This is a genomic window from Brevibacterium pityocampae (genome assembly GCF_039541555.1).
GTDB classification, from domain to species: Bacteria; Actinomycetota; Actinomycetes; order Actinomycetales; family Brevibacteriaceae; genus Brevibacterium; species Brevibacterium pityocampae.
In genome coordinates, this window is record NZ_BAABGL010000017.1 from 57,437 (window position 1) to 112,614 (window position 55,178).

Here is a 55,178-nt window from a genome sequence, read left to right on the forward strand (position 1 = left end):
CGATTCCGTCGACGCCGTCGTCACCGCCTCGACCGCGGCGGTCGCCGACACCGGCACGATCGTGCTCAGCGGTCCGCAGTGCGGCAGGCGCGCGATCACCCTCGTGCCCGACCACCACGTCTGCCTCGTGCGCACCGCCGACATCGTCAACCGGGTGCCCGCGGCCGTGGGGATCATCGAGGAGCGCGGACTCGTCGAGCACCCCCAGACCTGGGTGTCGGGTCCCTCGGCGACCTCCGACATCGAGCTCGAGCGCGTCGCCGGGGTGCACGGCCCGCGCACCCTCGACGTCATCCTCGTCACCGGCTGATCCCGGTGCCCCGGTGCGGTCCGGGCACCGGCACCGAGTCCTGCCCGGAGAGCCCGAGCGCGTAGACTGTGGCGGTGACTTCTGCAGGCACGCCGAACCCGGCCACCATCCGCCGCGAAGCTGCGCGTCGCCGCACCTTCGCCGTCATCTCGCACCCCGACGCGGGCAAATCCACGCTCACCGAGGCGCTCGCACTCCACGCCCGGGTGATCGGGCAGGCCGGCGCCACCCACGGCAAGGGCGGCCGCCGGGCCACCGTGTCGGACTGGATGAAGATGGAGCAGGATCGCGGCATCTCGATCTCCTCGGCCGCCCTCCAGTTCGAGTACCGCGACACCGTCATCAACCTCCTCGACACCCCCGGCCACGCCGACTTCTCCGAGGACACCTACCGGGTGCTGTCGGCCGTCGACTGCGCGGTCATGCTCGTCGACGCCGCGAAGGGCCTCGAGGTGCAGACGATGAAGCTGTTCGAAGTCTGCCGGCACCGGAACATCCCGATCATCACCGTCATCAACAAATGGGACCGGCCCGGACTCGACGCGCTCGCCCTCATGGACGAGGTGTTCGAGCGCACCGGGCTCACCCCCACCCCGCTGACCTGGCCGGTCGGGCAGTCCGGCGACTTCCGCGGCGTGCTCGACCGGGCCGGCGGCACCTTCACCCGCTTCACCCGCACCGACGGCGGCGCGACGATCGCCGGCGAGGAGACCCTCGATGCGGCCGCCGCCGAGGCCGCCGAGGGAGAGGCCTTCACGAACGCCGTCGAGGAGTCCGAGCTGCTCGACCTCGAGGACCAGAACCACGACCAGGAGGCCTTCCTCGCCGGCCGCACCACCCCGGTGATGTTCGCCTCCGCGGTCCTCAACTTCGGGGTCCACAAGCTCCTCGACACCCTCGTCGACATCGCGCCCGCCGCTGAGGCCCGACCGGACCGCGACGGCGAGCCGCGCCCCGTCGACGCCCCCTTCTCCGGATTCGTGTTCAAAGTGCAGGCGGGGATGGACACGAACCACCGCGACCGGCTCGCCTACATCCGCGTGTGCTCCGGCGTGTTCGAGCGCGGCATGGTCGTCACCCACGCCTCCACCGGCAAGCCCTTCGCCACGAAGTACGCCCAGCAGGTGTTCGGCCGCGACCGCGAGGTCGTCGACGAGGCGTTCCCCGGTGACGTCGTCGGCCTCGTCAACGCCTCCGCGCTGCGCGTCGGCGACTCCCTCTACCTCGACAAGAAGGTCGTGTTCCCCGAGATCCCGACCTTCTCGCCCGAGCACTTCATGGTCATCCGCGCCAAGGACTCCTCGAAGTACAAGCAGTTCCGCCGCGGCATCCAGCAGCTCGACCACGAAGGCGTCGTGCAGGTCCTGCGCTCGGACCTGCGCGGCGACCAGGCGCCCGTCGTCGGGGCCGTCGGCCCGATGCAGTTCGAGGTCGCCGAGGACCGGATGGTCAACGAATTCAACGCCCCGTGCACGCTCGAGCGCCTCAACTACTCGCTCGCCCGCCGCACCACGCCCGAATGCGTGAGCACGCTCGCCCGCGAGCGCTCCGTCGAGGTCCTGTCCCGCTCCGACGGCGAGCTCCTCGCGCTGTTCTCCGACCGCTGGCGCCTGGCCGGGGTCGAGCGCGAGCATCCCGACCTCGTGCTCGAACCGCTCGTCGTGTCCTGAATCGCCGACGGGAGGTCGATGGGCGCCGCGGGCCGGCGCTCAGCACCGTCCGGGGGCACCACCCGGGGACCTGGGGCGCACCGGCGAGCGCGCCTCGGCGCGGCTTTTGGTCGGGTGCCGGGGGAGGACTAGGATGGAGTGTTGTGCCTGAGACTTCCGCGCGCGCGTGCGGCGCTCGGCGGAAGAGCCCCGCTTCGGGTTCCTCACACATTCGCTGCAGAATCCCAGTGCAGGTCCGAGAAGGAGAGTTCGACCAAGTGGCAAACCAACCGATCCGAGTCGCGATCGCCGGTCTCGGCAATTGCGCGACCTCGCTCATCCAGGGTGTCGAGTACTACAAGGACGCCGCACCCGATGAGCAGATCCCCGGCCTCATGCACGTGAACTTCGGGGACTACCACGTGGGCGATCTCGACTTCGTCGCCGCCTTCGACGTGGACGCCGCGAAGGTCGGCCTCGACATCGCCGACGCCCTCCAGGCCTCGCAGAACAACACGATCACCATCACCGAGGTGCCCGCCACCGGCGTCCAGGTGCAGCGCGGGCCCACCCTCGACGGGCTCGGCCGCTACTACCGCGAGACCATCGAGGAATCGACCGCGGAGCCCGTCGACGTCGCCGCGGTGCTCCGCGAGCGCGAGGTCGACGTCCTCGTCTGCTACCTGCCCGTCGGCTCGCAGCAGGCCACCGAGTTCTACGCTCAGGCCGCGATCGACGCCGGCGTCGCCTTCGTCAACGCCCTGCCGGTCTTCATCGCCGGGACGAAGGAGTGGGACGAGAAGTTCCGCGCCGCCGGCGTGCCGATCGTCGGCGACGACATCAAGAGCCAGATCGGGGCGACGATCACCCACCGCGTCATGGCGAAGCTGTTCGAGGACCGCGGCGTCATCCTCGACCGGACCTACCAGCTCAACGTCGGCGGCAACATGGACTTCAAGAACATGCTCGAGCGCGAGCGCCTCGAGTCGAAGAAGATCTCGAAGACGCAGGCCGTCACCTCGAACACCTCCGCCCGGCTGTCCGAGCGCGACGTGCACATCGGCCCGAGCGACTACGTCGCCTGGCTCGACGACCGCAAGTGGGCCTTCGTCCGGCTCGAGGGCCGCAACTTCGGCGACGCTCCGGTGTCGCTCGAGTACAAGCTCGAGGTGTGGGACTCGCCGAACTCCGCCGGCGTCATCATCGACGCCGTGCGCGCGGCGAAGATCGGGCTCGACCGCGGCGTCGGCGGGCCCCTGATCTCCGCGTCCTCGTACTTCATGAAGTCCCCGCCGGAGCAGCAGCACGACGACGCCGCGAAGGCCGCCGTCGAAGCCTTCATCCGGGGTGACATCGAGCGCTGACGCGCCTCTGCGCACTCCGCCGTTCCGGGCCCGCCGCATCGCGGCGGGCCTGCGGCGTTCCCGGGCGCTCGGAGACGGGTGAGCGGCGACCGGTCCGCGAGGTCCTGGGCGGGCTTCTGGAGGCCGCCCACCTGCTGTTACTCTGAACCAGTCCCAACCCCTGGCGGCGACATCCGCGTCCCCGCCCCCGAGGCCGAAAGGCGACCGATGTCGACAGCAGCGGCAGGCACGCAGGGCTCCCCGCCCGGCAAGACCGACGACAACCTCAACTTCCTCATGCGCTCCCTGGTCTTCATCGAGAAGGCCGGCAACAAGCTGCCGCACCCGTTCTGGCTGTTCCTCAGCCTCGCGGTGATCGTCATGATCCTGTCGTGGATCCTCGCGAATGCGGGCACCTCGGCGGTCAACCCGGCGACGGGGGAGACCGTCACCGCGGTCAACCTCCTGTCGCAGGACAACCTCCGTGAGATCGTCGCGAACGTCGTGACGAACTACGTGACCTTCCCCGCCCTCGGTCTCGTGCTCGTCGTGCTGTTCGGCGTCGCCGTCGCCGAGCGCTCCGGCCTCATCCCGACGATCATGCGCTCGGCGATGGCGAAGACCTCGCCGCGCTGGATCACCCTCATCGTCGCGCTCACCGGAGCCGCGGCCTCGATCGCCTCCGACGCCTCGTACATGATCGTCATCCCGCTCGGCGGGCTCGCGTTCAAGGCCGTCGGCCGCAACCCGGTCATCGGCTGCGCCGTGGCCTACGCCGCGACCTCCGGCGGCTACTCCGCCGCCCCGTTCGTCAACAGCCTCGACGCGATCCTCGGCGGCATCTCCACCTCGGCCGCCCACATCATCGACGAGAGCTACACCGTCACCCCGGTGGCGAACCTCTACTTCAACTTCGTGTCGATGTTCGCCGTCGCGATCGCGATCACCATCGTCACCGAGCTCCTCCTCAACAAGCGCGGCGAGCAGCTCGAGCTCACCGAGGAGGAGGTCCCCGAGGGGGAGGACCGCGACCTCACCACGAAGGTCACCCCGGCGGAGAAGCGCGGCATGATCGCCGCCCTCATCACCCTCATCGTGTGCGTCGGCATCGTCGTGGCGCTCGCCTGGCCGGCGGACTCCTTCCTCCGCGACACCGAGGGCGCCTTCGGACCCGAGTCCGGCCTCATGGCCGGGATCGCCGCGATCATCGGCTTCGGCTTCTTCGTCATCGGCATCGTCTACGGTGTGGTCACCGGCTCGATCCGCCACCCCAACGACGTCCCGGAGATGATCGTCAAGGGCGTCGCGCCCTTCGTCCAGGTGCTCGTCCTGTTCTTCGCCGCCTCCCAGTTCCTCGCCCTGTTCAAGATGTCCGCGCTCGGCGAGATCCTCGCGATCCGCGGCGCCGAGTTCTTCCAGGAGATCGGTGCGAGCACCTTCCTCATCCTGTTCGGCGCCTACCTGCTCGTCGCCGTCGGAGCGCTCTTCATCACCTCGGGCTCGGGCCTGTGGACGCTCATGGCCCCGGTCCTCGTGCCGATGCTCATGCTGCTCAACATCTCCCCGGAGACCACGCAGGCGGTGTACCGCATCGGCGACTCGACGACGAACATCGTGTCGCCCATGAGCCCGTACTTCGTCATGATCCTCGGCTTCATCCAGCGCTACAAGAAGGACGCCGGGATCGGCACCCTGCTGTCCCTGACGATCCCGCTGTCGATCGGCATGTTCATCGTCTGGGGCCTGCTGTTCTTCGTCTGGTGGGCGCTCGGCATCCCGTGGGGACCCGGTGCGGCGATCAGCTACGAGCTGCCGGGCTGAACGCCCGCGGGCCTGCGCATAACAGGTCTGTAACGCCCGCTCGGGGACCCCTGGACTCAAGGGTTCTGTCAGATTCGGACTGTACTGTTGTGGACGGACGACATCCGCCCTCGAAAGGAATTCTATGAGCAATCCGCTTGTACGCCGCGGCCTCGAACAGGGGATCCAGGCCGGGCGCTCCCAGACGCCGGCCCCGTCGGCCGAGCAGCTCGACCAGATGTACCGCATGCCCTCGGCAGAGCGCCCGACGGCACCGGCCGAGCGGCCGATGACCTACGACGACGTGCTGATGAAGACCGCGTTCTGCTTCGCGGTGCTCCTCGCCGGTGCGGTCGTCGGCTGGTTCATGCCGATTCTCGCGCTGCCCGCGGCGATCGTCGGGCTCGTGCTCGGCCTCGTCAACGCCTTCAAGCGCGAGCCGAACAAGGCCCTGATCCTGCTCTACGCGGGCATCCAGGGCGTGTTCCTCGGCGGCATCTCCGGGATCTTCGAGGCGAGCTACTCCGGCATCGTCATGCAGGCCGTGCTCGCCACGCTCTGCGTGTTCGGTCTGATGTTCGCGCTGTTCCGGTTCCGCGTCATCCGGATGAGCAAGGGATTCACCAAGTTCCTCATGCTCGCCGTCGGCGGCTACGCGCTGTTCTCGATCGTCAACTTCGTGTTCGTGCTCGCCACCGGCTCCGGCGGCGCGCGCAGCGTGGAGATCTCGATCATGGGCGTCACCATGCCGCTCGGCGTGCTCATCGGCATCGTCGCGGTCGTGCTCGCCTCGCTCACCCTCGTCGCCGACTTCCAGATGATCGAGGACGGCGTCAAGCACCGGATCCCGGAGCGCTACTCCTGGACCTGCGCGTTCTCGCTCATGGTCACCCTGGTGTGGCTCTACATCGAGATCCTGCGCCTGCTCTCGTACTTCCGGAGCAACTGAGGCGCAGGACGGCTGAGGCACAGGCCCACATGAAACCGGACACGGCGGCGGATCTCCACACGGAGATCCGCCGCCTCCGCATTCGCATCGCCGGGCTCAGCGGCGATGAGCTCGACGCCGGGCGGCGCACGGAGATCCGCAGCGCGCTCAGCGCGCTCTCCGCCCTGTCCGCGGACGGCCGCCCGGTCCCCGCACTCGCCGACCGGGTGCTCGGCGATCAGCTCGTCGTGCTCCTCCAGGACTGCCTGCCGGAGTACGGCGCCGCGCCCGCCGTCACCGCCCGGGCGCTGCAGATCGCCGTGGAGTTGCGGCGGCACCTGGCATGAGTCCGGTCCCGGCCGCGCCCGGGCGGATCGCACCTCGGACGCGGGTGAGCCCGGCGGGCCGTCCGGGTGCCGGGCGGCATTCCGGCCCGGTCGGGTGACCCCGGTCACCTTCCGGATCGGGCGCAGGATAGGGTGAGCCGGACGAGTCCACCCGGAACCGGAGCGCCGCTGCCGGCCGGGGGCTCGTCGCGGAACTGCTCGCACCCCACTGGAAGGCCAGCGCTCATGTTCGGATTGCCGGCGGTCACCACCGCGGTCCTCATCGGGATCCCCCTCTTCTGGGTCCTCTACACCATCGGGTTCCTCGTCGTGTCGCGGAACTGGGCGCGGGAGGACGCAGACACGGATGCCCCGGGCGGCCCGAGCGCACCTGCCGGCCCCGGGACACCGGCCGGACCCGCCGGTGCGACGGGGGGTGACGTGCGATGAACCTCGAGACGATCTTCCTCATCATCTACTTCATCGCGATGATCGCGATCGGCGTGTGGGCGATGCGCCGCGGCACCCAGGACTCCGAGGGATTCCTGCTCGGCGGCCGCAGCCTCGGCCCGGCGGTCACCGCGCTGCGCCTGCAGAGCTCGTCGATGTCGGGCTACATGTTCCTCGGTGCCGGCTCGCTCGGCTACACCCAGGGCTACTTCGGCATGTGGTACGCGATGGGCGACATCGGCGGCGGCGTGCTCAACCTGTCGATCCTCGGCCGCCGGATGCGCAAGCTCTCCCAGATCCTCGGCTCGCTCACCTCGATCGAGTATCTCGAGCACCGGTATCCCTCGAGGTGGACGCGGCTGATCGCTGCGCCGATCGCCCTGTTCTGCATCTTCTTCTACGTCATGAGCCAGTTCATCGCCGGCGGCCGCGGGCTCGAGATGGTCACCGGGGTCCCCTACGTGTGGGCGCTTGCGATCGCGATCGGCGTCATCGTCGCCTACACCTTCCTCGGCGGGTACCTCGCCGTGGCCTACACCGACTTCGTGCAGGCGATCATCATGGTCATCGGCATGCTGTGGATCCTCATCGCCACCCTCATGGCCGTCGGCGGACTCACGGCCGGCAACACCGCGGTCGCGGAGATCAACCCGAACCTGCTGTCGATGTGGGGTCCGGACGGGATCGCCGGGGTGCAGTGGGGCGTGATCATCGGCGCGCTGCTCGTGTTCTCCATCGGCTACATGGGCTGGCCCCACGTCAACGTCAGCCACATGGCGATGAAGAACCCCTCGGTGGCCCGCCGGGCGGGTCTCTACGCGACCGTCTACAACCTCCTCTTCATCCCGGCGCCCTACCTCATCGGCGTGCTCGCCCTCATCATCGTGCCCAACCTCGCCGACCCGGAGCTCGCGATCTTCGAGGTCGCGGACATCGTGCTGCCGGCCTTCGCCGTCGGAATCGTCATGGCCGCGATCATGGCCGCGATCATGTCCACCGCCGACGCCCTGCTGCTCCAATCGGGCACGATCGCGAGCTACGACCTCTTCCGCCGGTTCATCAACCCGCGCATGACCGACCGGCAGTCGGTGTGGGTCTCCCGCATCACGGTGCTCCTGCTCGCGATCATCGGCTACGTCGTCGCGATCGTCGGCGCCCCGGCCGTCGCCCAGGTCGTCATCTTCTCCACCACCGTGCTCGGCGCGGCCTTCGTGCCGGCCTACGTGTGCGCGGCCTGGTGGAAGAAGGCGAACACCGTCGGCGCGATCTCCTCGATGATCGTCGGCACCGTCGTCGTCGTCGTGTGGCAGTTCTCCGGACTCGTCGACGTCACCGGGATCGACCCGATGGGCGTGGGCATCCTCGCCTCGACGCTCGCGATGATCATCGGCTCGCTCGTCACCCAGCGCACCAGCCCGGTGCCCGCCCATGTCCACGAGGCACTCGTGGAGACCGACCGGGTCGGTCCGATCCCGGCGCGCCTGCTCACCGGGCAGAACCCCGCGCTCGGCGGCCAGGTGCCCGGCACCCACGGATCCGCCGACCGGGCGTGAGCGCACTCCCGGGCGCGCTGCGCCTGCCGGTCGTGTGCGGCGCCGCCGAGGCGCGGGCCGTGCTCGTCCGGCGCCTGCCCGGTGCCGCGGCGAGCGCGACCGCCGTCGTCCACCCGTACTGGTGGGTGCGCGCCGGGGTGCGGCGCACCGGCCTCCGCAGAGCCGGCAGAGGAGCAGGTGCCGGTGCGGGAGCAGGCGGGGGAGACCCGCTCGGCGAGATCGTCGACGTGCTCGTCGACGTCTACTCCGGCAAGGGATTCATCGCGGCCTTCGAGCCGCACGGGGAGCCGGTCGAGGAGGCGGAGTTCGTCGCCGCGCTCGAACGCACACCGATCCCGGAGGACGACGCGGTCGAGGTCGCACGGAACCTCCTGCGCACCCGGGTGCAGCGCCGCTGGAAGCTCGGCATGGGCTACCGGGTGGAGATCGCGGAACCGGTCCGCGGGGTGCTCAAACCGAACTGGCTCGTCAGCGGCCGCGACCGCACGCACGCCGTGCAGATGCTCGTCGACGGGCTCGACGGCACCCACTTCGTCATCAGCGCCCAGGCGCTCTAGACACGGGAGGACCCACCATGCACGTCATCGTCGTCGGGGCTGGGATCGTCGGGCTCGCGAGCGCCTTCCACCTCGCCCGGGCGGGTGCGGGGGTCACCGTGCTCGAGCGCGAGCGGGTGGCCGCCGGGGCGAGCTGGGGCAACGCCGGCTGGGTGTGCCCGGGGCTCGTCGCCCCGCTCGCCGAGCCCGGTGGGTGGCGCCATGGGATCCAGGCGCTCACCGACCCGGACGCCCCGCTGTCCGTGCCGCGGCCCACCCCGCAGATCCTCAGGTTCCTCACCCGGTTCGCCGCCCAGATGACGACCAAGCGGTTCTCCGCGGCCATCGAGGCCAACGCCCCGCTCACCCGCGAGGCGCTCGCCGCGTTCGACCGGCTCGCCGAGTCCGGGGTGACCGCTCCGGTCCACCGCGCGGACTACCACGTGGGGGCGGAGTCCGCCTCGACGATCGCCGCATTCGAGCACGAGGTCGAGCTGCTCGCAGCCTCCGGCGTCGAGGTCGCCGTTCGCCGCACCGATCCGGCCGGACTCCCGTACTTCACCGACCGCGTCGCGCACGCGCTCACCGTCACCGGGCAGGCCTACATCGATCCCGGAGCCTACTGCCGGGACCTCGCGAGGGCCGCGCGCGCCGCCGGCGTCGAGATCCGCGAAGGGGTCGAGGTCGTCGCCGGGCACGCGGGGAGCTCCGCGGTCAGCCTCATCGACTCCGCGGGAGCCGCGCACACCGCCGACACCGTGCTCGTCGCGGCCGGCGCCTGGTCCGACGAGGTCCTCGGCCCGGTGTTCGGCACCCGCGCACGGACCCGGCAGACGAGCGGCCGCGGCTACTCCTTCACCGCCGCCGTGGCCCCCGGCCGGATGCCCGAGGGTCCCGTCTACCTCCCCACCCAGCGCATCGTGCTCACCCCGTACCGCGCAGGCGTCCGCATCGCCGGGACGATGGAGTTCCTGCCCCCGGATGCCCCGCCGCGCCCGGGCCGGATCGACTCGATCGCCGCGACGCTCGAGCCGTTCGTCACCGGGATCGACCTCGCCGACACGAGCGACCACTGGGTGGGCCCGCGCCCGGTGAGCGACGACGGCCGGCCGGTGCTGCGCCGGGTGGCTCGACGCGGGTACGTCGCCACCGGACACGGGATGTGGGGGATCGTCCTCGGACCCGTCACCGGGGAGCGGATGGCCGAGCACATCCTCGCCGGCGGCTGAACCGACGGTTGAACCGGCGGCTGAACCGGCGGCTGAGCCGGCGCCGCGAGCGGCCGGTGCGACCCGCCCTCCGTAGTCGTGTCCGTGGGGTGCGGGGCCGACCCGGGGTGAGGCACATCACGGCACCGTGATGTAATGGCGTCTGAAGCGCGCAGAGTGAACGATCGAACGGGGAGCGGTGCGGTGAAGACGGAGCCGGAGCGGAGGCTGTGGTCGAAGGACTTCATCCTCGCCCTCGTCATCTGCATCTTCCTGTCCTTCGTCTTCTACCTCCTCGTCACCTCGATGGCGGAGTACGCGGTGACCCGCTTCGCCGCCTCGGACACCGTCGCCGGCTTCACCGCGAGCGCATTCGTCGTCGGCGCGCTCATCGCCCGGATCTTCACCGGCGCGTTCCTCGACGTCGTCGGCCGCTACCGGGTGCTCATCGTGTCGCTCGGCGCCTCGGTCGCGGCCTCCCTGCTCTACCTGCTCGCCGACTCCCTGTGGCTGCTCATCGTCGTCCGCCTGCTCCACGGGATGACGTTCGGCGTCGGGCACACCGCGATCATGGCCGCCGTGCAGAGCATCATCCCGCCGGCCCGGCGGGCGGAGGGCACCGGCTACTTCTCGACCTCGACGACGCTCGCGGCCGCGCTCGGGCCGTTCATCGCGCTCACCGTCATCGCCGACCTCGGCTACGACTGGCTGTTCGTCGTGTCGACCGCCTTCACCCTCGTCGGATTCCTCGGGCTCTTCTTCCTCCGCGTCCCGGAGCTCGACAGCCGGTACGTGCCGCGGGTCGGCCTCACGACCTTCCACCCGCGGAACCTCCTCGACCGCGACGGGCTGCGGATCGGGGGAGTGATGTTCCTCTGCGGCATCGCCTACTCCTCCGTCATGGCGTTCCTCTTCGGGTACACCTCGCAGATGGGGATGGCGCACGCCGCGCCCTACTACTTCCTGTCCTTCGCGTGCTTCTCGCTCATCGCCCGGCTCACGCTCGGCCGGGTGCAGGACCGGTACGGCGACAACATCGTCGTCTACCCGCTGTTCGTGTGCTTCCTCGCCGCGATGGTGCTCGTCGCCGCGACCCAGGCGACCTGGATGATCGTGCTCGCCGGGATGCTCGCGGGCGTGGGCTTCGGCTCCCTCATGGCGAGCGCGCAGGCGATCACCATCACCGCCGCAGGCCCCGCCCGCGTCGGGGTGGCGACCTCGACGTACTTCCTCATGATGGACCTCGGATTCGGGATGGGCCCGATCCTGCTCGGCACGCTCGTCGGCGCATTCTCCTACGAGGCGATGTACCTCGTGGCCGCCGGTGTCGTGTTCGCCGCCGGGGTCCTCTACTTCCTCGTCCACGGCCGCTTCGCCCGCCGCCGCGCCCGAGGTGGCGGCCACCGGGCCGGCTGACCCCGGGTCGAGCATCGAGTGGTCACCTCTCTTCGGTTACGCGCGGGTATTCGAAGAGAAGTGACCATTCGACGGCAGTCGGGCCCGAGCCCGGGGCTCAGGCCAGGGCGCGGCGCAGGGTGTCGAGGCCGACCGAGCCGAGGTCGAGCGCGCGGGAGTGGAACGCCTTGAGGTCGAAGGCACGGCCGTCCGCCTCGGCCGCGGCGCGCGCCTCCTCCCGGGCCTGCTCCCACAGCCGGCGGCCGATCGCGTAGCTCGGCGCCTGGCCGGGCCAGCCGAGGTACCGGTCGAGCTCGAAGGCGAGGAAGCTGCGGTCCATCGCGACGTTGGCGGTGAGGAACTCCCACGCCTTGTCCGCGTCCCAGATCCCGCCGCCCACGGACTCCGGTGCCTCGAGGCCGCAGTGCACACCGATGTCGACGCACACCCGGGCGGCCCGCACACGCTGCGAGTCGAGCATGCCGAGGCGGTCGGCCGGATCGTCGAGGAAGCCGAGCTCGGCCATGAGCTTCTCCGCGTAGAACGCCCAGCCCTCGCCGTGGCCGGACACCCAGCAGATCTGCCGGCGCCAGGTGTTGAGCGTGTCCTTGACGACGACCGCCTGCCCGATCTGCAGGTGATGGCCCGGCACGCCCTCGTGGTACACGGTGGTGAGCTCCTGCCAGGTCGAGAAGGTCTCCACCCCGGCCGGCACGGACCACCACATGCGGCCCGGCCGGGAGAAGTCGTCGGTCGGCGGGGTGTAGTAGATGCCGCCGGTGCCGTCGGCGAGCACCATGCACTCGATCGTGCGGACGGGTTCGGGGATGTCGAAGGCGGAGCCGCCGAGCGCGGTGATCGCGGCATCGGCCTTCTCCTGCATCCACGAGCGCAGCGCGTCGAGGCCGTGGAGCTGCTGGGCGGGATCGGCGTCGAGATCGTGCATGACGGCGAGCACGTCCGTGCCGGGAGCGATCCGCTCCGCGATCCGGCGCTGCTCGGCATCGATCCGTTCGAGCTCCGCGAGGCCCCAGGCGTAGGTCTCGTCGAGGTCGACCTCGGTACCGAGGAACGCGCGGCTCAGCAGCCGGTAGTCCTCGCGCCCGCAGGCGTCCTCCTCACGGGCGTGGGGAGCGATCTCCTCGGCGAGGAACTCCGCGAGCTCGACATAGGCGGTGCGGGCGGTCTTCGCGGACTCGGCGAGCTCGGCGGCGAGCGCCTCGGGCACCGCGGTCGCCTTCGCGACGAAGCGGTCGAAGTGCCCGCCGGCCTTCGCCGCCTCGCGCGCCTGCTCGATGCCGCGCTCCACCTGGCGGCGGGCCGGGGCGCGCCCGGCATCGCGTGCGGCGAGCAGGCTCTCGCGGTACCCGGCGAGCGCGGTGTCGACCGCTCGGAGCTTCGCTGCGCTGTGCTCCCAGTCGGCCGTCGTCTCCGTCGGCACGAGGTCGAACAGCTCGCGCACCTCCTGCAGGGGCGAGGCGATGACGTTGAGCTGCCCGATGTCGAGGCCCGCGGCGTGGAGGTCGCGCTCGACGCCGAGGCGCTCGCGCATCGCATCGAGCGTCACCGCATCGACGGCGTCGGGCGCGGTGCCGTCGGCGGCCATCGCCGCCTCGGCCTCGTCGAGCGCGGCGAGGGTGCGTGCGTTGAGGGCGTCGCGGGCGGCGGCGCCGGCCGGTGAGTAGTCGTCGAGCACGGTCTCGTCGCCGGGCCGGCCGAGCTCGACCCGCAGGGCCGGGGACATCTCGATGAGCCGCTCCGTGTGCTGCTCGGCGACGGCGTCGATGGCGGACGGGGTGCGGTGCTGGGTCTCGGTGGTCATGGCCACCACCCTACCGATCCGGGCGCCCGGTAGAGTTGATCCGTTCGGGACGGAGCCGGGCGGGAGGACGGACGGCCAGTGGAGCAGCAGCGGTTGTGGACCCGGGACTTCGTCCTGGCGTTCCTCGTCAACCTCACGATGTCGCTGACCTTCTACCTCCTCATGACCTCGATGGCCGGCTACGCGATCGAGCGCTTCGGGGCCGCGGACTCCGTCGCCGGGCTCGCCTCGAGCGGATTCATCATCGGCGCGCTCATCGCCCGGGTGTTCGCCGGCAAGTACCTCGACTTCATCGGCCGCAGACGGATGATCCTCGGCGCTCTCGTCGTGTTCGTCGCGTGCGCGGCGCTCTACGTCCCGCTCACCGGGGTGTGGGCGGTGATCGCCGTGCGGGTGGTCCACGGCATCGCGCTCGGGGCGGGGAACACCGCGGTCATGGCGGCGGTGCAGACGATCATCCCGCCGGCCCGCCGCGCGGAGGGCACGGGGTACTTCGGCACCTCGACGACGCTCGCCACCGCGGTCGGCCCGTTCCTCGCGACCCACACCGCCCAGCTCGGCGCGCCGGACGCCGCGAGCGCCTTCTTCATCCTGTTCGCGATCGTCATGCTCGCCGCCCGGCTGCTCGTCGGCCGGATCCAGGACCGGCACGGCGACGACGTGGTGATGTACCCGATCTTCGCCCTCTTCACGCTCGGGCTCGTGCTCATCGCGCTGGCCGACTCCGGGTGGATGATCGTCGTGGCCGCGGTGCCCATGGGTCTGGGCTTCGGATCCCTGTTCCCGTCCGCGCAGGCGATCGCCGTCACCGTCACCGCGCCCCACCGGGTGGGTCTGGCGATCTCGACGTTCTTCATCATGCTCGACCTCGGCACCGGGCTCGGGCCGGTGGTGCTCGGCACTCTCGTCCCGCGCCTCGGGCTGTCCGGGGTGTACCTCATCTGCGCCGGGCTCGTCGTGCTCGCCGCCGGGGTGTACTACCTGTTCCACGGGCGCAGCCGCGGCGGCAGGCCGGGCACGCGCGGCTGAGGGCATCGGCGAGCGCGCACCCGCAGCACGGCTGGCGGCCGGGTCGGCCGACGCAGCCGGGGCGCGCGGCTGAGAGCGGGCGGCCCGGCGTGCGCGGGATCCGCGCGGTCGGGCTCGGAAGCGGTCGGGCTCGGAAGCGGTCGGCCTCAGAAGCGGTGGCGCCAGGACCCGGCCGGGGTGCGCCGGTGGGCGCGCGCCGGAGCGGCGAAGCGCGAGGCGCGCGGCTCCGGGGTGTCGGCATGCATCGCCTCGACGTGACGGAGTGCGACGAGCGCGGCCACGACGGCCGCCCGGGCGAGCTCGCGCTCCCGCTCCGGGCTCAGCGGTTCGGACCCCGGCAGCGGCTCGACGGCGACCGGCAGGTCCGGTGCGTGCGCCCCGGCCGGCGCGGACTGCGCCCCAGCGGGTGCCGCGTGTACCTCGGCGCGCTCCTGTCCGTCGGTGTGCTCCCCGGTCACAGCGGGATGTTCCCGTGCTTGCGGCTGCTCGCCTCCACGTGCTTGTTCGCCAGCGCCCGCAGTCCGCGCACGATCCGCTCGCGGGTCTCCCGCGGGGCGATGACGGCGTCGATGTAGCCCTCCTCGGCGGCGAGGTACGGGTTGAGGAGCGCATCCTCGTACTCCTGGATGAGCTCCTCGCGCTTCGCGTCGACGTCCTCACCGGCGTCGGCGACGGCCTTGAGCGTCTTGCGGTGGACGATGTTCGCCGCGCCCTGGGCGCCCATGACGGCGATCTGCGCACTCGGCCAGGCGAGGTTGAGGTCCGCGCCGAGCTGCTTGGAGCCCATCACGCAGTAGGCGCCGCCGTAGGCCTTGCGGGTGATGAGCGTGATGAGCGGGACGGTCGCCTCGCCGTAGGCGTAGATGAGCTTGGCGCCGCGGCGGATGATCCCGCCGAGCTCCTGGTCGGTGCCCGGCAGGAACCCGGGGACGTCGACGAAGGTGAGGATCGGGAGGTTGAAGGCGTCGCAGAACCGGACGAACCGGGCGGCCTTCTCCGAAGCGTCGATGTCGAGCGTGCCGGCGAGCTGCATGGGCTGGTTGGCGATGATGCCCACGCTGCGGCCCTCGACGCGGCCGAACCCGGTGACGACGTTCGGCGCGAACAGCTCGGACACCTCGAGGAACTCCCCGGCGTCGAGCACCGTGGTGACGACGTCGAGGATGTCGTAGGGCTGCGCGGGGGAGTCGGGCATGAGCGCGTCGAGCGCCTCGTCGTCGGAGTCGACGGTGAGGTCGGCCGGGGCGTGGACGAGCGGGGCCTCGTCGAGGTTGTTCGACGGCAGGAAGGAGATGAGGTCGCACACGAAGTTGAGCGCGTCGGACTCGTCGGCGGCGAGGTAGTGGGCGTTGCCGCTCACCGAGTTGTGGGTGCGCCCGCCGCCGAGCTCCTCGTGGCCGACGTCCTCGCCGGTGACGGTGCGGATGACGTCGGGGCCGGTGATGTACATGTGCGAGGTGCCGTCGACCATGATCGTGAAGTCGGTGAGCGCCGGGGAGTACACGGCACCGCCGGCCGAGGGTCCCATGATGAGGCTGATCTGCGGGATCACGCCGGAGGAGGCGACGTTGAGCCGGAAGATCTCCGCGAACAGCGCGATCGAGCCGACGCCCTCCTGGATCCGCGCGCCGCCGGAGTCGTTGATGCCGATGATCGGGCAGCCGAGCTTGAGCGCGAGCTCCTGCACCTTGACGATCTTGCGGCCGTTGGCCTCCGCGAGCGAACCGCCGAGCACGGTGAAGTCGTGGGCGAACACCGCGACGGTGCGCCCGTCGATGGTGCCGAGGCCGCACACCACGCCGTCGCCGTCGGGCCGGTTGGCCTGCATCCCGAACTGCGTGCTGTGATGGCGGACGAACTCGTCGATCTCCTGGAAGGAGTCGTCGTCGAGCAGCTGGTCGATCCGCTCCCGGGCGGTCTGCTTGCCCCGTTTGTGCTGGTTCTCCACGGCCCGTTCGCTGCCGGCGTGGGCCGCCCGGCGGCGGTCCTCGAAAGCGGCGATGCGGTCGGCGGTCGTGCGCGGCACAGAAGTCTCACTCATGGTGTCAGCCTAACGGCGGGGGTGCGCCGTTGTATCCGGGTGCCAAACCCCATAGGGTGATCTGGTGCACACCGAACCTTCCCGCCGTCCCTTCGACCTGCCCCGATTCCAGGAGCTGAGCGAGCGATCCCGGACCCCGGTGGCGCACCTCGAATGGCCCGCCGAGCTCGGCTCGACGAACGACGCGCTCGCCGAACGCCTCACTGCCGACCCGGACTCCTGGCCCGACTTCTCCGTCCTCGGCACCGACTTCCAGTCCGCAGGTCGCGGGCGCCTGGGACGCGTGTGGACCGTGCCGCCCGGCGCCTGCCTGACCTTCTCCCTGCCCGTCCGCGTTCCGGCGGCCTTCCCGATCGAGATGATCGGCTGGCTGCCCGTCGTCACCGGCTGGTGCGTCGCCGAGGCGCTCGGCGCGGCCGGTGCCGGTGCCGGCGTCAAGTGGCCCAACGACGTGCTCGTCGACGGACGCAAGATCTGCGGCATCCTCACCCGCGCCCATCCCGCCGTCGGCGGCACGATCGTCATCATCGGCATCGGGATCAACGTCTCGCTGACCGCCGCGGAGCTGCCCGTGCCGACCGCGACCTCGCTCCTGCTCGCCGGGGGCTCCACCGACCGCGAGGCGCTGCTCGCCGGTGTGCTGGAGCGCCTGCGCCCGGCCGTCGCCGAGGTGCTCGCGGCGGGGGAGGGGGCCGGCGCCTCGGCGTCCGCCGCCGGGGTCCGTGAGGCGATGGTCACCCTGGGTGCGGACGTGCGCGTCGAGCTGCCCGGGGACGAGCACTTCACCGGCCGGGCCGTCGCGCTCGACGACACCGGCGCGCTCGTCGTCGACGTCGGCGGCGCGCGCCGCCGGGTGAGCGCCGGTGACGTCGTCCACGCGAGGGCGCTGTGAGCGCTCCGTTCGACGACGGCACCCAGCCGGATCCCGATGGCGCCGGCCCGGTCCCGGATCCGCCCACGGCCGGGCTCGACGGCAGGCCCGGGCTCGACGGGGGAGCCGAGGAGCCGCACGGCCCCGATGACTGGTCGGCCCCGGACGTCGATCCCGACGAGGAGATCGATCCCGGGGTGATCGGGGAGCGGGAGCGCAGGGAGATCGAGGACACGATCTTCGAGATGCGCTCGGCCGCGGCCCGGCTCGAGGAGACTCTGCTCGGCGGCAAGCGGGTGCTGACCCGCCGCGAGGTCGCCCAGCTCGCCGGGGTGTCGACGATCTCCGCCCGCAAGTTCTGGCGCACCCTGGGTCTCGCCCGGGTGCCCGAGGGGCAGGTCGCCTTCACCGTCAACGACGCCACCGCGCTGAGCGAAGTCGCCCGGATCGTCGGCACCGACCAGCTCGACGAGGAGACGGTGCTCTCTCTCATGCGCGCCACCGGTCAGACCACCGACCGGCTCGTCGTGTGGCAGATGGAGACGATCGTCGAGTACCTCTCCGATGAGCGCGGCTACTCCGACTCCGAGGCGCGCGCCGTCGTCCTCGACCTGTTCGAGGAGATCCTCGACCCGCTCGAGGCGGTGCTCGTCTACTCGTGGAAGCGCAACCTGGCAGGCGCGCTCGGCCGGCTCAACATCAATCCGGCCAGTGGTCATCCGGTGGACGCCGGCCACGGCTGGTACGACTCCTCGATGCCGCTGGCCCGCGCGGTCGGCTTCGTCGACCTCGTGTCCTACACGCGGCTCTCGCAGCAGATGGAGCCGCGTCAGCTCGCGTTCATGGTCAAGCGCTTCCAGGACCTCGCCTACAACGTCGTCGCGACCGGCGGCGGGCGCGTCATCAAGACCGTCGGCGACGAGGTGTTCTTCGCCGCGCAGACCCCGCACGACGGGGCGGAGATCGCGCTGCGCCTGCAGGAGGAGATCCAAGCCGACGTGCAGCTGCCGAAGGCCCGCGTCGGGTTCGCCTGGGGGCGGGTGCTCTCCCGCCTCGGGGACATCTTCGGGTCGACGGTCAACCTCGCTGCCCGGCTCACCGCGGTCGCGGACCCCGGGAAGGTCGTCACCGACTGGGACACCGCCCACATCATCCAGCGCACCGATGACTACGAGTTCGCAGGCCACAGCACCCTCAACCTCCAGGGGCTCGGCGAGGTGTCCGTGCTCGAGATGGAGCGCGGCACCGCGGAGCCGCTGGCGATGGACATCACCGGCGACAGCTGAGCGGCAGCGGTTCGGGATCCGCCTCGGACGGCTGCACCAGGCGGAGCGGCTCAGAACAGGGAGCCGGGCTCCTCATCGTCCGCGCCGTCCTCGTCGCGGCTGATGATCACCGCGGCGTCGTCCTCGTCCGTGCGCGCCCGCGCGATCTCCTCGCGGCGCGCCTCGAGGTCGGGATCCCGGCGGCGCGGGGCGTGCGCCGGCAGATCGAGGGAGTCGTCCCCGCCCGGTGCGCTCGCGGCAGCCCCACCGGCCCCGGCATTCGCCTCCGCGGCCTCGGCGGCGGCCGCCTCGTCCGCCTCGGGCTCGGCCCCGCGGGCATGGGGGAGGGCGCCGAGCGCATCGATCTTCGTCTCCAGCGGGGTGCCGGTGCCGTCGCGGCGGCCGTACTCCTCGGGCAGGGCGCGCGCTCCGCCGCCGGCTGCCGCGGCCTGCGGTGACGGACCGGTGTGGGCGAGCGCGAGGCCGGTCTCCCCCTTGAGGAACCGGTGGGCGCGCACGCCGCCGGTCGCCCGGCCCTTCGTGGGGAACTCCGCGAGCGCGGTGAGCTTGATCGACAGCGCGGGCTCCCCGTTGAAATTCACGCCGTCGGCGACGGTGACGACAGTGTTCTCCTCATCCGGGTCGACGAGGTCGACGGCGATGACGCGGGCGTCCGCGGCGACCTTCATCCCCGCCACGCCCCCGGCGTTCCATCCCTGTGCGCGCACGAGGTCCGCGCCGTAGGTGAGGAGCTGGCCGTTCGAGGCGATGAGGACGAGCCGGGCGGCATCCGGGTCCGGGAGCTGCCCGACGCCGACGACGGCGTCCTTCGGCTTGAGGTTGATGACGGGCCACGAGTCCTTGTTCGCCGGCGCCTCGGCCCCGGCGACGCGCTTGATGACGCCGCCGGCGGTGCCGAGGAAGAAGTCGGTGCCGATGTCGACGAGGGCGAGCACCCGCTCCCCGGCGTCGAGGGTGACGAACTCCCCGATCCGCACCCCGCCGGCGAGACCCGGCCGGGTGGCCTGCGGCGGCAGGGCCGGAAGGGCGACGATGTCGACGGTGAGGAGCCGCCCGGCGGAGGTGATCGCCCCGACGGTGCCGCGCGTGGTCGTCGCCACCTGGGAGCGCAGGGCGTCGTGGGACACCCGCCGGCCGGTCGTGGGCAGCGGGGCAAGGCTGTTCGTGCGGGCGATCCGGCCGGAGGTCGACAGGAGCACCCAGCAGGGCTCGTCGGCGATGGTGAGCTCGGGGGCGCCGGCCTTCCGCCGCGCCCCGGTGACCTCCTGGGTGCCCTCGACGAGCGCGGTGCGGCGGGCGGAGTCGATCGCCTCGGCGGCCTCGCCGAGCTCGGCGGACACGAGCGCGCGGAGCTTCGCGTCGGAGGCGAGGATGCTCTCGAGGTGTGCGATCCGGGCACGGAGCTCGTCGCGCTCGGCCTCGAGCTCGAGCCGGGAGAACTTCGTCAGCCGGCGCAGCTGGAGGTCGAGGATGTAGGTGGCCTGGAGCTCGGACAGGTCGAACACGTCCATGAGCCGGCCGCGGGCGGTCGGCGCGTCGTCGGAGGACCGGATGAGCTGGATGACCTCGTCGATGTCGAGGATCGCGATGAGCAGGCCCTCGACGAGGTGGAGCCGGTCTTGGGCCTTGCGGAGCTGGAAGCGGGTGCGGCGGAGCACGACGGAGAGCCGGTGGTCGACGTAGACCTCGAGCAGCTCCTTGAGCCCGAGCGTGCGCGGCTGGCCGTCGACGAGGCACACGTTGTTGATCCCGAAGGAGTCCTCCATCGGCGTGAGCCGGTAGAGCTCGGAGAGGACCGCGTCGGGGTTGAACCCGTTCTTGATGCCGATGACCAGGCGCAGGCCGTGCTTGCGGTCGGAGAAGTCGTCGATCGAGGCGATGCCGGTGAGCTTCTTCGCCTGCACCGCGTCCTTGACCTTCTCGATGACCTTCTCCGGACCGACGAGGTACGGCAGCTCGGTGACGACGATGCCCTTGCGGCGGGCGGTGAGGTTCTCGAACTTCACCGTCGCCCGGGTGCGGAAGGTGCCGCGCCCGGTCTCGTAGGCCTCACGCACCCCGGCCAGCCCGATGATCCGGCCGCCGGAGGGCAGATCCGGGCCGGGCACGAAGCGCATGAGCTCGGACAGACCGGCCTGCGGGTTCTCGATGAGGTGGCGGGCGGCGGCGATGACCTCTCCGGGGTTGTGCGGGGCCATGTTCGTCGCCATGCCGACGGCGATCCCGGAGGCGCCGTTGATGAGGAGGTTGGGGAATGCCGCCGGCAGGATCTCGGGCTGGGTGAGCGTGTTGTCGTAGTTCGGGACGAAGTCGACGACGTCCTCGTCGAGCCCGGCGATCATCGCCATCGCGGCGGGCGTGAGCTTCGCCTCGGTGTAGCGGGGGGCGGCCGGCCCGTCGTCGAGGCTGCCGAAGTTCCCGTGCCCGTCGACGAGCGGGACGCGCATGATGAAGTCCTGGCTCAGGCGGACGAGCGCGTCGTAGATCGCGGTGTCGCCGTGCGGGTGGAGCTTGCCCATGACGTCGCCGACGATGCGCGAGGACTTGACGTGCCCGCGCTCGGGGCGCAGCCCCATCTCGCCCATCTGGTGGATGATCCGGCGCTGCACGGGCTTGAGGCCGTCGCGGGCGTCCGGCAGGGCCCGGGCGTAGATCACCGAGTAGGCGTACTCGAGGAAGGAGGTCTCCATCTCCTCGGAGACGTCGATGTCGACGATCTGGCCTGCGACCGGCTCTGCCATGGAACTCCTCACACTGCGAAAACGACAGGCTCATCCTACCCGCGAACCCGCCTCGAGCCCGGGATCCCGCGGTTCGCGCCGGGTGCGCGTCGGGCCGGAACGCTGTCGGCGGCGCCGTGCGCTCGCCGGCTGCAGTCGGGCCCGACGCGCGCCCGCCCCGCTCGGATCGTTCGGTCCTCGACGACCCGTGTGCAGTACGTAATGGAAAAGTCGGAACGTGGTGGCATCAACGGTGGCACTTCTGTCCGGAACCACCACGGTTGCGGACGCGAGATGCGCGGCCGCCTCGGGTGCAGCTGCTGGGCCGGTCGGCAGCGGGGTGCGGCGGTGGCCGGGGCGCATCCCTCTGAAGTGCGGCGCAGCATCCGCGCCGGGGAGCCGGGGCCGTCCACGGCCGACGCGACCGGTGCGCGCATCCTCGGGTCACAGGCGGATGCAGCGCGAGGTCACATCGACCGGTGACGAGGATCGGCCGTCCACAGGTTCGCAAGCCCTCTCGCACACGCGCGCCGTCCATTCCAGGCTGGGGCTATGTACAACGTCTTCTCCCGAGCTCAGGCCCGGGCCATCGGGATCGAGCCCGCCGTCCTCCAGTCGTCCCTCGCCTGCTGCCTCATCCGGGTCGCCCGCGGCATCTATGCCGTCGCCGCGGACTGCTCGCACCCCGCCCATGCGCGGCTCCGGTACTTCCTCGAGGATCCCGCGCTGCTCCTCGCCCGGAGCCGAGGTGCCGCGCCGGATCGCGCACGACCGCACCCGGGCACGCTCTCCCGGTGGGAGCGCGATCGCCTCGACCATGTGGGGTGGCTCGCCTGCACCGGACGGATCGCACCGGGCGACATCGTCAGCCACCGTTCGGCCGCGATGGTGCACGACCTCCCGCTCCTGCCCGGCCGTCTGACCCGGCTCGAGGTCAGCAGTTCGCACGGCAGGATCACCACCCCCGGGCTGCGGCGACGCGAGCGGGTCATCGCGGACGAGGACATCGTCGAGGCGCATCCGATCGGGTCGCTCCGGGTGACCTCGCGGGCGCGCACAGTCGTCGACCTCATCCGCGATTGCGGCACGGAGACCGGGATCATGGCCGCGGAGTGCTTTCTCGGGCGCCCCGGTACCGACGAGCACGGGCGCCCGGGACGGTTCCCGCTGCCGGCCGCCGTGCGACAGCGGCGGAAGGCGGTGCTGTGCGATGCGGCCGGTCGACTTCCCGGCTGCTGGGGTGCCGCGCGCCTGCGCAGAGTGCTCGATCTCGGCACGGGGCTCTCGGAATCCCCGGCCGAGGCATTGGCGCTGCTCGGCTTCCACAGCGTCGGCATCGGCGACATCATCCAGCAGGCGGAGCTGTACACGGACCAGGGTGCGTTCATCGGGCGGGTCGACTTCCTCCTCGAGCGCCTCGGCCTCGTCATCGAAGTCGATGGCGAATCGAAGTACCGTGCGTCCGGAACGATCCTCATGGACCGCAGAGCGCTCCTGCGGGAGAAGCGGCGGGAGAACGCGATCCGCGCGCTCGGGTTCCGGGTGCTCCGCCTCGAATGGGCGGATGTCATCGATCCGCAGCGCTTCGTGGCAGCCCTCCGCAGCGTCGGGGCCCTGCGCTGACCGAGACCTCGCGCGTGGAAGTGTGGTGGTTTCGGTGATGTGTACGAGCGGCAACGGCACCACACTTCGCCGATGCCACCACAATCGGATTCGAAGGGGCGAGACGCGCCCGGCCGCGGGCTGCCGGGGGAGCTGTGACAGGGTGGGGCCATGACTGTGCGCGAACTCACCGCGGCCGAGGTGGCCGCCCATGCCGACGAGCTGCTGCGGATCCAGGTCGCGGCCTTCCGCATCGAGGCCGAGATCCTCGGCCACGACCGGATCCCCTACCTCTACGAGACCGTCGAGGACATCACCGCGCCGGGCCTGCGCTGGATCGCCGACGTCGTCGAGCACGCGGATCCGAGCACCGTGAGAACCGGGGACACCGGGAGCATCGACACCATCGCCGAGGTGCGCGGGGCGGTCGTGCTCGCGCAGCGGCAGGCCGGGCTCTTCGTCACGCGCGTCATCGTCGACCCCGCCCACCACCGCAAGGGCGTCGCCTCCGGCCTCCTCGGCCAGGCCCAGGAGCTCGGGCAGCGGCTGTTCGTCATCACCTCGCAGGACAACCCGCCGGGCATCGGGATGTACCGCAAGGCCGGGTTCGCCCGGGTGCGCGACGTCGAGATCGACACCGGGTCGATCCTCACCGAGTACGCCTGGGAGCCCGCTGCCGGCTGAGGGTGCGCCCGCCTCGTGCCCGGCGCGCGGACTGGTGCTGCAACGGTCACCCGCATGCTGGCCCGGCCGGAACGGTGGGACGTCAGATCGAGAGTGGTGGCTTCAACGGTCGCACACCTGCACGAAACCACCACACCCGCGCCCGGCCCGCTGAGCCCGGCCAGCTGAGCCCTGCCGGCCGGCCGGGTCCGCGGGGCTCAGCCTCCGCTCATGCGGCGGCGCTGGGAGTCGATCCGGTCGGCCGAGGCCTCGAGCTCGACCTTGACGCTGAGGATGTGCGAGTCCGACTCGGTGACGACGATCGGCTGGATCTCGACGTCGCGGATCGCCGGGAACGCCTCGACGAGCGCGGACAGCCGCAGCAGGACGTCCTCCGTCGGCTCCATGTTCATCACCGGCAGGCCCTTGTAGCCGAACAGGCGCGGAGAGGCCTTGAGCGAGCGCACGAGCTGGGCGGCGTCGACATCGGTGAGCGGGGCGACCCGGTGGGCGACGTCGTCGAGCAGCTCCGAGGTGTCCCCAGCGAGCGAGAACGACACCATGGGGCCGAGCAGCGGGTCCTCCCCGGCGCGGATCACGCAGGCCGAGCCGGGAGGGGCCATCGCCTGGACGTCGATCCCGTGATCGTCCCCGGGGTCGAGCACCGAGTCGATGACCGCGGAGACCCCGGCCCAGTCCTCGCGCAGCTCCTCGGGGTCGTCGACGTTGAGGCGCACCCCGCCGAGCTCCATCCGGTGGCGCAGCCGCTTGTGCACGGCCTTGAGTGCGACCGGGTAGCCCAGGGTGTCTGCGGCGGCGAGCGCCTCGTCCACGGTGCGGGCGGTGAGGTAGGGGAGGAACTCGAGCCCGTAGGCGCCGAGCAGCGCGCGCGTGTCGTCGCGCCCGAGCAGCACGGTCTCCCCGGGCTCCACGCCGGCGAGATTGCGCTCGATGATGTCCCTGGCGGCGCGCGGGTCGACGTTCTCCAGCTCCGGGTAGCGGCCCCGGTCGGACTTGCGCCACATCGCGTACTCGGTGGCACGGGCGAGTGCCCACACGGCGTCCTCCGGTCCCATGTAGCTCGGCACGCTGCGCGCCGCCCGGGACCCGTCCTCCTGCGGCGTGTACGCGGTGAGCTCGTCCTTGACGCCGTGCACCCCGAGGAAGCAGGCGACCGTCGTGATGCCTGAGCGCGCCGCCTCGTCGGCGAGCACCGCGGCGATCTCGCGCTCCTCCGCGCCGGCGGAGGGGGCGAAGGTCACGACGACGGAGTCGACTGCGGGGTCGGCGTACATGTCCTTGAGCGCGGCGGCGAACTCCTCGGCATGCACCTCCGGGTGGAGGGACACCGGGGCGGTCTCGACGCGCAGGCCCTCGGAGCGGGCGCGCTGGACGACGAGTGTGGAGAGCGCCGCGGAGTTGCCCACCACGCCCACCCGCCGGCCGGCCGGCAGCGGCTGGAAGGAGAACACCTGGGCGACGTCGAACAGCTGGTGGATGGTGTCGGCGCGGACGACTCCGGCCTGTGTGAGGACCTGGTCGAGCGCGGTCGCCGACAGGCTCGACACGCGCACCTGGTGGCCGGGCGGGAGCTCGCGGCCGGTGAACGCGGACTTGACGACGATGACCGGCTTGACCTGCGACACCCGGCGGGCGATCCGGGAGAACTTGCGCGGGTTGCCGATCGACTCGAGGTAGAGCCCGACGGTGGCGGTGGCCGGGTCCTCCTCCCAGTACTGGAGGAGGTCGTTGCCGGACAGGTCGGCGCGGTTGCCGGCGGACACGAACGTCGAGATCCCCAGTCCGCGGGTCTTCGCCGCGGCCAGCAGCGCCGTGCCGAGCGCTCCGGACTGGCTGAACAGCCCGAGCGTCCCGGCGTCCGGGAGGAACGGGGCGAGCGAGGCGTTGAGGGACACCTCGGGCGCGGTGTTGGCGAGGCCGAAGGAGTTCGGTCCGACGACGCGCATCCCGTGCGAGCGGGCGGTGGCGACCATCTCCCGCTGGAGCTCGAGGCCGTGCTCACCGGTTTCGGCGAAGCCCGAGGAGATGACGACGACGGACTTCACCCCGCGGGCGGCGCAGTCGCGGACCACCTGGGCGCACGATTCGGCGGGCACCGCGATGACCGCGAGGTCGATCGGCTCGGACACTGCGTCGAGCGAGGGCACGGTGGGGAACCCTGCTACGGAGTCGGCCTCCGGGTGGACGACGGTGATGGTGCCGGTGAAGCGGGCAGCGGTGAGATTGCGCAGGAGCAGGTTGCCGGTGGAGTTGCGCTTGCGGCTGGCGCCGATGACGACGACCGAGCCCGGGTGGAGGATCGAGCGGACGCTCTTCGCCTCCGCTCGGTGCTCGCGGGCCTCCTGCACCTGGATCGACTTCTCCGTCGGGTCGATCTCGAAGCGGACGGCGACGACGCCGTCGTCGAATTCGCGGGAGACCTCGTACCCGGCGGCGGCGAACACCTGGAGCATCGAGCGGTTCTGGGGGAGGACCTCGGCGGTGAAGACCTCGAGGCCGCGCTCGCGGGCGGCCGCGGCGAGGTGCTCGAGGAAGATCGACCCGATCCCGCGCCCCTGGTGGGCATCGGCGATGTTGAACGCGACCTCCGCGGCGGTGTCGTCGATCCGGTCGTAGCGGGCGACGCCGATGATCTCCTCGCCGATCGTCATGACGAAGGCCACCCGGTCGCGGTGGTCGACCTGCACGAACCGGGCGAGGTCCTTCTCCGGGAGCACCGGCAGCGGAGCGAAGAACCGCAGGTAGATCGACTCCGGCGACTGCTTGCTGTGCATGGTCTGGATGCCGTCGGCGTCCGAGGGGCGGATGGGCCGCACGTGCGCCGTCGCTCCATCGCGCAGCACGACATCGGCTTCCCAGTACGACGGATAGGGTTCCATGCACCCAGCATAGTGATCCGCACGGACCCGGTCACCACCGCCGCGGGAGTTCCCTGACGCGGAGCCCGCGGCGGTCCCGGCGGGCGGATGCGTCCCTCCGGATCGGCCGTGTCCGCGCCCTGCGGCACAATGGTGCCCATGGCTCTTCCGAAAACTCTCGCCTCCGACCTGCAGGCCGCGGGCTACTACCCGCAGCTCACCGGCAGCATGCTCATCGAAGCGCTGTTCGGAGAGGACATCCTCGCCCACTACGTCCACATGGACACCCACGTCGACCTCGACGCGATCCACCGGCACGTCACCGCCTTCCTCGTCACGCCGACCCGGCTCCTCCTCGCCCACGTCGACGACGAGCCCGACGCCGTCCCCGGCCACCGTCCGCGCGGGGTCACGTCGACGGAGGACATCCCGCTCGAGCGCCTGCGCACCGTCCTCATCAGCCGCACCTACGAGGACCCGGCGGAGTACCGGTCCTCCGACCGGCCGGTCGAGGTCGCGATCACCCTGGGCTGGGGTGCAGTGCGCCGCATCGAGACCTTCCCGGAGACCTGTGGGGACCCCGACTGCGACGGCGACCACGGCTACAGCGGCTCCCTGTTCTCCGAGGACGTCACCCTGCGCGTGTCCGCCCAGGCCGAGGGGCAGGGCGCGGTCGACCGGGCCGAGGACTTCGTCCTGCAGCTGCGCCGCGCGGTGTTCGCCGCCCGCCGAGCGGCCTCCTGACATGCGCACCGCCCCGCCCGACTACGCCTCCGCCGCGCTCCTGTCCGACCTCGTGCCGGCCGCCGCGCTCGGCCTCGGCGCCGGGGAGATCCTCGACACCGGCGTCCGGGAGCGCGCCGCGCGCCTCGGCCTCGACGCAGAGGTGCGGGTCGCCGTCGTCGTGCTCGTCGACGGGATGGGCGCCCGCCTGCTGCGGGACCGCGCCGCCCATGCCCCGTTCCTCCGGGGCCTGCTGCCCGACGCCGGGGCGCTGAGCGCCGGCTTCCCCTCGACGACGGCGAACTCGCTGTCCTCGCTCGGCACCGGGCTGCTGCCGGGATCCCACGGCGTCATGGGCTACCGTCTCCTCGACCCGGACCGCGACGTCGTGTTCAACCAGCTGACCTGGGACCCCGAGGTCGACCCCGAGCAGTGGGTGCCCGACGCCACCCTGTTCGAACGGCTCGGCGATGCCGGGGTGGACGTCGTCAGCCTCGGCGAGCCGAAGTTCGCCGGGCGCGGCCTCAACCAGGCATCGCTGCGCGGCGGTCGGTTCCGCGGCTCGCAGACGTTGAGCGAGCGCGTCGACCACGCCCGCGAGGAGATCCGCCGGCCGGGCCGCCGGCTCGTCTACCTCTACTGGGGGAACCTCGACAAGACCGGGCACGTCCACGGGGTGGACTCCTGGGAATGGCTCGAGGAGCTCGAGCACCTCGACGATCGGCTCGCCGCGCTCGCCCAGGCGCTCCCGGCGGATGCCGAGCTCCTCATCACCGCCGACCACGGCATGGTCGACGTGCCCCACGACTCCCGGATCGATCTCGCGGAGACCCCGGAGCTGCGGGCGGGGGTGCGCGCCATCGGCGGTGAGCCGCGCGCCGTCCACGTCTACGCGCAGCCCGGCGCCGCGGCCGAGGTGCGCGCCGCCTATCGCAGCGTGCTCGGTGAGCGTGCCCTCGTGCTGACCCGGGACGATGCGATCGGCCGGGGATTCTTCGGTCCCGTGCGGCCGGTCAACCGGGCTCGGATCGGCGACCTCGTCGTCGTCTGCGACGCGGGTGTGGGGATCGTCGACTCCGAGCACGACTCGCCGGCGGCGCTCGCGTTGCTCGGCCACCACGGCGGGATCACCGAGCGCGAGCTCGAGATCCCGCTGTTGCGCGCTCGCGGCTGAGCCGAGCGCTCAGGACCTCCGAGCCGAGCTGCGCAGCACGGCGCGCGGCTCGGTCACCGGTGTGCTCCTCAGTGCGCGCCGTCGGGCTCGGTCCCGGTGTCGACGGCGGGGCTCCCGGCCCCGCCCGCCGCTCCGGTCCCCTCCTCGAAGCGCAGCACCTCGCGGCGCCGGGCGGGCCGGCGCGGTCCGACCCGGTAGATCACCGAGCGGTACATGAGGTAGCGGAAGATGTTGCCCAGGCCGACGCCGATGACGTTGGCGGAGATGTTGTCGGCGAGCGCGGAGCGCAGGCCGAGCACGTAGTGCGAGAACCACAGGCAGGCCATCGCGATGAGCAGGCCGCCGGCGTTGACGAGGAAGAACCACATCGCCTCCTTGCCCGCCGAGCGGTTCCGCCCGTCCTTGAACGTCCAGTACCGGGAGCCGATCCAGCTCACCGTGGTGGCGACGGTGACGGAGATGATCTTCGCCCACATCGGCCCGATCCCCACCGCCTCGAGCCGCAGCACGTTGAACAGGGTGAAGTCGACGACGAACGCGATGCCGCCGACGACGGAGAACTTGGCGACGCGCTCGGCCTCCTTGCGTAAGCGCATCCCGTACCCGTCCGTCGTCGATCGATTGAGGAATCGGGACCGGCGCCCGCGGAGCAGCGGCGTTCCGTGCGTGCTGCACCGGGTCGGCGCCCGTGAACCGTGCAGCAGAAGTCCCCGCACAACGGTACCGGAACCCGCCTGTGGTCCCGCTGTGGGACACCCGCCCGCGCGGCGCGCCGGGGAGGCCGTGCGCGCCGGCGGCGCAGTTCCCTCGCTAGAGTGGAGTGGTGACTTCTCCCGTGATCGGCGTCATCGGCGGCGGCCAGCTGGCCCGCATGATGGCCCCCGCAGCAGAGGCGCTCGGCGTGGGCTTCCACGTCCTCGCCGAATCCGCCCAATCGTCCGCCGCGCAGGTCGCCGGCCGCGTCACCGTCGGCGACCACACCGACCTCGCGGCCCTCCAGGCCTTCGCCGACACCGTCGACGTCATCACCTTCGATCACGAGCACGTGCCGCCGGAGCACCTGCGCGCCCTGCAGGCCGCCGGCCACGCCGTGCATCCGGGGCCCGACGCGCTCATCCACGCGCAGGACAAGATCGTCATGCGCCGGCGGATGGACGCCCTCGGCCTGGCCAATCCGCGCTGGGCGGAGATCTCCACCCCGGAGGACCTCGAGCGGTTCGGCGCGGAGGTGGGCTTCCCCGTCATCCTCAAGACCCCGCGCGGCGGCTACGACGGCCACGGCGTGCGGGTCGTGACGAGCGGTGCGGACGCCGTCGACTGGCTCGGCTCCCATCCCGTGCTCCTCGCGGAGGAGAGGATCGACTTCATCCGCGAGCTCGCGGTCATGGTCGCGCGCTCGCCGATGGGCCAGACCGCGGTCTGGCCGGTCGTCGCCACCTATCAGCAGGACGGGGTGTGCAAGGAGGCCGTCGCACCGGCGCCCGGGCTCGACCCGGAGCTCGCGCGGCGGATCACCGCCGATGTCCTCACCGTCGCCGGCGCCCTCGACGTCACCGGGGTGATGGCGATGGAGATGTTCGAGACCCCGGACGGCTACCGGATCAACGAGCTCGCGATGCGCCCGCACAACACCGGCCACTGGACCCAGGACGGCTCGGTGACCTCCCAGTTCGAGCAGCACCTGCGGGCTGTGCTCGACCTGCCGCTCGGCGATCCGAGCGCCCGCACCCCGGCCACCGCGATGGTCAACGTGCTCGGCGCCGACCGCGACGATCTCTACTGCGCCTACCTCCACGTGCTCGCCCACGACCCGCAGGTCAAGGTCCACATGTACGGCAAGTCGGTGCGCCCGGGCCGCAAGCTCGGCCACGTCAACGTCTACGGCGACGACGCCGCGGCCGTGCTCGCCCGCGCCCGGCACGCTGCGGACTTCATCGCCGGGGTCGACACCGATCCCGAACCCGAGCGGAAGGACACCGCATGAGCACCCCGACAGTCGGCATCGTCATGGGCTCGGACTCCGACTGGCCGACGATGGCCGCCGCCGCGGACGTCCTCGACGAGCTCGGCATCCCGTGCACCGCCGAGGTGGTGTCAGCCCACCGGATGCCCCACGACATGATCGAATGGGGCGCCACCGCCGCCCAGCGCGGTCTCGACGTCGTCATCGCCGGGGCCGGGGGGGCGGCGCACCTGCCGGGCATGATCGCCTCCGTCACCTCGCTGCCCGTCATCGGGGTGCCGGTGCCGCTGGCCCACCTCGACGGCATGGACTCGCTCCTGTCGATCGTGCAGATGCCCGGCGGGGTGCCGGTGGCCACGGTGTCGATCGGCGGGGCGAAGAACGCCGGCCTGCTGGCGGCGAGGATCCTGGGAATCGGCCGCGACCCCGAGGCGCAGCGCATCCGCGCCGCGCTCGACGACTATCGTGAGAACCTCCGGGCCGTCGCCGAGGCGAAGGGTGCGGCGCTGTCCGAGCGCCGCCGGCAGACCTGAAACCGTATGTGAGGAGCACCATGTTCGATCTCTACCAGCTCAGCGAGGACCACGAGGAGCTCCGCCGGGCCGTCCGCGACGTCGTCGACAACCGGATCACGCCCTATGCCGCGGAGGTCGACGCCGAGGCGCGCTATCCGCGCGAGGCGCACGAGGCGCTCGTCGCCACCGACTTCTTCGCCCCGCACATCGGCGAGGAGTACGGGGGAGTGGGGGCCGATGCGCTGGCCGTCGCGATCGTCATCGAGGAGATCGCGCGCGGCTGCGTGTCCTCCTCTCTCATCCCGGCGGTGAACAAGCTCGGGTCGATGCCGGTGCAGATCGGCGGCAGCGAGGAGATCAAGGCGAAGTACTTCCCGCGGGTCGCCTCCGGCGAGTGCGGGTTCTCCTACGGCCTGTCCGAGCGGGAGGCCGGCTCCGACACCGCGGGCATGCGCACCCGTGCGGTCCGCGACGGCGACGACTGGGTGCTCAACGGTGTGAAGACGTGGATCACCAACGCCGGGGAGAGCGAGTTCTACACCGTCATGGCCGTCACCGATCCCGACGGCCCGCGCGGGCGCAACATCACCGCGTTCGTCGTCGAGAAGTCCGACGAGGGCTTCACGTTCGGGGAGAAGGAGCGCAAGCTCGGCATCAAGGGCAGCCCCACCCGGGAGCTGTTCTTCGAGAACTGCCGGATCCCCGGCGACCGGGCGGTCGGCGAGGTCGGCGACGGGCTCAAGATCGCGCTCAAGACCCTCGACCACACGCGGGTGACCATCGCCGCGCAGGCCGTGGGTGTGGCGCAGGGCGCGCTCGACTACGCGATCGGCTACATCAAGGAGCGCAAGCAGTTCGGCAAGCACATCGCGGACTTCCAGGCGATCCAGTTCATGGTCGCCGACATGGGGATGAAGCTCGAGGCGGCCCGCCAGCTCACCTACGTCGCGGCGGCCAAGAGCGAGCGCGACGACGCCGACCTCGGCTTCTTCGGGGCGGCGGCGAAGGCCTATGCCTCCGACGTCGCGATGGAGATCACGACCGACGCCGTGCAGCTGCTCGGCGGTGCCGGCTACGTGCAGGACCATCCGGTCGAGCGGATGATGCGCGATGCGAAGATCACGCAGATCTACGAGGGCACGAACCAGGTGCAGCGCCTCGTCATGGGCCGCAAGCTGCTCGCCTGAGCCGCCCCGCGCCACCCGCCCCGCGCCGGCGCCCCCGGCCGACCGCCGACCGCACGCAGAGATCCGACAGGTGAGGGATGCCCCGCACTCCGAAGTACACCGACCCGATCCGCTTCCCCCAGTACGCGGACCGGAGCACCCGTGATGTGCGCGGCTGGATCCTGCTCGTCTCCACGATCCTGCTGCCCGGCAGCGTGCAGTCGCTGTTCGGCGTGCGCCGGTTCGCGCGGTTCGCGCTCGGACTGTCGCTGGCGACCTGGGCACTCGTCGTGCTCGTCGGGCTCGCCGCACTCCTGCGCCGGCAGCTCGTGTTCACCCTCGCCACGAACCCGCTCGTGCTCGGGCTGCTGACCCTGTGGGCGCTCGTGCTCGGAGTGGTGTGGCTCGTCGCGCTGGTCGACACGGTGCGCCGGATCCGGCTCGTCGGGCTGTCGCCGCGCACCTGCCTGGGAGTCGTGGCCGCGGCGCTCGTCAGCGTGCTCGTCATCGGCGGCGGGCTCGCCTGGGGCACGGTGACGCTCAACAGCCAGCGGCAGCTCATCAGCGAGATCTTCGCCGGCGGGCTCGGCGTGCGCCCGAGCGACGGGCGCTACAACGTCGCCCTGCTAGGCACCGACGCCGGCAAGGGGCGCGAGGGCATCCGGCCGGACAGCATCTCCCTCGTGTCGATCGACGCGGACACCGGGGAGTCGGTGATCATCGGGCTGCCGCGCAACCTCCAGAACGTCCCCTTCGCCGAGGACTCCCCACTGCGGTCCCAGTACCCGCAGGGCTACGACTGCGGCGACGAGTGCCTCATCAACGCCGTCTACCAGCTCGGCGAGCAGCACCCCGAGGGGTTCGACGACGGCTCCCCGGCCGGCGCCCAGGCGATGAAGGACGCGATCAGCGGGGCGACCGGGGTCGACGTCCACTACTACGCGATGATCGACCTCAAGGGCTTCGAGAGCCTCATCGACGCGATGGGCGGCATCTCCCTGGTGTCCGGGAAGCGCGTGCCGATCTCCGCGCCGGTGGACAAGGCGACGGGGAAGCACGGCCCGGTGCGCGGCTGGATCGAGCCCGGCGAGCTCCACCTCGACGGCTTCCACGCCCTCTGGTACGCCCGCTCGCGCGAATTCGCGAGCGACTACGAGCGGATGGTCCGCCAGCGCTGCGTGCAGGAGGCGATGATCGCCCAGCTCGACCCGGCGACCGTCCTCACCCGCTACCAGTCGATCGCGCAGGCCGCGCCCGAGGTCGTGTCCACCGACATCCCGCAGCTCCAGGTCGACCGGTTCGTCGACCTCGCGCTCAAGGCGAAGTCGCAGAAGATCCGCTCGCTCAACCTCACCCCGCCCGAGGTCGTCCCGGCCGACCCCGACTACGCCGCGGTCCACGCTCTCGTCGCCGAGGCGCTCGAGCCCGCCGAGGCGCGCGCCGCCTCCCCGGACGAGCCGGCCGTGCTCGCCGCCGGAGCCGCTCCCGCAGGGCTCGATCCGGTCGCCGGGGCCGTGCCCGGGGCGGTTCTCGCCGCCGCCCCGACCGAGGGAGGAGGAGACGAGAAGGACCGGGCCATCTGTTACGTGCCCTGAGGTCCTCCCGGCATTCTTGAGGTTTCCTGCCGGAATCCTCGAAAAACTTTCAGCCGCGTGTCGCCGCGAGATCTCGCGGAACGACATCCGTGTAACTCGGCTCTGCGTCGAAAAATCCAGTCCGACACGCCGAAAAGTGTGTAACAATTCTGAGATGTTGAGCTGATTCGTCATCCTTCCAATGACGAGTTCATCTCGTGAAGCCTCTCTTCCCTGACTTCCTCGAAAAGGCTGAAACGATGAGATTTGCACTGCCCATCGTGGCATCGTGCGCATCCGCGGTGATGGTCTCGACCCTCGGGTTGACCGTCCCCGCCGCTGCCGCAGGATCCGCCACCGTCACACCGACCATCGACGAACACGCGCTCACCGAGGTGAGCGAGGACGGTCTCGATGCGCCCGGTGCGCGCGAGTCCTCGCTCGTCACCACGCAGGTCAGCAACTCGAGCACGACCAATCTGCCGAACCTGCTGCGGTCCCCGAGCGCCGTGAACGCGCTCGGCATGGCGCCGCTGGGCACCTTCGGCTCCGGCAGCACGGCGATCTCGCCCGTGTCGCTGCAGGAATCGCAGCCGCGGACTCCGAGCGGATCGGCGCCCGCGGAGACCTCTCCGGAGCCCGCGGAGACCCCGGACATGTCCGGCGGCGTCCGCGAGAAGACCGAGGACGGCGTCAACATCGCCGCGATCTCCGACGTCCTCGAGGTGCCGGAGTCCCGGTCCTCCGTCGTCGGCGTCACCTACGACACCGAGACCGAGGTCACCGTCGAGGTCCGGATCCGGACCGGCGAGGGCTGGTCCGCCTGGGACGAGCTCGAGGAGGACGTCGTCGGTGAGGGCACGCCCGGCACCGAGCCGTTCGTCGTGAGCGGCGCGAGCGAGGTGCAGATGCGCGTGCTCGGCGACGCCGCTCCCGAGGACGCGCGCCTCCTCGTCATCGACCCCAAGCACTCCGCCGCCGACCAGCAGGCCGTCGAGCAGAACGCCCCGGTCGCCGCACCGGCACCGGGCGCCGAAGCGCCAGGAGAAGCCGCCGCCGAGGGTGCCGCCGCCGGGGCCGAGGGCTACGCCGCCCAGCCGGCCGCCGCGGTCCCCGCGACCGCCGCCCCGGGATCGGCCACCGCCCAGACCGTCGCGGTGAAGAAGGTCTCGAAGCCGAAGATCGGCTCGCGCAAGTCGTGGGGCGCCAATGAGCGCCTGCGCAAGGGCAAGGCGTCCTACGCACCCAAGGTCCGCGCCGCCGTCGTCCACCACACCGCCGGCTCCAACAGCTACAGCGCCGGCGACGTGCCCGGCATCCTGCGCGGCATCTACAGCTTCCACACCAAGGGCCGCGGCTGGTCCGACGTGGGCTACAACGTCCTCGTCGACAAGTACGGCCGCCTCTGGGAGGGCCGCGCAGGCGGCGTCGACCGCGCGGTGATCGGCGCCCATGTGGCCGGCTACAACACCGGGACCTTCGGCATCTCCGTCATGGGCTCCTACGGGAGGTCGGCTCCGCCGCAGGCGGCGATCGACGCCGTCAACCACGCGATCGCCTGGAAGCTGTCGGCCAGCGGCGTGTCCGTCAAGGACCGCGCGACCGTGGGCGGACGCAGCATCCCGGCAGTCGTCGGACACCGCGACCTCGGCTCCACCTCGTGCCCGGGAGCGGCGTTCTACTCGAAGTTCGGCAGCATGCGCAAGGACATCGAGAAGCTCCAGCAGGGCGGCGCACCGGCGGCTCCCGAGAAGGAGACCCCGAAGCCCGCGCCCAAGAAGACTGCGATCGACACGCACTACGAGGGCAAGGAGAAGGTCCTCGGCAAGCCCACCTCGAAGGAATGGGACCTCGCCGGCGGCAAGGTGAAGAACTTCGAGCGCGGCTACATCACCTGGTCGAAGGCCACCGGCCCGCAGGTGATCTCCGGTGCGATCGCCACGGCCTGGAACGGTGCCACCCGCACGAAGCTCGGCCTCCCGGTCACCGGGGAGCAGGGCGGCCTCAAGAGCGGCGGCGCCTATCAGAAGTTCCAGGGCGGCTCGATGCACTGGTCGTCGAAGTCCGGCGCCCAGCCGACCTGGGGCATCCTCCAGGGCTACTGGGCCTCGAAGGGCTACGAGAACGGCCACATCGGCTATCCGAAGTCCGCGCCGCAGTGCACCGACGGTCGGTGCGAGCAGCTCTACGAAGGGGCCCGGCTGGTCTGGGCCGAAGGCTACGGGGTGACGGAGTTCTCGCCGCGCGGCGACATCTCCGCAGGGGCGCGCGATCTCAACGCGTCCCGGCCCGGCTCCGCGGACGACGAGTCCGCGGAGCCCGGCTCCGGGCCTGCTGGACCCGGGGAAGGTTCAGCAGACCAGGAGACCGAGCAGTCCCCGGCACCCACACAGACCCCGGCGCCGGCTCCGAGCGAGGAGCCGAGGCAGGAGACTCCGAGGGCCGAGGAGCCGAAGCAGGACGAGTCCGAGAAGGACGAGTCGAAGAAGGACGAGTCCGAGAAGGACGAGTCGAAGAAGGACGAGTCCGAGAAGGACGAGTCGAAGAAGGACGAGCCCGAGAAGGACGAGTCGAAGAAGGGCGAGCCCAAGGAGGAGAAGCCGAAGAAGAGCGCCGAGCAGATCGAGAAGGAGAAGCGCGACGCGGTCATCGCCACGGCCAAGAAGCACCTCGGCGTGAAGTACCGGTGGGGCGGGACCTCGCCGCGCTCCGGCTGGGACTGCTCGGGCTACGTGCAGTACGTCTACGCGCAGAACGGGATCAAGCTGCCGCGCTCCTCCGGGGCGCAGAAGGCGGCAGGGGAAGTGATCCCGGCCTCGCAGGCGAAGCCCGGCGACCTCATCTGGATCCCCGGTCACCTCGGGATCGTGTCCGAGACCGAGGGCCAGATGTACGACGCGGGCTCGACCCGCACCAACACGAGCAAGCGCAGCTACGACTGGATGCTCAAGCGGGGTGCGGTGTTCGTCCGGGTGATCTGACGGACCGGACTCCGATGGGGCGGTCGGCATGCGAAGAGCATGCCGGCCGCCTCGTGCGTGGCCCGGGCGTGCAGCGCTCCCGGCCTCCCGGCACCACCTGAGCCCCCGAGCCGCTCCCGGCCCCGCCCCGGGTTCCCCCGGTTTCGCGACCCCGCGCGCTCTCGCTTAGGCTGACCGAGGCGAACAGGGCGGTCCCGCGGGGGCGCCGGCCGGCGGACGGAGAACAGGGAACGACGAGGATGCAGAAGCTGACGAACACGGTGCGCGACTACGCCTGGGGGAGCCCGACGGGGATCCCCGAGATCCTCGGGCGCGAGCCCGACGGCACGCCGGCCGCGGAACTGTGGATCGGCGCCCACCCCGGAGCGCCCTCGGGCGTCGAGGACACGGATCTGCGCGAGTGGATCGCGCGGGACCCGCACACGCGGCTCGGTGCCGGCTCGGTGGACGTCTACGGGGAGCGGCTGCCGTTCCTCCTCAAGATCCTCTCCGCCCGGACCGCGCTCTCGATCCAGGCGCACCCCTCCCGGGGGCAGGCGCAGGCCGGGTACGCGCGCGAGGACGCCGCGGGAGTCCCGGTCGACGCTCCGCATCGGAACTACCGCGACACCTGGCACAAACCGGAGCTCATCCATGCGCTCGGCGACTTCGACGCGCTCTGCGGCTTCCGCCCGCTCCCGGCGATCCGGGCCACCGTGGAACGCCTGCGCGCCGCGGCCTCCCCGGCCGACCGCCCGCTGCTCGAGGCCTGGCTGACCGCGCTCACGCCCTCCGGCGGGCAGGACGACGAGGCCGTGGCGCTGCGGGCGGCGACCGATCTGGTGCTCGGCCGCGCCGCCGAATACGGACCGCTCGCCGATCGCCTCGCCGCCCTCGACCTCCCCGGCGTCGGTGCGGACCATCCCTGCAGGCAGGGCAGCGCGGTCGACCCGCAGGACACCCTGCGCGAGGTCACTGCGGACTTCCCCGGGGATGCGGGGACTCTCGTCGCGCTCATGCTGCGCCGCCTGCGGCTGCGGGCCGGGGAGTCGCTCGCACTCGACGCGGGGGTGCTCCACGCCTACCTCGGAGGCCTCGGGGTGGAGATCATGGCGTCCTCGGACAACGTGCTGCGCGGCGGGCTGACGAGCAAGCACATCGACCTCGCGGAGCTCGATGCGGTCGTCGTCTACGACAGCGTCGAACCGCAGCGGGCGGCGCCCGACGCCCGCGGGGTGGTGCGCGGGGCCACCGACGACTTCGCCCTGCAGCGCATCGACTCCGCCGCCGACCTCCCGATCGCGCGCAGCGGCGCGGCGATCCTCCTGTGCACCGCCGGCGGCTTCACCGTGCGCAGCGGGGAGGAGAGCACGGAGCTCGCCGGCGGGGACAGCGTCTTCGTCGGCGCCGACGAGCCGCTGCCGCACGTCACCGGCACCGGGCAGCTGTTCGTCGCGACCACTGGCCTGCCCGCACCCGCCTGAGCGGCACCTGCCTGAGTGCCGGCCGACGGCCGCGCACACGACAGTGGGGCTTTCGGTGGTGTGTGGGGGCATCAACGCCACCACACACCACCGAAAGCCCCACAGTTGCGCAGGGGAGGCTCCGGGAGGCCGGAGCTCAGCTCACGTGGGCGGGGACCTCGATCTCGGGGACCTCGTCGGGGATGTCGAGCCTCGCGCCGGTCTTCTCGGTGATCTCCTCGACGGTCACGCCGGGAGCGCGCTCGAGGAGGCGGAACCCGGTGCCGGTGACGTCGAGCACCGCGAGGTCGGTCACGACCCGCTCGACCACGCCCTTGCCGGTCAGCGGCAGCAGGCAGGTGTCGAGGAGCTTGTGGGAGCCGTCGCGGGCGACGTGCTCCATGACGACGATGACCTTCTGCGCCCCGTGGACGAGGTCCATCGCCCCGCCCATGCCCTTGACCATCTTGCCCGGGATCATCCAGTTCGCGATGTCGCCGTTGCCCGCGACCTGCATCGCCCCGAGGATCGCGGCATCGATCTTGCCGCCGCGGATCATCCCGAAGCTCGTCGCGGAATCGAAGAAGCTCGCCCCGGGCAGCACCGTGACGGTCTCCTTGCCCGCGTTGATGAGATCCGCGTCGAGCTCCTCGGCGGTGGGGTAGGGGCCGACCCCGAGGATCCCGTTCTCCGACTGGAGCACGAGGTGCACCCCGGCGGGCACGTAGTTCGGGACCAGGGTGGGCAGCCCGATGCCGAGGTTGACGTAGGAGCCGTCGGCGAGCTCGGCGGCCGCGCGGGCGGCCATCTGGTTGCGTGTCAGTGCCATCTCAGGCCTCCCTCACAGTCCGCTTCTCGATGTTCTTGTCCGCCGCCTGCTCGGCGGTCAGCTCGACCACCCGGTGGACGAACACACCGGGCAGGTGCACCTCGTCCGGGGCGATCTCCCCGGGCTCGACGAGCTTCTCGACCTCCGCGATCGTGACCCGGGCGGCCTGCGCGGCCGGCGGGTTGAAGTTCCTGGCCGAGCGATGGAACACGAGGTTGCCGTGCCGGTCCCCGACCGCGGCGCGCACGAGCGCGAAATCCGGGGCCAGGGACTCCTCGAGGACGTAGGTGTGCTCGGATCCGAAGGTGTCGAACACCCGGGTGTCCTTCGGTGGGGACTCGATCTCCACGCTGCCGTCGGCGGCGTACTTCCACGGCATCCCGCCCTCGGCGACCTGCGTGCCGGACCCGGTGATGGTGTAGAACGCCGGGATCCCGGCCCCGCCGGCGCGCAGCTTCTCCGCCAGGGTGCCCTGCGGGGTGAGCTCGACCTCGAGCTCACCCTCGAGGTACTGGCGGGCGAACTCCTTGCTCTCCCCGACGTAGGAGGCGATCATGCGCCGGATCTGCTTCGTATTCAGCAGCATCCCGAGTCCGAAGTCCCCGGCCCCGGCGTTGTTCGAGATCACCTCGAGGTCACCGACCCCGGCATCGCGCAGCGCCCTGATGAGCACCTGCGGGACCCCGACGAGACCGAAACCCCCGACCGCGATCTGCGCGCCGGCTGGAATGTCCGCGACCGCCTGAGCAGCCGATGCAACTACTTTGTCCATGCCCCGATTGTGCCATGGACCACACCGTCGAGGCGGCTGAGCTCCGAGAGCCGGACCGGGTCGTCGGTGTCGGTGAGGACGAGCACGCCGGAGCGCAGCGTGGCGAGCAGCAGCGGGACCTCCGCGGCATCCGGCAGACCGGCGAGCAGCGCCCGCGGGCCCGGGTCGCCCGCAGCGCCATCGCCCGACAGGCCGGCGGCCGCGGCGGCCGCGTCGAGGGCCGCCGGGTCGAGCGGGATCGGCCCGGCTTCGCCGTCCGGTCCGACGAGCACGGCGGAGGCCGGGTTCCCGAGGGCGGCGACGTCCGGGTGGGCGCGCACGGCGGCGATGAAGTCGGTGCAGCCGGGCCCGGTCTCCGAGCGCAGGGCGAGGGCGGCGGTCGCGAACACGAGGACCTCCTCGGCGGCGGAGTCGTCGATGCCGGACCCCGCGCCCGGGAGCGTCTCCGGACGGAGAGCGACCCACGGTCCGTTCGGAGCGAGGGAGTCCTGGGTGAGGAGGTGGACGGGGGCGCCGAGCGACCAGGCGGCGAACGCTGCTGCGAGCGCCCGCCAGTGGAGCGCGGCGGGAGCGGGGCAGACGATGCCGAGCGCGGTGTCGGGCCCGATCTCGAGCTCGCCGAGCAGGCCGATGGACTTGTGCACCCAGTTGCCGAGCACCGTGCCGGTGAGCTCGAGGCGCTCGCCGTCGCCGGTGACGGAGATCAGAGCGGGTTCGGAGCGGGCGGACAGGGCGGTGACGACGTCTCTCATCGGTTCATCCTCTCTCGGGGGCATTGGTGCCGGGCGCGAGGTCGAGCTCGATCGCGAGCGCGGCGCCCTTGGGCGAGGCATCGGCGGCCCAGTCGTAGCGCACGCGGGCACGCAGACCCTCGGCGTGGAGCGCGGTGTGGAGGCGCTCGACGAGCGCTCCGAGACCGATCGCCGCCTCGACGAGCGGATGGCCCTCAGCCTCCGGGAGGGGGTTCGCGCCGCTGCGCTGGACGAGGATCCGGGCGCCTGCGCCGTCGACGCGCAGCCGCCACCGGTCCTGACCCGGGGTGCGCCCGGTGCGGCCGCGGGCGGCGCCGAGCGCCCGGGTCACCCGGGTGAGGACGTCGTCGTCGCCCGAGGCCGAGGCCGGCGGCCATGCGAGCCCGGTGGAGTCGAGTGCCGCGTGCACCGCCTCGACGTGCCCGGTGCGGAACCAGTCCTCCGCCTCGGGCCGGTTGAGGGCGCGGGCCCCCGGGTCCGCCTCGTCGAGGAGGTCGCCGACCCCGCGCACCACGGCGAGCGGGAGCCCGCGGGCGGCACCCTTGACGAGGTCGGCGGCCGCGGCGATCTCGTCGGCGACCGCGCGCTCGGTCGCGGTCTGCACCCGACCGTCGTCGTCGGGGCGGCCGCGCTGGGAATCGAGGCCGGCGAGACCTGCGGAGCCGAGCGCGAAGTCGAACACGCCGCGGCGCCACGGGCGCGAGGTCGAATCGGACACCACGACGGCGAGCCGGACGCCGAACCAGCGCTCGAATGCGGCGCGCAGCATCGCCGCCGAGCCGTCCGGGTCGGCGGGGTGGAGCACGACGTGCCCGTCCGCGTTGGAGCGGTCGAGCCCGGCGGCGGCCTGCACGGTGCCGGCGGCGGTGCGCGCGACCGTGACGACGGCGGGCCCGGCTCCGGAGTCGAAGGTGCGGGCGGCGACCTCGCTCAGGCTCGCCTCGGTGACGAGGGATTCGAAGGCGGCGCGGGAGCCCGCCTGCCGGATCCGCCCCTCGGCCTTCGCGACGATCTTCGAGGCGACGACGAGCACGTCTCCGTCCTTGATCTCGATCCGGTTCCGGTCGATCGCCGTGCACAGCACTGCGGGGAGGTCGGTGCCCGGGACGATCCGCTCGATGCCGGCGATCGCGTAGGCGGTGAGGAGGCGGGAGGGCGCGGGCGCGCCGGGTTCGGCGCTCACGCCCGGTCCCAGACCGTGGTGCCGGCCGGCGCCGCGGGCTCCACGCCGGCGAGCGCCTCGGCGACGGCGCCGGTGATCTCCGTCGCTCCGAGCCGGCTGCGGAGCTCGGAGGGGAGGGAGTCGCCGCCGCTGAGGAGCACGGTGGCGCGCGTGCCGGTGAGCGCGTCGAGGACGCCGGGGAGCTCGAGCACCGGCACGGTGTCGAGGGCGGCGTACTCGTCGGCGCGGACGATGATCGCGTCGGCCTGGCGCAGCGCGCGCAGCACTCCCGGGGCGGCGGTCGCGCCCTCGATCCCGGTGCGGACCACCCGGGTCACCCGCTGCGGGTCGGCGGCGCGGAACCGGCGGGCCGGCCACGCCTCCTCCTGGCCGTCGCGCTCCACGACGACGAGGGTCTCCACGGCGTCGTCGGAGGCCGGCAGCAGGCTGAAGGCGGGGGAGAAGCGGCTCGCCATCGCCTGCACGACCTGGGACAGCGGGTAGCCGAGCGCGAGCAGGCGGGTGCGCAGCACTGCGGCGGCGAGGCTCGCCTCGGTCATCGGGAACCACTCGGCGTCGACGTGGTACGCGGCGAGCTCCTCGACCGCACCGCCGGGCAGCGCGGTGCTCGGCGGGAGCAGGCAGGCGTCGATGTCCGGGCTGAAGCGCAGCCCGTGCACGGTGACGTCGGTGAACGTCGAGGCGATGACGGTGACCCGGTCCTCGGTCCGGTCGGAGGTGAAGGCGAGGACGTCGGCGAGCACGTCGGTCGAGGTGTCCGTGAGCGGCAGCACTGTGATTCTCATGGACTCCATGTTCTCAGGATTCGACCGGCCGTGCCCACCGCGCGACCGCGAGCGCGGCCCCGCGCGCACCCCTGCAGCACGGCGCCCACCCGGTGGGGAGAGTGCGAGGAGAATCATGGGTGTGACTGTTAGCGGGAGATGGCGGGGAATCGCAGTTTCGCTTGGCGGCTCCGGGTGCTTCTGTTCTTGCCCGGTGGGCCGTCGTCAGTTCTGGATCTCGGTCCACAGGGCGCGGACGCGGTCGTCGATCTGGTCGACGATTTCGCGGATTCGTTCCGGTGTCTCCTCGGCGGGGTCGGCCAGTTCCCAGTCCAGGTAGCGTTTGCCGGGGTAGATGGGGCAGGCGTCGCCGCAGCCCATGGTGATGACGTAGTCGGCTGCGCGGACGACGTCGTCGGTCAGTGGTTTGGGGAAGGCTCCGGACAGGTCGATGTGGCGTTCGGCCAGCGCGTCGATCACCAGGGGGTGGACCTCGGATCCGGGCAGCGAGCCGGCCGAGCGGACCTCGACCCGGTCGCCGGCGTAGTGGGCCAGCAGGGCGCTGGCGATCTGGGAGCGTCCGACGTTGTGCACGCAGACGAACAGCACCTGCGGGACGGTTGTCTCGATTTTGCCCTGTGCCAGGGCGAGAGCGCGGAGGCGGTCGGCGGCGAACCGTTCGGCGAGGATCGCCAGGTGGTCGCGGATTCTCGCGGTCCGCGACAGGGTGGTGTAGGACTCGAAGACGTAGCGCTCGATGGTCTCCGGGGAGAAGATTCCCTCGTACTTGCGGGCGAGGTCATCGGCTGTGTGTTGGAGGACTTGGGTGTCGAGCGGCGGGGTGTCGGCGGCCATGGCCTGGTCCTTTCAGGAGCAGCAGGAGGAGGTGGGTGCGCCGCCGATGGTCACCGGGAGTGGCCCGGCTGGCACGTCGCAGTATCCGCCGAGGTCTGTGGTGCAGACGCCGGTCTCGGGCAGTTCGAGGTGGACGGTGTCGGCGGCGACCCGGTCACCTGCCAGTGCTGCGGCGATGGAGCGGACCTGTTCGTAGCCGGTGGCCATGAGGAACGTCGGTGCGCGGCCGTAGCTCTTCATGCCGACGATGTAGAACCCGGGCTCGGGGTGGGCCAGCACGCGTTCGCCGTGCGGGGGCACGCTGCCGCAGGAGTGGAACTCCGGATCGATGAGCGGGCCGAGCTTCTGGGGTGCATCGACGGTCGGGTCGAGGTCGAGGCGCAGCTCGGTCAGCATCGACAGGTCGGGGCGGAACCCGGTGGCCGGGACGAGGACGTCCACGGTGAGCTTCTCGGCGCCGCTGGGTCCTGCGGCCTGGACGTGCAGCTGCTCGCCGTGAGTTTCGAAGCCGGTGATCACGAACGAGGTGTGGACATCGATTCGGCCGGATTCGACCAGGTCCCGGAGGCGGGTGCCCAGGGCGCCGCGGGCGGCGAGCTCGTCGCGGTCTTCGCCGCCGTAGGCGCGGGAGGCGTCCGCTGACCGGACGGCCCAGCTGATCCGGGTCGCGGGGTTGTCGTCGGCGAGCTCGGCGAGGTCGAGCAGCGTGTTGGCCGCGGAGTGGCCAGCGCCGACGACGAGGACGTGGCGGCCGGCGAACCGGTCACGGTCGACACCGGTGACGGCGGGCAGGGGCTGGGTGATGAGGCCGCGGGCTGTCGCCTCGGCTTCTCCGGGGGCGGGCAGGCCGGACCGGCCGAGTGGGTTGGGCTGGTGCCAGGTGCCCGAGGCGTCGATGACGCTGCGCGCCAACACGTCCTCGGACGATCCGTCGGAGGAGGCGATGCGGACGAGGAACGGGGTGGTCTCCCTGCCGGTGCTGCGGGTCTTGTCGATCCCTTCCCGGGAGACCGCGATGACGCGGGCGTCGGTGCGGACGACGTCGCCCAGCGCGTCTGCCAGCGGGGTCAGGTAGTCGGTGATCAGCTCGTGACCGGTGGGCAGGACTTCCGGGTTCGGGGCCTGCCAGCCGTCTGCCTCGAGGAGGCGGCGGGCGGCGTCGTCGATGTTGAACCGCCACGGCGAGAACAGGCGGGTGTGGCCCCATTCGCGGATCGCGGCGCCGCTGGTGCTGCCGGCCTCCAGCACCAGCGGGGTCAGGCCGCGTTCGCGCAGGTGGGCGGCGGTGGCCAGCCCGACGGGGCCGGCGCCGATGACGACGACCGGCAGACTCTCGGTGTGGTTGGTGGTGTCAGCCATGGCTGGTCTCCTGAAGGACGGGGGCGGTTGCCGGTTCGGTGGCGGCGAGGAAGCGTTCGGCGTCTAGGGCGGCGGCGCACCCGGTGCCGGCGGCGGTGATGGCCTGCCGGTAGCGGTGGTCGACCGCGTCGCCGCAGGCGAAGACGCCGGGCAGGTTGGTGGCGGTGGTCGGGGCGTCGACGACGATGTAGCCGTCCGGGTCGAGTTCCAGCTGGCCCTTGACGAGTTCGGTGCGGGGCAGGTGCCCGATGGCGACGAAGATCCCGGTGGCATCCAGCTGGCTGGTGTTGCCGGTGAGTGAGTCGGTCACGCTCACGCCCGTGACCTTTTCGTCTCCGTGGATGGCGGTGATCTGGCTGTTGTACAGGAAGCGGATCTTCTCGTTCTGTTGTGCCCGCTGGGCCATGATCTTCGATGCGCGCAGGGTGTCGCGCCGGACCACCACGGTCACGGTCGCGGTGAACCGGGTCAGGAACAGTGCCTCCTCCATGGCCGAGTCCCCACCGCCGACGACGATGATGTGCTGGTCGCGGAAGAAGAACCCGTCGCAGGTGGCGCACCAGGACACGCCGTGCCCGGTGAGCCGCTTCTCATCGGCCAGTCCCAGCTCCTTGTACGCCGAACCCGTGGCGACGATGACGGCCGGTGCTCGGTAGGTGGCACCGGACAGGGTCGTGACCTCTTTCAGGGGCCCGGTCAGGTCGACGGCGGAAGCGTCGTCGTACTCGATGCGGGCCCCGAAGTTTGCGGCCTGCTCGCTGAGTCCCATCATGAGTTCCGGGCCCTGGATGCCGCCGGGGAATCCGGGGAAGTTCTCGACGTCGGTGGTGTTCATCAAGGCGCCGCCGTGGGTGACGGATCCGGCGATCACGCGCGGGGACAGCCCGGCGCGTGCCGCGTAGATCGCGGCGGTATAACCTGCGGGGCCGGACCCGATGATGATCAGCTCATCCGTTTGGGTGCTGGTGGTCGTCATGGTGTCAGCGCCTCACTTCGCGCCGGTCGATGCCGGCAGCAGCTCGGAGACGAGCTGCTCGATGCGGGCCTTGATGTCATCGCGGATCGGGCGGACCGCCTCGATGCCCTGGCCGGCCGGGTCTGCGAGGTCCCAGTCCTCGTAGCGCTTGCCCGGGAAGATCGGGCACGCGTCCCCGCAGCCCATGGTGATGACGACGTCGGAGGCCTTGACGGCGTCGGTGGTGAGGATCTTCGGGGACGCGGCGGTGATGTCGATGCCGTCTTCGGCCATCGCCTCGACGGCGACCGGGTTGATCTGGTCGGCGGGTTCCGAGCCGGCCGACCGGACCTCGATCCGGCCGCCCGACAGTTCGGTGAGGTAGCCGGCGGCCATCTGGGAGCGGCCGGCGTTGTGGACGCACACGAACAGCACGCTGGGCTTGGTCGTGGTGGTGTTGGGGGCAGCGGTCATAGGACCATCCAATCCGGGAGTGGGTATTCAGTCGTTGAGAAGTTCAGAGTGCAGAGCCTGCACGCGGGCGTCGATGTCGTCGCGGACCAGCCGCATCCGTTCGATGCCCTCGATGCCGCGCTTCGAGGGCTCATCGGTGTTCCAGGTTTCGATCGTGGCGGTCATACCGTCGACGGGTTCGACGTGGGCTTCCTCGCCGAGGACGATGACCCGGTCGACCCGGCGCAGCAGCTCGGGATCGATGGGCTTGGGCGATTCTCCGGACATGTCTGCGCCCACCTCGGCGACCACGTCGGCGGACAGGTTGTTGAGGGAGGTGCCGGGCTTGGTGCCGGCCGAGTGCACCTCAACCGCGTCGCCGGCATGGTAGCGCATCAGCGCGGCGGCCATCTGGGACTTGCCGCCGTTCTTGACGCAGACGAAGAGGACGCTGGGCCTTTTCGGTTCAGAGGTTCTGGTCATGCTCGGACTCCAGAGGTTCTGCGTGCGGGGACAGTCGGGTCGTTGGGGAACAGCTTGGGACCGGCCCAGAGAGCGACGTAGACGAGACCGACGAGGACGGGGACTTCGATGAGCGGGCCGACGACACCGGCCAGCGCCTGCCCCGAGGTGATCCCGAATGCGCCGATCGACACCGCAATCGCGAGCTCGAAGTTGTTGCCCGACGCGGTGAAGGCCACGCTGGTCGACTTCGCGTAGTTCAGGCCCACAGCTTTGGATGCGAAGAGGCTGATGGCGAACATCAGGACGAAGTACAACAGCAGCGGCACCGCCATCCGGGCCACATCCAGGGGCTGCGAGGTGATCGCCTCACCCTGCATGGCGAACAGCAGCACGATGGTGAACAGCAGTCCGTAGAGCGCCCAGGGACCGATCCTCGGCAGGAACGTCTCCTCGTACCACTGCCGGCCCTTGGCCTTCTCCCCGAACACGCGGGTGAGGAAGCCGGCCAGCAGCGGAATGCCGAGGAAGACCAGTACCGAGGCCACGATCGCCCAGACGGAGAACTCCGCCGAGGTCGTGGGCAGTCCCAGCCAGGACGGCAGCACCTGGAGGTAGAACCAGCCCAGCGCGCCGAACGCCACGACCTGGAACACGGAATTGATCGCCACCAACACGGCGGCGGCCTCCCGGTCCCCACAGGCCAGGTCGTTCCAGATGAACACCATCGCGATGCAGCGGGCCAGACCCACAATGATCAGCCCGGTGCGGAACTCCGGCAGATCGGGCAGGAACACCCAGGCGAGCGTGAACATGAATGCAGGCCCGACGACCCAGTTGAGGAACAGCGACAGTGTCAGCAGCTTCCGATCCCCGGTCACCCGGTGCATCTCGTCATAGCGGACCTTCGCCAGCACCGGATACATCATGACCAGCAGACCGATCGCGATCGGCACGGAGATCCCGCCAATCTTCACGGAGTCCAAGACCGCATCGAGCCCGGGCACGAAACGCCCCAGCAGCAGACCCACGGCCATTGCCGCCAGGATCCAGACCGCCAGCCAGCGGTCCAGGAAGGACATCTCCTTCGTCACCGGCACCGCGTTCTGCGCAGCCGTCGTTGCAGTGGTGCTCATCGGCACTAAGCTCCTTGTATCGATGGATGTCTATGGAACACACTAAGCGCATGCATCGATGGGCGTCAATGTATGATGGGGTGATGGCAACCGCATTCGAAACCGTGAAACTGCTCACCCCCCATGCCAACGACTGCTGTTCGCTGGCGGTCGCACCGCTGGGCGCGGACCAGGCCGAACAGATGGCCAGAAAGCTCAAAGCGCTGTCCGACCCGACCCGGCTGCGGGTGCTGTCGCATGTAGCCGCGCAGGGATGCGACGCGGTGTGCGCCTGCGACCTGACCGAGACGCTCGACATCAGCCAGCCGACGATCAGCCACCACCTCAAGAAGCTTGTCGAGGCGGGCCTCCTGACGCGTGAGCAGCGCGGCAAGTGGGCGCACTACACCGTGGTGCGCGAAGCGTTCGCCGAGCTGCGCCAGTTCCTCGCCCTGGACTGATGACCGCACTCGGGGCAGTCAGTCGCGCGGTGGAGGTGAGAGATCGAGCCGATGTTGCCGTGATCGGTGGCGGACAGGCCGGCCTGGCGGTCGGCTACTACCTGCGCCGTGCCGGATTGTCCTTCGTGATTCTCGATGACCAGGACGCCCCTGGTGGGGCCTGGAGGCACGTGTGGCCCTCGCTGCGGCTGTTCTCGCCGGCAGAATACTCATCCCTGCCCGGCCGGCTGATGCCGAGAACCTCCGGCGGTAACCCCGACGCCGATCACGTGATCCGGTATCTGGCCGACTACGAGGAGCGGTATTCACTCCCAGTCGTGCGGCCGGTGCGAGTCGCCCAGGTCATCCCAACCAGCGAGGGATTCCAGCTGCTCACCGATGCCGGGCAGTGGCGGGCGCGTGCCGTCGTCAACACGACGGGCACATGGTCGCAGCCCTTCTGGCCAACCGTGCCGGGGCAGAGGAGCTTCCGCGGGAGTCAGATGCACAGTGCCGACTACCGCGGACCAGGCAAGTTCAAGGGCCAATCCGTCCTCGTCGTCGGCGGAGCGAACTCAGCCGCACAGATCGCAGCCGATCTCGCCCGCGCCGCGACGGTGACCTGGTGCCTGCGCGGTGCGCCGCGCTATCTGCCCGACGACGTCGACGGGCGCGAGCTCTTCCGGGTGGCCAGCCAGCGGGTGCGCGCACTGGCCGCCGGGGAACCGGACTCCGGCGGCGTCGCGAACTTGGGCGACATCGTTGCCGTCCCACCCGTGAAGAAGGCACGGGATGCAGGGCTGCTGATCCCTCACCCGATGTTCGAACGCTTCACCCGCGACGGCGTGATCTGGAACGACGGCAGCACACGCCGAGTCGACGCGGTGATCTGGGCCACCGGCTTCAGACCGGCGCTGCGCCATCTGCGGGCACACGACCTCCGGGAGTCAGACGGGACGATCAGGCTCGACGGAACGGCGTCACCCCGGATCCCGGGGCTCTATTTCGCAGGCTACGGAGACTGGACCGGTCCGGGATCGGCCACCCTCGTCGGTGTCGGATCCACCGCGAAAGCCACGGTCGGCGCCATCGCCGGCGATCTTGAGTCCGCCACGACTGCTGCGGCCATCTCTGCACGAGCACGGTGAGTACCATCAGCGCATGGAGATGATGTGCGCGGACTGCGGATGCGCGGTCAGGCGGGGCGTGATCGTGCGCGCCTGTGAGCAGTATCCGGATTGCTGCTGTGAGGATCTGGCCGTCGCGGGCGACCATGGCACTGCGCGCGATGCATGACGCTCTTCGCCACGAGTGACCATATTGTGGTCGGCCGCACCCAGGGCGATCCTGCTCGTCTCAAGCAGAAGCCGTCCGGGTTCCGGGAAGGCTGAGCTGGGATGCATGAAAGTCGAAATGCCGGATCGGGTAGGCGTACACGTCCATCGGGTGCCGTTGCTGCCCCGTCGCGCCTCGGAGCCGCTCGCGCGGTGCAGGGCAGGCAGCCTCTAACTCGGCACAGTTGCGGCTGTATCCATCTCTGATCGCGGTTCGATCCATGATCGTCACCCTCAGCAGGTGGGGGCTTCCTCCGGCCTGCTTATCTCACCGACAACGCGGACAGGCTGCGGCTGTAGCAGTAACGACCGTTTTCGCTACAAGACATCGCGCCACCGGCGCATCGTCGTCGGCACCAGGAGAAATCACGGCCGGCAAATCCTGACGCTGTAACGAAACTTAGTGCCAGTATCTATGTTTCGGTTCTTCCCGTTCTTCACGGGAATTGGTACATTCGGGGGATGGGACACGCTTTGGGCTGTGACTTCGTCTGCTGAATGGCGGGGTTCTTCGGTCGCTTCGTGGCGGGGTCAGGTGACACCGATGACCAGGGTGCTCTGTGCGGCTTCGATGACGTCGTTGGTGATGGTGTCGAGTTCGTTGATCTTCAGGACCCGCTGGATCTGGGGGAAGAGGCGTTCGAGGAGCCGGAAGTTGCCGCGGGTGATCCGTGCGATGGCTGCGATGGCTTGGGCGTCGGTGAAGTCGTCGGGGTCGAGGGTCTTGCCGAGGGATCGCCAGTGTCGCTCGAGGACGAACAGCAGTTCGTCTTGTCCCAGGGGCCGGTACTGGTGGGCGAAGCCGACTCGGCTGTAGAACTGGGGGTAGTGGCTGAACTGCTTCTCCAGGCCGGGCATGCCGATCAGGATCAGGGCGATGCCGTCGCGGTCGTAGCGATCGCGCAGCAGTTCCAGCGCGGCGGGACGCAGTCGTTCGGCCTCGTCGACGATGATCAGCTCCACGTAGTTCCTGCCGTGTCGCCATCCCCAGGCCTCGGGAGTGGCCGTGCCGGGAGGTACGAGGTGCTGCTCGATGCACATGTTGGTGCGGGTGATGGCTTGGGTCAGCTCGTCCTTCAGGGTCCGCGGGGTGGTCAGCACGCTGGGGGTGTAGAGCACGGTGCGGCTCCGGTTCAAGGCGGCGTAGATCTTGGCGTCGTTGTCGGAGCGCGGCCCCCAGTAGGTCAGCAGGTCATGAGCCTTCTCGTAGTGTGCGTAGCGGCGCGCGGAGAGTGTCTTTCCTACGCCGGCTGATCCGAAGCACAAACCGATGGTGTGCCCGCGGCGCACGGCGTCGGCGAACTCGGTGAAGCGGCGGTGCTCCTTGGTGACGATGAAGCGCTGGCTCACCTGAGGTCCTCCTTGTAGATCTTCAACGCCGACCTCGGCGCCGGAGCCGGTGCTTCGGTGATCCGTGGCGTCTCGGTAGGTGCGGCCACGAGGGCGATGCGTTCGTTGATGCCGGCTCGCAGCGCCCGGCGGCGGGCGTTGCGCGCGGCCTGGATCTCCTTGAGGCTGACCTTTTGATCGTGGTGCTCTTGGTTGACGGCCTTGCAGACGAATTCGTCGTGGTCGAAGACGCGGATCTCGGTGATGTCGCGGGGGTCGTAGCGGATCACGACCGAGCGTCCGACGTAGCCGGCCAGAGTTGGCGAGACGTAGCGCAGGCCCTGGAATCGGATGCCATCGCGGCGCACGACGCGGGTCTTGGCGACGGTCAACAGCAGTCTGTCGAGGTCTTCCAGGCTCTCGGGCATTCGGGGCAGCCAGCCGTCCGCGATCCACGCGCTGCGCGGGGAGGTTCCGAGCTCGCTGTGCGTGCGGTCGTTGTAGGTGGCCACGAACGCCTCCAGGGCGCTATCGAGGGCGGCCAGGGACAGTTTCGGTGTCGGCCAGGGGTCCCCTTCGGTGATGAGTCCGGGCAGGGTGGCGAGTAGCTCGGTGTTGATGGTCCCGAAGAACCGCTCGATCTTGCCCCGTCCCTGGGGTCGGGCGACGGTGGAGTGGATCAGTCGGATGTGGAGGTCGACGGCGGTGTGGGCGAGCTGGTCACTGGTGAAGTCGCTGCCGTGGTCGACGTAGAGCACGTCGGGCAAGCCGCACATCGGCCAGGCCGGGTCGGTCTTGTGCCAGATCGCTTGGCGCAGCGCCAGGGCGGTGTTCATCGCCGACGGTGCGCCCAGGAAGACTGTGTAGCCGCAGACCGCCCGGGAGCAGTCGTCGAGGATCGTTGTTAGCCATGGCCGTGCGGGCTTGCCGTCGGTGCCCACCACCAGGATGTCGAGCATGGTGTGATCGGATTGCCACATCGCGTTGGGCAGCTCTGCTTGCCGGCGTAGCACCAGCTCGTGCTTGTCGCGGTAGGACGCTGCGCCCTCCAGGGCGAGGGTGACCATGCCGGGATCCAGGGTCCGCACGATGTCCCACACCACCGAGTAGGAGGGGACCGGCCACCTCCGTGCGGCGCAGATGCCCGTGACTTTGCGATGGATCGTGGCGATGGCCGGCCGCGGCTTGCTCAGTGCCAGGCCCTCGATCAGGTCGACGAGGTCGGGCGGAAGGCGGCGGGAGCCGGCGTCCGCCCGTGAGGCTGTCTCCAGTCCGGCGTAGCCGTCGGCGCGGTAGCGGGCGTGCCAGCGCTCCAGGGTCCGCAGCCCTACATCGGTCTCGCGAGCTAAGCGCGCGAAGGGCACCTGGTCCTCGACGTGGAGCCTGAGGATTCGCCACCGCGCTCGAGCGTCCACGACGCACCTACTGCAAGGTGTTCTCGCGCCCGCGCTCGGCGCGCTGAAGGGCGCGGTAGACCGTGGAGCGGCCCACGCTGAACAGCTCGGCCAGCTCGCCCACGGTGTGCTCGTCGGCGGCATGTAGCTGGACGAGGTGAGCTTCTTGCCGGGGGGTGAGTTTCGGTGACTTCCCGCGCAGCCGGCCCTTGGCCTTGGCGACCTTCATCCCCTCGCGGGTGCGGGCACGGATGAGGTCGGCTTCGAACTCGGCGACCATCGCCAGCACGTTGAACAACAGTTTCCCCATCGGGTCGGTCGGGTCGTACACCGATCCGGCGATGCTCAGCTTCACTTCCCGCGCCGCGAGGTCGTCGGCGATCTGGTGGGCATCACGGACTGAACGCGCCAGCCGATCGAGCTTGGTGACCACGAACGTATCGCCGTCCCGACAGGCAGCCAGCGCCTGCCGCAGGCCCTCACGGTCGGCGTTGCGGCCCGTGAGCCCGTGATCGACGTAGATGCGCTTGGGATCGACGCCGAACGCCGCGAGTCCGTCACGCTGCGCGGTCAGGTCCTGCTCGTCGGTGGAGACTCGGGCATAGCCGACCTTCAAGGGGGACATGCTCCCCAGTGTGTCATATAGCCTCCCTTCACCGGACAGTTCACCGGACGGGTCTTACGGGACAGCCCGCCAGGCGTGCCGCCGTTCCTCTCGATCAGTAGCGGTGGTGTCCGGTGAGGGTTCCCCTTACGGGCATGCGATCTGGGCTGACGCCTGTGACCGAGTGTTCAGTGCGTGCTGTATAGTTCAGTCCATGCTGACTATTGCTTCGCGTCTCGACGTGATGAACCGCCTGGGTCGTGCACTGGCCGACCCCACTCGATCCCGGATCATCTTGACCCTGCTCGACCATCCCGCTTACCCGGCGGAACTGGCCCGAGATCTGGACCTGACACGCCCGAACGTGTCCAACCACCTGGCATGCCTGCGCGATTGCGGGATCGTCGTCTCCGAGCCCGAGGGTCGTCGGACACGATATGAGATCGCCGATTCGCACCTGGCGCAGGCGCTGACGGCACTGGTCGATGCCACCCTGGCAGTGGACGAAGACGCCCCGTGCATCGATCCCGCCTGCTCGCTTCCCGGATGCGACGCAGCTGGGGAGGGCGCATGATCCTCACCTCGGTCTTGCAGGCGATGGGCCTGTTCGCAGCGACCAACATCGACGACATCATCGTGCTCTCCCTCTTCTTCGCGCGAGGGGCAGGCCAGCGCGGCACTACCGCCCGCATTCTGGCCGGCCAGTACCTCGGATTCGCCGGCATCCTCGGTGCCGCGGTCCTGGTGACCATCGGTGCCGGAGCATTCCTGCCCTCGGCAGCCATCCCGTACTTCGGTCTCATCCCTCTGGGCCTCGGCCTCTGGGCCGCATGGCAGGCCTGGCGCGGAGACGATGACGACGATGACGACGAGGCCAAGGTTGCCGGCAAGAAGGTCGGCGTGTGGACAGTCGCAGGCGTCACCCTTGCCAACGGCGGCGACAACATCGGCGTCTACACCCCTGTCTTCCTCAGCGTGGAACCTCTCGCAGTAGTCGCCTACTGCATCGTCTTCCTCGCGCTCGTCGCGGTCCTGGTGGCCCTGGCAAAGTTCGTCGCCACCCGCCCCCCGATCGCCGAAGTGCTCGAACGCTGGGAGCACATCCTCTTCCCCATCGTTCTCATCGGCCTCGGCATCGTGATCCTCGTCAGCGGCGGAGCCTTCGGACTCTGACGTAGCGGCAGCGATCCAAACGGCCCCGACCGGGCGCACCCCTCTCGGTTCAGACCGCGACACCTACCTGCAGCCAGTCCTGCGTGATCGCGGCAACAAGACCGCCACGGAGCGCTGCAAAAACCCCGCCACCAAGCGAACGAAGCCACACAGCATGACGCGTTGAAGGCGGCCGGCTGCTATCGCATCTTCGCCGACACTGCGTCGGGATCTTTGGAATCGCGTCCCGAGTTGGACAAGCTCCTCGACCAGTTGCGGCCGGGCGACACCCTGGTGGTGTGGCGATTGGACCGGCTCGGCCGCTCGATTCGGCATCTCATCGACCAGCTCGCTGAGCTGCGCGACCGCGGGGTCGAGTTCCGGTCCTTGCAGGAGAACATCGACACCGGCTCATCCGGCGGCAGGCTGGTGTTCCACATCTTCGCCTCGCTGGCCGAGTTCGAACGTGACCTCATCCGAGAGCGCACCAACGCCGGCCTGAAAGCCGCTCGCGCCCGTGGCCGGACCGGGGGCCGGCCGCCGCTGCTGACGAAAGACAAACTTCGCACAGCCCGCAAGCTCTACGAGCAGCAGGACATGACGGTCGCTCAGATCGGAGAGGTCCTCGGCGTCAGCCGCACCACGGTCTACCGCGCTCTGCGTCGTGAACCCGGAGGCACTTCGCCTCGCCGCCGGCAGGCGTCACCCAAGACGGTGTAGTCATGGCTGGAGGCACTCAACCCGCGAACCCCGAGAGTGCGTCCACACGTGAGAACACAGCGGCCGCCCGCTGGCAGGTGCTGCGTCGCCACGTCGAGGACGGCACAACTCTGACCACGCTGGCCGCGACCGAAGGAATCGGACTCCGGACCCTGCAACGCTGGCATGCGGCATACCGCCGCCACGGCATCGCAGGACTCTCCCCGACCGCCCCACCCAAGCGCGAGCGAAAAATTCATCCGGAACTCCTGACGCTGATCGAGGGTCTCGCCCTGGTCAAGCCACGGCTGTCGACCGCAGCCATCACCCGGAAAGCCCGCGCAATCGCGGAAATGCACGGGTGGGAGACGGTCTCCTACAGCACAGTCCGATCCATCGTCACCGCGATGGACCCCGGCATGCTCACGCTGGCCCACCGCGGCAGCGCCGCCTACCGCGACACCTATGAAATCGTATGGCGGCACCGAGCAGAACGCCCCAACGCCACCTGGCAGGTCGATCACACCGAACTCGACATCCTCATCCAGGACGCCAACGGCAAACCTGCCCGGCCGTGGTTGACCGTCATCCTCGACGACTACTCCCGGGCAGTATGCGGCTACATGGTGTTCCTGGGCGCCCCATCCGCCTTGAACACTGCCCTGGCACTCCGCCACGGCATCTGGACGAAGAACTGGGGTGTATCAAGGTTCTTGGACAGTTCCTCTTGATGGGAGAGGATCAAGAGCATGGCAAGTGCATCACGGCGGAAGTTCAG

50 protein-coding genes (1 of these 50 cut by a window edge) are annotated in these 55,178 nt (G+C 70.6%); 30 read left to right on the top strand and 20 right to left on the bottom strand.

Annotation, left to right across the window (positions count from 1 at the left end; genetic code table 11):
* The 11 genes from ABD883_RS11030 to ABD883_RS11080 all read left to right on the top strand — a co-directional run.
* Positions 1 to 310, top strand: the end of a protein-coding gene (locus ABD883_RS11030; protein WP_345032094.1) for a LutC/YkgG family protein. 401 nt of this gene lie to the left of the window's left edge; only the last 310 of its 711 coding nucleotides appear in the window; its start codon lies off the left edge, out of view; its stop codon occupies positions 308 to 310.
* Between the two features lie 74 nt (positions 311 to 384).
* The gene (locus tag ABD883_RS11035) at positions 385 to 1,980 is read left to right on the top strand and encodes a peptide chain release factor 3 (RefSeq protein ID WP_247618814.1); all 1,596 of its coding nucleotides are present in this window, start codon (positions 385 to 387) and stop codon (positions 1,978 to 1,980) included.
* A 257-nt stretch (positions 1,981 to 2,237) separates the two neighbouring features.
* Positions 2,238 to 3,323 carry an inositol-3-phosphate synthase gene (locus ABD883_RS11040; RefSeq protein ID WP_137319166.1) on the top strand — a complete coding sequence of 362 codons (1,086 nt, stop codon included), beginning with the start codon at positions 2,238 to 2,240 and terminating at the stop codon, positions 3,321 to 3,323.
* A 207-nt stretch (positions 3,324 to 3,530) separates the two neighbouring features.
* The gene (locus tag ABD883_RS11045; RefSeq protein ID WP_295689969.1) at positions 3,531 to 5,123 is read left to right on the top strand and encodes an AbgT family transporter; all 1,593 of its coding nucleotides are present in this window, start codon (positions 3,531 to 3,533) and stop codon (positions 5,121 to 5,123) included.
* Positions 5,124 to 5,247: 124 nt separating this feature from the next.
* Positions 5,248 to 6,051: a Bax inhibitor-1/YccA family protein gene (locus ABD883_RS11050; RefSeq protein WP_101651294.1), complete on the top strand. Its 804-nt coding sequence runs from the start codon at positions 5,248 to 5,250 to the stop codon at positions 6,049 to 6,051.
* 29 nt (positions 6,052 to 6,080) lie between these two features.
* A complete protein-coding gene (locus ABD883_RS11055) occupies positions 6,081 to 6,377 on the top strand; it encodes a hypothetical protein (protein ID WP_345032102.1) in 297 nt (98 codons plus the stop codon).
* Between the two features lie 225 nt (positions 6,378 to 6,602).
* Positions 6,603 to 6,806 carry a hypothetical protein gene (locus ABD883_RS11060; RefSeq protein WP_137319169.1) on the top strand — a complete coding sequence of 68 codons (204 nt, stop codon included), beginning with the start codon at positions 6,603 to 6,605 and terminating at the stop codon, positions 6,804 to 6,806.
* The gene (locus ABD883_RS11065) at positions 6,803 to 8,359 is read left to right on the top strand and encodes a sodium/proline symporter (protein WP_265809651.1); all 1,557 of its coding nucleotides are present in this window, start codon (positions 6,803 to 6,805) and stop codon (positions 8,357 to 8,359) included. Before ABD883_RS11060 ends, ABD883_RS11065 begins: the two co-directional genes overlap by 4 nt.
* A complete protein-coding gene (locus tag ABD883_RS11070; protein WP_265809652.1) occupies positions 8,356 to 8,916 on the top strand; it encodes a hypothetical protein in 561 nt (186 codons plus the stop codon). The genes ABD883_RS11065 and ABD883_RS11070 overlap by 4 nt, the downstream gene beginning before the upstream one ends.
* Positions 8,917 to 8,933: 17 nt before the next feature.
* Positions 8,934 to 10,124 carry an NAD(P)/FAD-dependent oxidoreductase gene (locus ABD883_RS11075; protein ID WP_345032106.1) on the top strand — a complete coding sequence of 397 codons (1,191 nt, stop codon included), beginning with the start codon at positions 8,934 to 8,936 and terminating at the stop codon, positions 10,122 to 10,124.
* 183 nt (positions 10,125 to 10,307) lie between these two features.
* Positions 10,308 to 11,519 carry an MFS transporter gene (locus ABD883_RS11080; RefSeq protein ID WP_295689481.1) on the top strand — a complete coding sequence of 404 codons (1,212 nt, stop codon included), beginning with the start codon at positions 10,308 to 10,310 and terminating at the stop codon, positions 11,517 to 11,519.
* Between the two features lie 97 nt (positions 11,520 to 11,616).
* On the opposite strand, the gene ABD883_RS11085 is transcribed toward ABD883_RS11080, so the two are convergent.
* The gene (locus ABD883_RS11085) at positions 11,617 to 13,320 is read right to left on the bottom strand and encodes a DUF885 domain-containing protein (protein ID WP_295689480.1); all 1,704 of its coding nucleotides are present in this window, start codon (positions 13,318 to 13,320) and stop codon (positions 11,617 to 11,619) included.
* 78 nt (positions 13,321 to 13,398) lie between these two features.
* On the opposite strand from ABD883_RS11085, the gene ABD883_RS11090 reads away from it, so the two are divergent.
* On the top strand, positions 13,399 to 14,349 hold the full coding sequence (locus ABD883_RS11090; protein ID WP_295689479.1) for an MFS transporter: 951 nt from the start codon (positions 13,399 to 13,401) through the stop codon (positions 14,347 to 14,349).
* A gap of 146 nt (positions 14,350 to 14,495) precedes the next feature.
* Here the strand turns inward: ABD883_RS11090 and ABD883_RS11095 are convergent, their stop codons facing one another.
* Positions 14,496 to 14,807 carry a hypothetical protein gene (locus ABD883_RS11095; protein WP_295689478.1) on the bottom strand — a complete coding sequence of 104 codons (312 nt, stop codon included), beginning with the start codon at positions 14,805 to 14,807 and terminating at the stop codon, positions 14,496 to 14,498.
* Complete coding sequence (locus ABD883_RS11100) at positions 14,804 to 16,390, bottom strand: acyl-CoA carboxylase subunit beta (RefSeq protein WP_247618826.1); 1,587 nt, start codon at positions 16,388 to 16,390, stop codon at positions 14,804 to 14,806. The genes ABD883_RS11095 and ABD883_RS11100 overlap by 4 nt, the downstream gene beginning before the upstream one ends.
* A gap of 64 nt (positions 16,391 to 16,454) precedes the next feature.
* On the opposite strand from ABD883_RS11100, the gene ABD883_RS11105 reads away from it, so the two are divergent.
* Both ABD883_RS11105 and ABD883_RS11110 read left to right on the top strand, forming a co-directional pair.
* On the top strand, positions 16,455 to 17,282 hold the full coding sequence (locus tag ABD883_RS11105; RefSeq protein WP_345032112.1) for a biotin--[acetyl-CoA-carboxylase] ligase: 828 nt from the start codon (positions 16,455 to 16,457) through the stop codon (positions 17,280 to 17,282).
* Positions 17,279 to 18,547, top strand: a complete 1,269-nt coding sequence (locus ABD883_RS11110) for an adenylate/guanylate cyclase domain-containing protein (RefSeq protein ID WP_295689473.1) — start codon at positions 17,279 to 17,281, stop codon at positions 18,545 to 18,547. The genes ABD883_RS11105 and ABD883_RS11110 overlap by 4 nt, the downstream gene beginning before the upstream one ends.
* Before the next feature lie 50 nt (positions 18,548 to 18,597).
* Here the strand turns inward: ABD883_RS11110 and ABD883_RS11115 are convergent, their stop codons facing one another.
* Positions 18,598 to 21,288, bottom strand: a complete 2,691-nt coding sequence (locus ABD883_RS11115) for a DNA gyrase/topoisomerase IV subunit A (protein WP_345032116.1) — start codon at positions 21,286 to 21,288, stop codon at positions 18,598 to 18,600.
* Between the two features lie 531 nt (positions 21,289 to 21,819).
* Here ABD883_RS11115 and ABD883_RS11120 point away from each other — a divergent pair.
* A complete protein-coding gene (locus ABD883_RS11120) occupies positions 21,820 to 22,890 on the top strand; it encodes a PDDEXK family nuclease (protein WP_295689470.1) in 1,071 nt (356 codons plus the stop codon).
* Positions 22,891 to 23,040: 150 nt separating this feature from the next.
* Complete coding sequence (locus ABD883_RS11125; RefSeq protein WP_137319181.1) at positions 23,041 to 23,553, top strand: GNAT family N-acetyltransferase; 513 nt, start codon at positions 23,041 to 23,043, stop codon at positions 23,551 to 23,553.
* A gap of 197 nt (positions 23,554 to 23,750) precedes the next feature.
* Here the strand turns inward: ABD883_RS11125 and ABD883_RS11130 are convergent, their stop codons facing one another.
* Positions 23,751 to 26,432, bottom strand: a complete 2,682-nt coding sequence (locus ABD883_RS11130) for a bifunctional acetate--CoA ligase family protein/GNAT family N-acetyltransferase (protein ID WP_295689468.1) — start codon at positions 26,430 to 26,432, stop codon at positions 23,751 to 23,753.
* Between the two features lie 138 nt (positions 26,433 to 26,570).
* Between ABD883_RS11130 and ABD883_RS11135 the strand changes: the two genes are divergently transcribed.
* Both ABD883_RS11135 and ABD883_RS11140 read left to right on the top strand, forming a co-directional pair.
* Positions 26,571 to 27,155, top strand: a complete 585-nt coding sequence (locus ABD883_RS11135) for a DUF5998 family protein (protein WP_137319183.1) — start codon at positions 26,571 to 26,573, stop codon at positions 27,153 to 27,155.
* Position 27,156: 1 nt separating this feature from the next.
* On the top strand, positions 27,157 to 28,308 hold the full coding sequence (locus ABD883_RS11140; protein ID WP_295689465.1) for an alkaline phosphatase family protein: 1,152 nt from the start codon (positions 27,157 to 27,159) through the stop codon (positions 28,306 to 28,308).
* 68 nt (positions 28,309 to 28,376) lie between these two features.
* Here ABD883_RS11140 and ABD883_RS11145 read toward each other — a convergent pair whose 3' ends face one another.
* Positions 28,377 to 28,904 (bottom strand): GtrA family protein, encoded by a 528-nt coding sequence (locus ABD883_RS11145; RefSeq protein WP_295689463.1) that lies wholly within the window; start codon positions 28,902 to 28,904, stop codon positions 28,377 to 28,379.
* Positions 28,905 to 29,131: 227 nt separating this feature from the next.
* On the opposite strand from ABD883_RS11145, the gene ABD883_RS11150 reads away from it, so the two are divergent.
* The 6 genes from ABD883_RS11150 (at position 29,132) to manA (ending at position 37,970) form a co-directional block, all read left to right on the top strand.
* Positions 29,132 to 30,292, top strand: coding sequence for a 5-(carboxyamino)imidazole ribonucleotide synthase (locus ABD883_RS11150; RefSeq protein ID WP_345032127.1), 1,161 nt, complete (start codon positions 29,132 to 29,134; stop codon positions 30,290 to 30,292).
* A complete protein-coding gene (gene purE, locus ABD883_RS11155; RefSeq protein ID WP_247618835.1) occupies positions 30,289 to 30,804 on the top strand; it encodes a 5-(carboxyamino)imidazole ribonucleotide mutase in 516 nt (171 codons plus the stop codon). Before ABD883_RS11150 ends, purE begins: the two co-directional genes overlap by 4 nt.
* Positions 30,805 to 30,824: 20 nt before the next feature.
* Positions 30,825 to 31,973: an acyl-CoA dehydrogenase family protein gene (locus ABD883_RS11160; RefSeq protein ID WP_295689457.1), complete on the top strand. Its 1,149-nt coding sequence runs from the start codon at positions 30,825 to 30,827 to the stop codon at positions 31,971 to 31,973.
* A gap of 77 nt (positions 31,974 to 32,050) precedes the next feature.
* Positions 32,051 to 33,547: an LCP family protein gene (locus ABD883_RS11165; protein ID WP_295691020.1), complete on the top strand. Its 1,497-nt coding sequence runs from the start codon at positions 32,051 to 32,053 to the stop codon at positions 33,545 to 33,547.
* A gap of 302 nt (positions 33,548 to 33,849) precedes the next feature.
* Positions 33,850 to 36,507 (top strand): NlpC/P60 family protein, encoded by a 2,658-nt coding sequence (locus ABD883_RS11170; protein ID WP_345032131.1) that lies wholly within the window; start codon positions 33,850 to 33,852, stop codon positions 36,505 to 36,507.
* A 239-nt stretch (positions 36,508 to 36,746) separates the two neighbouring features.
* On the top strand, positions 36,747 to 37,970 hold the full coding sequence (gene manA, locus ABD883_RS11175; protein ID WP_295690124.1) for a mannose-6-phosphate isomerase, class I: 1,224 nt from the start codon (positions 36,747 to 36,749) through the stop codon (positions 37,968 to 37,970).
* A gap of 136 nt (positions 37,971 to 38,106) precedes the next feature.
* Here manA and ABD883_RS11180 read toward each other — a convergent pair whose 3' ends face one another.
* The 11 genes from ABD883_RS11180 to arsB form a co-directional block, all read right to left on the bottom strand.
* Entirely contained in the window at positions 38,107 to 38,778 is a 672-nt protein-coding gene (locus tag ABD883_RS11180; RefSeq protein WP_247618839.1) for a 3-oxoacid CoA-transferase subunit B, read from the bottom strand.
* A 1-nt stretch (position 38,779) separates the two neighbouring features.
* On the bottom strand, positions 38,780 to 39,550 hold the full coding sequence (locus ABD883_RS11185; protein WP_137319193.1) for a CoA transferase subunit A: 771 nt from the start codon (positions 39,548 to 39,550) through the stop codon (positions 38,780 to 38,782).
* On the bottom strand, positions 39,538 to 40,302 hold the full coding sequence (locus ABD883_RS11190; RefSeq protein ID WP_247618840.1) for a TIGR03089 family protein: 765 nt from the start codon (positions 40,300 to 40,302) through the stop codon (positions 39,538 to 39,540). Before ABD883_RS11190 ends, ABD883_RS11185 begins: the two co-directional genes overlap by 13 nt.
* 4 nt (positions 40,303 to 40,306) lie before the next feature.
* Entirely contained in the window at positions 40,307 to 41,485 is a 1,179-nt protein-coding gene (locus ABD883_RS11195; RefSeq protein WP_247618841.1) for a coenzyme F420-0:L-glutamate ligase, read from the bottom strand.
* A complete protein-coding gene (locus ABD883_RS11200; RefSeq protein ID WP_175406915.1) occupies positions 41,482 to 42,270 on the bottom strand; it encodes a 2-phospho-L-lactate transferase CofD family protein in 789 nt (262 codons plus the stop codon). Before ABD883_RS11200 ends, ABD883_RS11195 begins: the two co-directional genes overlap by 4 nt.
* Before the next feature lie 204 nt (positions 42,271 to 42,474).
* The gene (locus ABD883_RS11205; protein ID WP_137319196.1) at positions 42,475 to 43,104 is read right to left on the bottom strand and encodes an arsenate reductase ArsC; all 630 of its coding nucleotides are present in this window, start codon (positions 43,102 to 43,104) and stop codon (positions 42,475 to 42,477) included.
* A gap of 12 nt (positions 43,105 to 43,116) precedes the next feature.
* The gene (locus tag ABD883_RS11210; RefSeq protein WP_295690119.1) at positions 43,117 to 44,463 is read right to left on the bottom strand and encodes an FAD-dependent oxidoreductase; all 1,347 of its coding nucleotides are present in this window, start codon (positions 44,461 to 44,463) and stop codon (positions 43,117 to 43,119) included.
* Positions 44,456 to 45,439 (bottom strand): thioredoxin-disulfide reductase, encoded by a 984-nt coding sequence (gene trxB / locus ABD883_RS11215; RefSeq protein WP_247618843.1) that lies wholly within the window; start codon positions 45,437 to 45,439, stop codon positions 44,456 to 44,458. The genes ABD883_RS11210 and trxB overlap by 8 nt, the downstream gene beginning before the upstream one ends.
* A 12-nt stretch (positions 45,440 to 45,451) precedes the next feature.
* On the bottom strand, positions 45,452 to 45,892 hold the full coding sequence (locus tag ABD883_RS11220; protein WP_217494834.1) for an arsenate reductase ArsC: 441 nt from the start codon (positions 45,890 to 45,892) through the stop codon (positions 45,452 to 45,454).
* A 27-nt stretch (positions 45,893 to 45,919) separates the two neighbouring features.
* A complete protein-coding gene (locus tag ABD883_RS11225) occupies positions 45,920 to 46,354 on the bottom strand; it encodes an arsenate-mycothiol transferase ArsC (RefSeq protein ID WP_295690117.1) in 435 nt (144 codons plus the stop codon).
* On the bottom strand, positions 46,351 to 47,469 hold the full coding sequence (arsB, locus tag ABD883_RS11230) for an ACR3 family arsenite efflux transporter (protein WP_295690114.1): 1,119 nt from the start codon (positions 47,467 to 47,469) through the stop codon (positions 46,351 to 46,353). Before arsB ends, ABD883_RS11225 begins: the two co-directional genes overlap by 4 nt.
* 83 nt (positions 47,470 to 47,552) lie before the next feature.
* Here arsB and ABD883_RS11235 point away from each other — a divergent pair, with 83 nt between their 5' ends.
* A complete protein-coding gene (locus ABD883_RS11235) occupies positions 47,553 to 47,909 on the top strand; it encodes an ArsR/SmtB family transcription factor (RefSeq protein WP_295690112.1) in 357 nt (118 codons plus the stop codon).
* On the top strand, positions 47,909 to 49,036 hold the full coding sequence (locus ABD883_RS11240) for an ArsO family NAD(P)H-dependent flavin-containing monooxygenase (RefSeq protein ID WP_168887353.1): 1,128 nt from the start codon (positions 47,909 to 47,911) through the stop codon (positions 49,034 to 49,036). Before ABD883_RS11235 ends, ABD883_RS11240 begins: the two co-directional genes overlap by 1 nt.
* Positions 49,037 to 49,753: 717 nt before the next feature.
* Here ABD883_RS11240 and ABD883_RS11245 read toward each other — a convergent pair.
* The 3 genes from ABD883_RS11245 to ABD883_RS11255 are packed head-to-tail and all read right to left on the bottom strand — an operon-like array spanning position 49,754 to position 52,570.
* Positions 49,754 to 50,572 carry an AAA family ATPase gene (locus ABD883_RS11245; RefSeq protein ID WP_010552309.1) on the bottom strand — a complete coding sequence of 273 codons (819 nt, stop codon included), beginning with the start codon at positions 50,570 to 50,572 and terminating at the stop codon, positions 49,754 to 49,756.
* Entirely contained in the window at positions 50,569 to 51,966 is a 1,398-nt protein-coding gene (locus ABD883_RS11250; RefSeq protein ID WP_345032145.1) for a Mu transposase C-terminal domain-containing protein, read from the bottom strand. Before ABD883_RS11250 ends, ABD883_RS11245 begins: the two co-directional genes overlap by 4 nt.
* A gap of 7 nt (positions 51,967 to 51,973) precedes the next feature.
* On the bottom strand, positions 51,974 to 52,570 hold the full coding sequence (locus ABD883_RS11255; RefSeq protein ID WP_247618847.1) for a recombinase family protein: 597 nt from the start codon (positions 52,568 to 52,570) through the stop codon (positions 51,974 to 51,976).
* A 193-nt stretch (positions 52,571 to 52,763) separates the two neighbouring features.
* On the opposite strand from ABD883_RS11255, the gene cmtR reads away from it, so the two are divergent.
* The 4 genes from cmtR (at position 52,764) to ABD883_RS11275 (ending at position 55,131) form a co-directional block, all read left to right on the top strand.
* Complete coding sequence (cmtR, locus tag ABD883_RS11260) at positions 52,764 to 53,123, top strand: Cd(II)/Pb(II)-sensing metalloregulatory transcriptional regulator CmtR (protein ID WP_006590980.1); 360 nt, start codon at positions 52,764 to 52,766, stop codon at positions 53,121 to 53,123.
* Entirely contained in the window at positions 53,120 to 53,722 is a 603-nt protein-coding gene (locus tag ABD883_RS11265; RefSeq protein WP_016997609.1) for a cadmium resistance transporter, read from the top strand. The genes cmtR and ABD883_RS11265 overlap by 4 nt, the downstream gene beginning before the upstream one ends.
* A gap of 114 nt (positions 53,723 to 53,836) precedes the next feature.
* Positions 53,837 to 54,421: a recombinase family protein gene (locus tag ABD883_RS11270; RefSeq protein WP_345032154.1), complete on the top strand. Its 585-nt coding sequence runs from the start codon at positions 53,837 to 53,839 to the stop codon at positions 54,419 to 54,421.
* Between the two features lie 2 nt (positions 54,422 to 54,423).
* Positions 54,424 to 55,131, top strand: a complete 708-nt coding sequence (locus tag ABD883_RS11275) for a helix-turn-helix domain-containing protein (RefSeq protein WP_345032148.1) — start codon at positions 54,424 to 54,426, stop codon at positions 55,129 to 55,131.
* Positions 55,132 to 55,178 lie beyond the last annotated feature (47 nt).

What these genes read in the sequence shown, in the direction of transcription:
- ABD883_RS11135 (WP_137319183.1), top strand. Translation starts at nt 26,571, where the DNA reads ATGGCTCTTCCGAAAACTCTCGCCTCCGACCTGCAGGCCGCGGGCTAC.
- ABD883_RS11160 (WP_295689457.1), top strand. Translation starts at nt 30,825, where the DNA reads ATGTTCGATCTCTACCAGCTCAGCGAGGACCACGAGGAGCTCCGCCGG.
- ABD883_RS11190 (WP_247618840.1), bottom strand. Translation starts at nt 40,302, where the DNA reads ATGAGAGACGTCGTCACCGCCCTGTCCGCCCGCTCCGAACCCGCTCTG.
- arsB (WP_295690114.1), bottom strand. Translation starts at nt 47,469, where the DNA reads ATGAGCACCACTGCAACGACGGCTGCGCAGAACGCGGTGCCGGTGACG.
- ABD883_RS11185 (WP_137319193.1), bottom strand. Translation starts at nt 39,550, where the DNA reads ATGGACAAAGTAGTTGCATCGGCTGCTCAGGCGGTCGCGGACATTCCA.
- ABD883_RS11180 (WP_247618839.1), bottom strand. Translation starts at nt 38,778, where the DNA reads ATGGCACTGACACGCAACCAGATGGCCGCCCGCGCGGCCGCCGAGCTC.
- ABD883_RS11055 (WP_345032102.1), top strand. Translation starts at nt 6,081, where the DNA reads ATGAAACCGGACACGGCGGCGGATCTCCACACGGAGATCCGCCGCCTC.
- purE (WP_247618835.1), top strand. Translation starts at nt 30,289, where the DNA reads ATGAGCACCCCGACAGTCGGCATCGTCATGGGCTCGGACTCCGACTGG.
- ABD883_RS11130 (WP_295689468.1), bottom strand. Translation starts at nt 26,432, where the DNA reads ATGGAACCCTATCCGTCGTACTGGGAAGCCGATGTCGTGCTGCGCGAT.
- ABD883_RS11210 (WP_295690119.1), bottom strand. Translation starts at nt 44,463, where the DNA reads ATGGCTGACACCACCAACCACACCGAGAGTCTGCCGGTCGTCGTCATC.
- trxB (WP_247618843.1), bottom strand. Translation starts at nt 45,439, where the DNA reads ATGACGACCACCAGCACCCAAACGGATGAGCTGATCATCATCGGGTCC.
- ABD883_RS11050 (WP_101651294.1), top strand. Translation starts at nt 5,248, where the DNA reads ATGAGCAATCCGCTTGTACGCCGCGGCCTCGAACAGGGGATCCAGGCC.
- ABD883_RS11045 (WP_295689969.1), top strand. Translation starts at nt 3,531, where the DNA reads ATGTCGACAGCAGCGGCAGGCACGCAGGGCTCCCCGCCCGGCAAGACC.
- ABD883_RS11205 (WP_137319196.1), bottom strand. Translation starts at nt 43,104, where the DNA reads ATGGCCGCCGACACCCCGCCGCTCGACACCCAAGTCCTCCAACACACA.
- ABD883_RS11235 (WP_295690112.1), top strand. Translation starts at nt 47,553, where the DNA reads ATGGCAACCGCATTCGAAACCGTGAAACTGCTCACCCCCCATGCCAAC.
- ABD883_RS11200 (WP_175406915.1), bottom strand. Translation starts at nt 42,270, where the DNA reads ATGAGAATCACAGTGCTGCCGCTCACGGACACCTCGACCGACGTGCTC.
- ABD883_RS11220 (WP_217494834.1), bottom strand. Translation starts at nt 45,892, where the DNA reads ATGACCGCTGCCCCCAACACCACCACGACCAAGCCCAGCGTGCTGTTC.
- manA (WP_295690124.1), top strand. Translation starts at nt 36,747, where the DNA reads ATGCAGAAGCTGACGAACACGGTGCGCGACTACGCCTGGGGGAGCCCG.
- ABD883_RS11225 (WP_295690117.1), bottom strand. Translation starts at nt 46,354, where the DNA reads ATGACCAGAACCTCTGAACCGAAAAGGCCCAGCGTCCTCTTCGTCTGC.
- ABD883_RS11060 (WP_137319169.1), top strand. Translation starts at nt 6,603, where the DNA reads ATGTTCGGATTGCCGGCGGTCACCACCGCGGTCCTCATCGGGATCCCC.
- ABD883_RS11255 (WP_247618847.1), bottom strand. Translation starts at nt 52,570, where the DNA reads ATGTCCCCCTTGAAGGTCGGCTATGCCCGAGTCTCCACCGACGAGCAG.
- ABD883_RS11120 (WP_295689470.1), top strand. Translation starts at nt 21,820, where the DNA reads ATGTACAACGTCTTCTCCCGAGCTCAGGCCCGGGCCATCGGGATCGAG.
- ABD883_RS11240 (WP_168887353.1), top strand. Translation starts at nt 47,909, where the DNA reads ATGACCGCACTCGGGGCAGTCAGTCGCGCGGTGGAGGTGAGAGATCGA.
- ABD883_RS11165 (WP_295691020.1), top strand. Translation starts at nt 32,051, where the DNA reads ATGCCCCGCACTCCGAAGTACACCGACCCGATCCGCTTCCCCCAGTAC.
- ABD883_RS11275 (WP_345032148.1), top strand. Translation starts at nt 54,424, where the DNA reads ATGGCTGGAGGCACTCAACCCGCGAACCCCGAGAGTGCGTCCACACGT.
- ABD883_RS11125 (WP_137319181.1), top strand. Translation starts at nt 23,041, where the DNA reads ATGACTGTGCGCGAACTCACCGCGGCCGAGGTGGCCGCCCATGCCGAC.
- cmtR (WP_006590980.1), top strand. Translation starts at nt 52,764, where the DNA reads ATGCTGACTATTGCTTCGCGTCTCGACGTGATGAACCGCCTGGGTCGT.
- ABD883_RS11065 (WP_265809651.1), top strand. Translation starts at nt 6,803, where the DNA reads ATGAACCTCGAGACGATCTTCCTCATCATCTACTTCATCGCGATGATC.
- ABD883_RS11145 (WP_295689463.1), bottom strand. Translation starts at nt 28,904, where the DNA reads ATGCGCTTACGCAAGGAGGCCGAGCGCGTCGCCAAGTTCTCCGTCGTC.
- ABD883_RS11085 (WP_295689480.1), bottom strand. Translation starts at nt 13,320, where the DNA reads ATGACCACCGAGACCCAGCACCGCACCCCGTCCGCCATCGACGCCGTC.
- ABD883_RS11115 (WP_345032116.1), bottom strand. Translation starts at nt 21,288, where the DNA reads ATGGCAGAGCCGGTCGCAGGCCAGATCGTCGACATCGACGTCTCCGAG.
- ABD883_RS11140 (WP_295689465.1), top strand. Translation starts at nt 27,157, where the DNA reads ATGCGCACCGCCCCGCCCGACTACGCCTCCGCCGCGCTCCTGTCCGAC.
- ABD883_RS11265 (WP_016997609.1), top strand. Translation starts at nt 53,120, where the DNA reads ATGATCCTCACCTCGGTCTTGCAGGCGATGGGCCTGTTCGCAGCGACC.
- ABD883_RS11100 (WP_247618826.1), bottom strand. Translation starts at nt 16,390, where the DNA reads ATGAGTGAGACTTCTGTGCCGCGCACGACCGCCGACCGCATCGCCGCT.
- ABD883_RS11075 (WP_345032106.1), top strand. Translation starts at nt 8,934, where the DNA reads ATGCACGTCATCGTCGTCGGGGCTGGGATCGTCGGGCTCGCGAGCGCC.